52 protein-coding genes (2 of these 52 running past the window's edge) are annotated in these 56,595 nt (G+C 74.4%); 25 read left to right on the forward strand and 27 right to left on the reverse strand.

What is annotated here, in order from left to right:
* Positions 1 to 704, forward strand: partial view of a multidrug effflux MFS transporter gene (locus tag CO540_RS00515; RefSeq protein WP_099160356.1) — the 3' portion only. The gene continues 520 nt to the left of window position 1, outside the view; 704 of the gene's 1,224 nt are visible here — the last part of the coding sequence; its start codon lies beyond the left edge, outside the window; its stop codon occupies positions 702 to 704.
* A gap of 105 nt (positions 705 to 809) precedes the next feature.
* Positions 810 to 1,184 carry a cupin domain-containing protein gene (locus CO540_RS00520; protein WP_099160358.1) on the forward strand — a complete coding sequence of 125 codons (375 nt, stop codon included), beginning with the start codon at positions 810 to 812 and terminating at the stop codon, positions 1,182 to 1,184.
* Here the strand turns inward: CO540_RS00520 and CO540_RS00525 are convergent.
* From CO540_RS00525 to CO540_RS00535, 3 genes are all read right to left on the reverse strand, one after another.
* Positions 1,168 to 2,013 (reverse strand): hypothetical protein, encoded by an 846-nt coding sequence (locus CO540_RS00525; RefSeq protein WP_099160360.1) that lies wholly within the window; start codon positions 2,011 to 2,013, stop codon positions 1,168 to 1,170. The two genes, CO540_RS00520 and CO540_RS00525, sit on opposite strands and share 17 nt — an antisense overlap.
* A gap of 114 nt (positions 2,014 to 2,127) precedes the next feature.
* Positions 2,128 to 3,717, reverse strand: coding sequence for a beta-1,3-glucanase family protein (locus CO540_RS00530; RefSeq protein ID WP_099160362.1), 1,590 nt, complete (start codon positions 3,715 to 3,717; stop codon positions 2,128 to 2,130).
* Between the two features lie 108 nt (positions 3,718 to 3,825).
* Positions 3,826 to 5,040 carry a low temperature requirement protein A gene (locus CO540_RS00535; protein WP_099160364.1) on the reverse strand — a complete coding sequence of 405 codons (1,215 nt, stop codon included), beginning with the start codon at positions 5,038 to 5,040 and terminating at the stop codon, positions 3,826 to 3,828.
* Between the two features lie 145 nt (positions 5,041 to 5,185).
* Here CO540_RS00535 and CO540_RS00540 point away from each other — a divergent pair, with 145 nt between their 5' ends.
* Complete coding sequence (locus CO540_RS00540) at positions 5,186 to 6,328, forward strand: glutathione-independent formaldehyde dehydrogenase (RefSeq protein ID WP_099160366.1); 1,143 nt, start codon at positions 5,186 to 5,188, stop codon at positions 6,326 to 6,328.
* Positions 6,329 to 6,466: 138 nt separating this feature from the next.
* The gene (locus CO540_RS00545; protein WP_099160368.1) at positions 6,467 to 7,291 is read left to right on the forward strand and encodes a hypothetical protein; all 825 of its coding nucleotides are present in this window, start codon (positions 6,467 to 6,469) and stop codon (positions 7,289 to 7,291) included.
* Here CO540_RS00545 and CO540_RS00550 read toward each other — a convergent pair.
* The 5 genes from CO540_RS00550 to CO540_RS00570 all read right to left on the reverse strand — a co-directional run bounded on the left by CO540_RS00550 (position 7,288) and on the right by CO540_RS00570 (position 10,776).
* Positions 7,288 to 8,331, reverse strand: coding sequence for a polyprenyl synthetase family protein (locus tag CO540_RS00550; protein WP_099160370.1), 1,044 nt, complete (start codon positions 8,329 to 8,331; stop codon positions 7,288 to 7,290). The two genes, CO540_RS00545 and CO540_RS00550, sit on opposite strands and share 4 nt — an antisense overlap.
* 7 nt (positions 8,332 to 8,338) lie before the next feature.
* Positions 8,339 to 8,755, reverse strand: coding sequence for a hypothetical protein (locus CO540_RS00555; RefSeq protein ID WP_099160372.1), 417 nt, complete (start codon positions 8,753 to 8,755; stop codon positions 8,339 to 8,341).
* A gap of 75 nt (positions 8,756 to 8,830) precedes the next feature.
* Positions 8,831 to 9,196 (reverse strand): MmcQ/YjbR family DNA-binding protein, encoded by a 366-nt coding sequence (locus CO540_RS00560; protein WP_099160374.1) that lies wholly within the window; start codon positions 9,194 to 9,196, stop codon positions 8,831 to 8,833.
* A gap of 62 nt (positions 9,197 to 9,258) precedes the next feature.
* Positions 9,259 to 10,077 (reverse strand): alpha/beta fold hydrolase, encoded by an 819-nt coding sequence (locus tag CO540_RS00565; RefSeq protein ID WP_099160376.1) that lies wholly within the window; start codon positions 10,075 to 10,077, stop codon positions 9,259 to 9,261.
* A gap of 33 nt (positions 10,078 to 10,110) precedes the next feature.
* The gene (locus tag CO540_RS00570; RefSeq protein WP_099160378.1) at positions 10,111 to 10,776 is read right to left on the reverse strand and encodes a DUF4097 family beta strand repeat-containing protein; all 666 of its coding nucleotides are present in this window, start codon (positions 10,774 to 10,776) and stop codon (positions 10,111 to 10,113) included.
* A 232-nt stretch (positions 10,777 to 11,008) separates the two neighbouring features.
* Here CO540_RS00570 and CO540_RS00575 point away from each other — a divergent pair, with 232 nt between their 5' ends.
* Positions 11,009 to 11,746 carry a helix-turn-helix domain-containing protein gene (locus CO540_RS00575; protein WP_099160380.1) on the forward strand — a complete coding sequence of 246 codons (738 nt, stop codon included), beginning with the start codon at positions 11,009 to 11,011 and terminating at the stop codon, positions 11,744 to 11,746.
* A 48-nt stretch (positions 11,747 to 11,794) separates the two neighbouring features.
* Positions 11,795 to 12,466: a hypothetical protein gene (locus CO540_RS00580; protein ID WP_099160382.1), complete on the forward strand. Its 672-nt coding sequence runs from the start codon at positions 11,795 to 11,797 to the stop codon at positions 12,464 to 12,466.
* A 12-nt stretch (positions 12,467 to 12,478) separates the two neighbouring features.
* On the opposite strand, the gene CO540_RS00585 is transcribed toward CO540_RS00580, so the two are convergent.
* Positions 12,479 to 14,713 carry a hypothetical protein gene (locus CO540_RS00585; protein ID WP_099160384.1) on the reverse strand — a complete coding sequence of 745 codons (2,235 nt, stop codon included), beginning with the start codon at positions 14,711 to 14,713 and terminating at the stop codon, positions 12,479 to 12,481.
* 150 nt (positions 14,714 to 14,863) lie between these two features.
* Between CO540_RS00585 and CO540_RS00590 the strand changes: the two genes are divergently transcribed.
* Entirely contained in the window at positions 14,864 to 15,811 is a 948-nt protein-coding gene (locus CO540_RS00590) for an aldo/keto reductase family oxidoreductase (RefSeq protein WP_216642318.1), read from the forward strand.
* A 51-nt stretch (positions 15,812 to 15,862) separates the two neighbouring features.
* Here CO540_RS00590 and CO540_RS00595 read toward each other — a convergent pair whose 3' ends face one another.
* Complete coding sequence (locus CO540_RS00595) at positions 15,863 to 17,215, reverse strand: PHB depolymerase family esterase (protein ID WP_099160386.1); 1,353 nt, start codon at positions 17,213 to 17,215, stop codon at positions 15,863 to 15,865.
* Between the two features lie 251 nt (positions 17,216 to 17,466).
* On the opposite strand from CO540_RS00595, the gene CO540_RS00600 reads away from it, so the two are divergent.
* Positions 17,467 to 18,432 (forward strand): PaaX family transcriptional regulator C-terminal domain-containing protein, encoded by a 966-nt coding sequence (locus CO540_RS00600; RefSeq protein ID WP_099160388.1) that lies wholly within the window; start codon positions 17,467 to 17,469, stop codon positions 18,430 to 18,432.
* 29 nt (positions 18,433 to 18,461) lie between these two features.
* On the opposite strand, the gene CO540_RS00605 is transcribed toward CO540_RS00600, so the two are convergent.
* Genes CO540_RS00605 through CO540_RS00615 form a run of 3 tightly spaced genes read right to left on the reverse strand, consistent with a single transcriptional unit; the run spans position 18,462 to position 19,673 of the window.
* Positions 18,462 to 18,884, reverse strand: a complete 423-nt coding sequence (locus CO540_RS00605) for a DUF6069 family protein (protein WP_099160390.1) — start codon at positions 18,882 to 18,884, stop codon at positions 18,462 to 18,464.
* On the reverse strand, positions 18,877 to 19,332 hold the full coding sequence (locus CO540_RS00610; protein ID WP_091573826.1) for an SRPBCC domain-containing protein: 456 nt from the start codon (positions 19,330 to 19,332) through the stop codon (positions 18,877 to 18,879). Before CO540_RS00610 ends, CO540_RS00605 begins: the two co-directional genes overlap by 8 nt.
* On the reverse strand, positions 19,329 to 19,673 hold the full coding sequence (locus CO540_RS00615) for a helix-turn-helix transcriptional regulator (protein WP_099164515.1): 345 nt from the start codon (positions 19,671 to 19,673) through the stop codon (positions 19,329 to 19,331). Before CO540_RS00615 ends, CO540_RS00610 begins: the two co-directional genes overlap by 4 nt.
* 90 nt (positions 19,674 to 19,763) lie before the next feature.
* Here CO540_RS00615 and CO540_RS00620 point away from each other — a divergent pair, with 90 nt between their 5' ends.
* On the forward strand, positions 19,764 to 20,249 hold the full coding sequence (locus CO540_RS00620) for a hypothetical protein (RefSeq protein ID WP_099160392.1): 486 nt from the start codon (positions 19,764 to 19,766) through the stop codon (positions 20,247 to 20,249).
* Positions 20,250 to 20,286: 37 nt separating this feature from the next.
* A complete protein-coding gene (locus CO540_RS00625) occupies positions 20,287 to 21,078 on the forward strand; it encodes an aminoglycoside adenylyltransferase domain-containing protein (RefSeq protein ID WP_099160394.1) in 792 nt (263 codons plus the stop codon).
* A gap of 42 nt (positions 21,079 to 21,120) precedes the next feature.
* On the opposite strand, the gene CO540_RS00630 is transcribed toward CO540_RS00625, so the two are convergent.
* Positions 21,121 to 22,107: a hypothetical protein gene (locus CO540_RS00630; protein WP_099160396.1), complete on the reverse strand. Its 987-nt coding sequence runs from the start codon at positions 22,105 to 22,107 to the stop codon at positions 21,121 to 21,123.
* A gap of 145 nt (positions 22,108 to 22,252) precedes the next feature.
* Here CO540_RS00630 and CO540_RS00635 point away from each other — a divergent pair, with 145 nt between their 5' ends.
* Positions 22,253 to 22,636, forward strand: a complete 384-nt coding sequence (locus CO540_RS00635; protein ID WP_099160398.1) for a hypothetical protein — start codon at positions 22,253 to 22,255, stop codon at positions 22,634 to 22,636.
* Positions 22,558 to 25,035, forward strand: coding sequence for a CHAT domain-containing protein (locus tag CO540_RS00640; RefSeq protein WP_099160400.1), 2,478 nt, complete (start codon positions 22,558 to 22,560; stop codon positions 25,033 to 25,035). Before CO540_RS00635 ends, CO540_RS00640 begins: the two co-directional genes overlap by 79 nt.
* 5 nt (positions 25,036 to 25,040) lie before the next feature.
* Here the strand turns inward: CO540_RS00640 and CO540_RS00645 are convergent, their stop codons facing one another.
* Positions 25,041 to 25,526, reverse strand: a complete 486-nt coding sequence (locus CO540_RS00645; protein WP_091573830.1) for a hypothetical protein — start codon at positions 25,524 to 25,526, stop codon at positions 25,041 to 25,043.
* Positions 25,523 to 25,828: a hypothetical protein gene (locus CO540_RS00650; protein WP_091573831.1), complete on the reverse strand. Its 306-nt coding sequence runs from the start codon at positions 25,826 to 25,828 to the stop codon at positions 25,523 to 25,525. Before CO540_RS00650 ends, CO540_RS00645 begins: the two co-directional genes overlap by 4 nt.
* 321 nt (positions 25,829 to 26,149) lie before the next feature.
* Between CO540_RS00650 and CO540_RS00655 the strand changes: the two genes are divergently transcribed.
* From CO540_RS00655 to katG, 3 genes are all read left to right on the forward strand, one after another.
* On the forward strand, positions 26,150 to 27,151 hold the full coding sequence (locus CO540_RS00655; RefSeq protein WP_099160403.1) for a glycoside hydrolase family 11 protein: 1,002 nt from the start codon (positions 26,150 to 26,152) through the stop codon (positions 27,149 to 27,151).
* Between the two features lie 120 nt (positions 27,152 to 27,271).
* On the forward strand, positions 27,272 to 27,700 hold the full coding sequence (locus tag CO540_RS00660) for a Fur family transcriptional regulator (protein WP_091573833.1): 429 nt from the start codon (positions 27,272 to 27,274) through the stop codon (positions 27,698 to 27,700).
* A gap of 26 nt (positions 27,701 to 27,726) precedes the next feature.
* Positions 27,727 to 30,003, forward strand: coding sequence for a catalase/peroxidase HPI (gene katG, locus CO540_RS00665; protein ID WP_099160404.1), 2,277 nt, complete (start codon positions 27,727 to 27,729; stop codon positions 30,001 to 30,003).
* A gap of 85 nt (positions 30,004 to 30,088) precedes the next feature.
* Here the strand turns inward: katG and CO540_RS00670 are convergent, their stop codons facing one another.
* A complete protein-coding gene (locus CO540_RS00670; RefSeq protein ID WP_099160406.1) occupies positions 30,089 to 30,718 on the reverse strand; it encodes a TetR family transcriptional regulator in 630 nt (209 codons plus the stop codon).
* Positions 30,719 to 30,799: 81 nt separating this feature from the next.
* On the opposite strand from CO540_RS00670, the gene CO540_RS00675 reads away from it, so the two are divergent.
* A complete protein-coding gene (locus CO540_RS00675) occupies positions 30,800 to 30,985 on the forward strand; it encodes a hypothetical protein (RefSeq protein WP_098746479.1) in 186 nt (61 codons plus the stop codon).
* 47 nt (positions 30,986 to 31,032) lie between these two features.
* Positions 31,033 to 31,347, forward strand: a complete 315-nt coding sequence (locus CO540_RS00680; protein ID WP_099160408.1) for a hypothetical protein — start codon at positions 31,033 to 31,035, stop codon at positions 31,345 to 31,347.
* 3 nt (positions 31,348 to 31,350) lie between these two features.
* Here CO540_RS00680 and CO540_RS00685 read toward each other — a convergent pair whose 3' ends face one another.
* Complete coding sequence (locus tag CO540_RS00685) at positions 31,351 to 32,319, reverse strand: AraC family transcriptional regulator (RefSeq protein ID WP_099160410.1); 969 nt, start codon at positions 32,317 to 32,319, stop codon at positions 31,351 to 31,353.
* Between the two features lie 344 nt (positions 32,320 to 32,663).
* On the opposite strand from CO540_RS00685, the gene CO540_RS30650 reads away from it, so the two are divergent.
* Positions 32,664 to 33,275 carry a hypothetical protein gene (locus tag CO540_RS30650; protein WP_253866312.1) on the forward strand — a complete coding sequence of 204 codons (612 nt, stop codon included), beginning with the start codon at positions 32,664 to 32,666 and terminating at the stop codon, positions 33,273 to 33,275.
* 54 nt (positions 33,276 to 33,329) lie between these two features.
* On the opposite strand, the gene CO540_RS00695 is transcribed toward CO540_RS30650, so the two are convergent.
* Together CO540_RS00695 and CO540_RS00700 are read right to left on the reverse strand one after the other, a co-directional pair.
* Positions 33,330 to 34,040, reverse strand: coding sequence for a response regulator transcription factor (locus tag CO540_RS00695; RefSeq protein WP_172967767.1), 711 nt, complete (start codon positions 34,038 to 34,040; stop codon positions 33,330 to 33,332).
* Positions 34,019 to 35,182 carry a sensor histidine kinase gene (locus CO540_RS00700; RefSeq protein ID WP_099160411.1) on the reverse strand — a complete coding sequence of 388 codons (1,164 nt, stop codon included), beginning with the start codon at positions 35,180 to 35,182 and terminating at the stop codon, positions 34,019 to 34,021. Before CO540_RS00700 ends, CO540_RS00695 begins: the two co-directional genes overlap by 22 nt.
* A 134-nt stretch (positions 35,183 to 35,316) precedes the next feature.
* On the opposite strand from CO540_RS00700, the gene CO540_RS00705 reads away from it, so the two are divergent.
* Both CO540_RS00705 and CO540_RS00710 read left to right on the forward strand, forming a co-directional pair.
* Positions 35,317 to 36,063 (forward strand): hypothetical protein, encoded by a 747-nt coding sequence (locus CO540_RS00705; protein ID WP_099160413.1) that lies wholly within the window; start codon positions 35,317 to 35,319, stop codon positions 36,061 to 36,063.
* Positions 36,064 to 36,310: 247 nt separating this feature from the next.
* Complete coding sequence (locus CO540_RS00710) at positions 36,311 to 38,488, forward strand: carbohydrate-binding module family 20 domain-containing protein (RefSeq protein ID WP_099160415.1); 2,178 nt, start codon at positions 36,311 to 36,313, stop codon at positions 38,486 to 38,488.
* 51 nt (positions 38,489 to 38,539) lie between these two features.
* Here the strand turns inward: CO540_RS00710 and CO540_RS00715 are convergent, their stop codons facing one another.
* Positions 38,540 to 39,064: an RICIN domain-containing protein gene (locus CO540_RS00715; RefSeq protein ID WP_099160417.1), complete on the reverse strand. Its 525-nt coding sequence runs from the start codon at positions 39,062 to 39,064 to the stop codon at positions 38,540 to 38,542.
* Positions 39,065 to 39,284: 220 nt separating this feature from the next.
* Here CO540_RS00715 and CO540_RS31160 point away from each other — a divergent pair, with 220 nt between their 5' ends.
* Positions 39,285 to 42,041: an AAA family ATPase gene (locus tag CO540_RS31160; protein ID WP_099160419.1), complete on the forward strand. Its 2,757-nt coding sequence runs from the start codon at positions 39,285 to 39,287 to the stop codon at positions 42,039 to 42,041.
* Here the strand turns inward: CO540_RS31160 and CO540_RS00725 are convergent.
* The 3 genes from CO540_RS00725 to CO540_RS00735 are packed head-to-tail and all read right to left on the reverse strand — an operon-like array spanning position 41,963 to position 43,968.
* Positions 41,963 to 43,186, reverse strand: a complete 1,224-nt coding sequence (locus CO540_RS00725) for an MFS transporter (RefSeq protein ID WP_099160420.1) — start codon at positions 43,184 to 43,186, stop codon at positions 41,963 to 41,965. The two genes, CO540_RS31160 and CO540_RS00725, sit on opposite strands and share 79 nt — an antisense overlap.
* A 28-nt stretch (positions 43,187 to 43,214) precedes the next feature.
* Positions 43,215 to 43,745, reverse strand: coding sequence for a hypothetical protein (locus CO540_RS00730; protein ID WP_216642320.1), 531 nt, complete (start codon positions 43,743 to 43,745; stop codon positions 43,215 to 43,217).
* Positions 43,746 to 43,779: 34 nt separating this feature from the next.
* Complete coding sequence (locus CO540_RS00735) at positions 43,780 to 43,968, reverse strand: ribonuclease (RefSeq protein ID WP_099164517.1); 189 nt, start codon at positions 43,966 to 43,968, stop codon at positions 43,780 to 43,782.
* 178 nt (positions 43,969 to 44,146) lie between these two features.
* Between CO540_RS00735 and CO540_RS00740 the strand changes: the two genes are divergently transcribed.
* Positions 44,147 to 46,711 carry a cation-transporting P-type ATPase gene (locus CO540_RS00740; RefSeq protein WP_253866318.1) on the forward strand — a complete coding sequence of 855 codons (2,565 nt, stop codon included), beginning with the start codon at positions 44,147 to 44,149 and terminating at the stop codon, positions 46,709 to 46,711.
* A gap of 20 nt (positions 46,712 to 46,731) precedes the next feature.
* A complete protein-coding gene (locus CO540_RS00745) occupies positions 46,732 to 47,613 on the forward strand; it encodes a universal stress protein (protein WP_099160424.1) in 882 nt (293 codons plus the stop codon).
* Positions 47,614 to 47,703: 90 nt separating this feature from the next.
* On the opposite strand, the gene CO540_RS00750 is transcribed toward CO540_RS00745, so the two are convergent.
* Positions 47,704 to 48,198: an Rrf2 family transcriptional regulator gene (locus CO540_RS00750; protein WP_099160426.1), complete on the reverse strand. Its 495-nt coding sequence runs from the start codon at positions 48,196 to 48,198 to the stop codon at positions 47,704 to 47,706.
* Positions 48,199 to 48,323: 125 nt separating this feature from the next.
* On the opposite strand from CO540_RS00750, the gene CO540_RS00755 reads away from it, so the two are divergent.
* Positions 48,324 to 49,064, forward strand: coding sequence for an SDR family oxidoreductase (locus CO540_RS00755; protein ID WP_099160428.1), 741 nt, complete (start codon positions 48,324 to 48,326; stop codon positions 49,062 to 49,064).
* 94 nt (positions 49,065 to 49,158) lie between these two features.
* Here CO540_RS00755 and CO540_RS00760 read toward each other — a convergent pair whose 3' ends face one another.
* Together CO540_RS00760 and CO540_RS00765 are read right to left on the reverse strand one after the other, a co-directional pair.
* On the reverse strand, positions 49,159 to 49,458 hold the full coding sequence (locus CO540_RS00760; RefSeq protein WP_091573851.1) for an STAS domain-containing protein: 300 nt from the start codon (positions 49,456 to 49,458) through the stop codon (positions 49,159 to 49,161).
* Complete coding sequence (locus tag CO540_RS00765) at positions 49,455 to 53,606, reverse strand: SpoIIE family protein phosphatase (protein ID WP_099160430.1); 4,152 nt, start codon at positions 53,604 to 53,606, stop codon at positions 49,455 to 49,457. Before CO540_RS00765 ends, CO540_RS00760 begins: the two co-directional genes overlap by 4 nt.
* 449 nt (positions 53,607 to 54,055) lie before the next feature.
* On the opposite strand from CO540_RS00765, the gene rph reads away from it, so the two are divergent.
* Positions 54,056 to 56,595, forward strand: the 5' portion of a protein-coding gene (gene rph / locus CO540_RS00770; protein WP_099160432.1) for a rifamycin-inactivating phosphotransferase. It continues 64 nt past the right edge of the window; 2,540 of the gene's 2,604 nt are visible here — the first part of the coding sequence; its start codon is at positions 54,056 to 54,058; its stop codon lies beyond the right edge, outside the window.

Below are 56,595 nucleotides of genomic sequence, written 5' to 3' on the forward strand. Positions count from 1 at the left end.
TGCTCGTCGCGGTGGCCGCGCTCGGCCTGCCGGAGACGCTGCCACCCGCGCGCCGTCGTCGCGGCGGCGTCGTCGCCACCGTGGGCCTGTACGGCTCGTTGCTGCGCGACCGTGTCTTCGTGGGCCTGGTCCTGGTCGCCGGCCTGGCCATGGCGGCGCTGTTCGCCTACGTGGCCGGCTCGTCGTTCGTCCTGCAACAGGGGTACGGGCTCGACGAGCAGCAGTTCGGGCTGGCATTCGGGGCGGGCGCGGTGGGCCTGATCGGCGCGACCCAGTACAACGTTCGGCTGCTGCGCCGCTACCCACCGCAGCGGATCCTCGTCGCCTCGCTGGGCGTGGGGACCCTGGCAGGGCTGGCCCTGGTGGCCTTCGCGGCGACCGGCCTCGGTGGGCTGCCCGCCCTGCTGGTGTCGTTGTGGGTGGTGCTGGCGGCGGCGGGTCTGGCGATGCCGAACGCCCCGGCGTTGGCGCTGTCCCGGCACGGCGAGGCGGCCGGCACCGCCTCCGCCCTGCTCGGCGCCGTGCAGTTCGGCGTGGGTGCGGTGGCCGCGCCGCTGGTGGGCGTGCTGGGCACCGGCGCGGTGGCGATGGCCCTGGTGGTGGCCGGTGGCATGGTGGCGGCGCTGGCGGTGCTGCTGCTGGTCGTCCGACCGGCCCGGCTGGCCGACCTGGAGCCGGCGCCGGCGGTCGTGGTCGTGCACTGACGGAGCGTCCGGCGGTTCCGTCGTTCCCGTCCCGGGCCGCCCCGGGCCGCCTATCGTTCGACCAGGACGACGGTCGGCGCGGCGGGGCACGGTCGGGAGGGCACGATGGGTGGGACGGTTCGACCGGACGGCATCAGTCCGGCCGCGGTCGAGGCGGCGCCGGGACTGTGGCGCGTCGACCTGCAACGCCACGACCTGAGCGTGCCGGGGCGTGAGGTCGTGCAGACCCGGGTGGAGTTCACGCCGGACTCGCCGCCGTTCACGCACTTCCACCCCGGTGAAGAGATCATCTACGTGCTCCAGGGGTCGCTGGAGTATCGGCTCGACGGCCGGCCACCGGTGGTGTGCCACGCGGGTGACGCCCTCACCGTCGGGTACGGCGTGCACCACCAGGCCCGCAACGTCGGGCGCGGCATCGCGGTCGAGCTGGCCACCTACGTGGTGGAGAAGGGCAAGCCGCTGCTCACCAGGGTGGACTGAACCGCCGGCGGCCGCCGCGGGACGACGCCTGCCGTCGGGCGAGCATCTCGGCCGCGGCGCGCAGCTTGGCTGCCGGTTGCTCACCCGCCGGCCCGAGCACCGCCGCGAACCGGTTGCCCAGATCGAGCACCATCCGGGCGCGGTCGACGTCACCGATGGCGACCAGGCACTGGGCGTAGATGCCGTAGGTGTTGGCCATCTCCCACAGGCTGAGCGGGCGGCTCGGGTCGAGCAGGCGCTGCCGCAGCTCGCAGGCCCGCGACGCGGCGAGCGCCGCCGCCCGGGCGTCGGCCTCGGACGACCGGCCGGTCCGGGCCCGCTCCAGCAACGCGGTCGCCTGGTTGTGGTACGCCGTCCCCATCGCCTCGCGCGTGCGGGGTCCGGCGTTCGGGGGCGGGCCGGCGGTGTGCAACCCCACCTGCACCGCCCGGTCGAGCAGCTCCATCCGCAGGGTGGGCTGACCGGCGGCGTAGGCGGTCTCGGCGAGGTCCAGCACCGCCGTGATCAGCTCGGCCAGCGCCTCGTCCCGCTGCGGGCCGGTCGCGGCGCGGGCGGCGTCGTTCAGCTCCTCGAAGAGGGCGACCGCCTCGCGGCCCGGCGTCAGCCCCTCGGCCGCTCGGCCGCGCGCGGCCAGGAGCATGCCGTGTCGCCAGAGCGCCCGGGCCAGTTGCCGCCGGTCGTGCGGATCCACCCGACCGGGACCGCGTACCGCGTCCCGGTAGGCGGCGACGACGTCGGTCCACAACCGGTCCGCCTCCGGCCAGGACGCGGGCGTGGTCGAGCACTCGCGCGCCCGGTCGAAGAGTCGTTCCCGCTCGTCCGGCCCCATCCCGGAAACCGCCCTTCGCCGCCGCCGACACGTCGAACCTCATCGATCGTACGTCCCGGCGGCTCGGCGCGTCCGGCCCGAGGGGTCAGGTCCGGTAGTGCGGGCGGCCGGCGCTCACCCCCGGCGCCACTTCTGGTTGGGGGTGCCCGAGCAGTCCCACAGCTGCAGACGCGCGCCGTCGCCCGCGTTGCGGTCCTTGATGTCGACGCACTTGTTCGCCTGGGGGTTGACCAGGTCGCCGGCCGCGGTGAGGGTGAACTGCTGGGCGCCGGTGCCGTTGCAGGTGTAGAGCTGCACCGTGGCGCCGTTGGCGGTCGAGCCACCGTCGACGTCCATGCACTTGCCGTTCTGGCTGCGCAGGGCGGCGCCGCTGAACGTCCACCGCTGCGCGTTGGTGTTGTTGCAGGTCCACATCTGCAGCGGGGCGCGGTCGACGAAGTTCGAGCCGGGCACGTCGACGCACTTGTCGTTCAGGCTGCTGATGAGTGCGCTGGTCGGGGTGCCGGTCCCGCCCGCCCCGAACGGGCTGAGGATCAGTCCGGCGGAGCGGGGATCACCGTCGTGCACCAGCGACTCGAAGCCGCCGACGTCGTCGAAGGCGAACGCGTACGCCCTGCCGTCGGCCATGTTGGCGTGGATCAGGCGGGCGTACTGGTTGGTCGGGCTGGTGCGGTAGAAGGCGGCCGCGTCGGTGCTGGGCTGGGTGTCGACGGTGCCGAGGGTGCCGCGGTTGAGCGCGGCGCAGAGCGTCCGCGAGATCGGGCCGACGACCTGGTCGTTCGGCGCGGGCAGGTCGCCGTCGCAGCCCCAGACGCTGGCCGAGGAGGGCCGGCGGAACGAGGCGACCACCTGGCCGCCGCCGTTGGTGAAGGTCATGGTGGTGCCGGAGGTCCGGCCGTGGTAGCGGACGGACGGCTGGTCGGTGAAGGGCGCCACGGTCAGGGTCCTCGTGGTGTACGCGTTCCACGCGGCGGCGATGTACGAGTCGAGGTAGGTGGCGCTGAGCAGCCCGGCGCCGGCCGCCTTGCCCGGGGCCAGCACGCGCAGCACGGTGCCGTCCGAGCGGGTCTGGACGGTGTTGGCCCAGCCCGACTGCGCCCGGATCCCGTCGATGACCGCGTCGCGTCCGTTCGCCACCACGTCGCCGGTACGGCGGGTGACGCCGCCGGCGCCGGTCACGGTGACCGCGTGCGGCACGGCGAACATGTCGACCTGCGAGCTGTTCAGCCACAGGCCGGCGTCGTTGTAGGTGAACTCGCTCCAGTCGAAGAGGACGTCGCGGTTGGCGTCGCCGGCCGCCCAGGGGGCGGGTTGGACGAGCCCGTCGGGGGTGAGGAGGAACGTCAGCTTCTGCCCGAGGGCGAAGTAGACCCGACCGGAGAATCCGCGCGGGAACCGGATGGTGGTGCTGCCGCCGTTGGCGGGGCCGGGGATGGAGACGTCGGGCGCGGGCGCCGGCGGGATCTGGCCGCCGGTCCAGGGCACGAACGTGCCGGCCGAGGTGACGTACCCGAGCCGGCCGGTGGTCAGGTTGGTGCCGATGACGTAGAGGTGCACCGCGTCGGCGCGTCCGGTGGTGTTGGTGACCGTGACCGGTAGCAGGGACGGGCCGACCGCGTGCGCGGGCAGGGCGAGGGGCAGGCCACCGGCCACGCCGACGAGCAGGGCGGACGCGGCAGCGAGCAGTCTTCTTCGGAGACGCATAGGAACACCTCGGGTGGTGGCGGGGACGGGAGAGAGCGCTCTCTGAGCCTGAATTCGGAAACAACCTTTGTCAATAGGTGTGCCTCGATGTCTTGCGTTGCTCCGCCCTCAGCGGGCGGGGGTGGGGTGCTCCTCCGGGACGCGCACCGCCGCGCGCGCGTCGAGCACCGCCACGAGCAGCAGGACCAGGGCCGCGCCGATCGAGGCGGCCAGCAGGCCGGCCGCGTGACCCGGCACCGCCAGCAGGGCGAGGCAGGCCACGCCGAGGAGCCGGCGCGGGGACACGCGGTCGAACACGAGGCGTTCCAGGCGGGCCCGGCCCAGCAGGTAGATCATCGGTCCGCCGAGCACCACCGCCAGCCAGACCGGATAGGGCCGCGCGAACGGGTGGTCCAGCACCAGCCCGTAGCCGACCGCGACCACCACGATGCCGAAGATCATGACGGTGTGGGCGAAGGCCACCGAGCGGCCGAACGCGGCGCGGTCGTCGGCCGCGTCCACCGCCTCGCCGAGCAGCTCGCCGGAGCGGAAGAAGTAGATCCGCCACAGCAGCACCGTGGTCACGAACGACACGACCACCCCGCACGTGTGCGCCGCCTCCGGCGTCCCCTCGTTCGTGTAGGCGATGCCGACGGAGATCACACCCTCCCCGAGCGCGATCATCAGGAACTGCCGGTACCGGTCGCTCAGATGCGCGCCCCCGGTCTCCCAGGCCGCCGCCCGCCCGCGGCCGAGTCGGGGAAGCGGCCAACCGAGCCGGGCCGCGCCGAGGTCGATGGCGATGGCGACGGTCCAGAGCACGGTGCGAGCGGTCTCCGACACCGTGGCGCCCCACAACCAGGGGATCGCGCTCAGGCAGTACCAGGCGCCGGACCGGAAGTAGAGGCGTTGCAGCGGAAGGCCGCTCAGCAGGAGGCCGAAGCCCACGGTGCGGCCGACCTGGAGCAGGACGTACGACAGGGCGAAGGTCATGCCACGGGCGTCGAACGCGGCGGGGACGGCCGAGGCCATCATGAACAGCCCGAACGCGCTGACCACGACCGCGAGGCGGACCCCGACGAGGCGGGGTTCGAACCGGGCCGTCACGTACGACGTGATGGTCCACGCCCAGGTCAGGGGCAGGAACAACAGCAGCGTCCGAGCCGCCGCCATCCACCGGTCCGCGGGCGCCGGCGCCGACAGCCCGGGGACCGCCTGTGCCGCGAGCCGGGTCAGCGCGAACACCACGACCAGGTCGAAGAACAGTTCGGCGAACGTCGCGTGCGGGCCGCTGCCCGGGCCCCGCAACATCCCGACCCCGACCCCGGGGCGGCGTGCACCCATCACCCGATCCAACCCGACCGCCCGATCGGGTCGAGGTCGAACGCGCTATTCGGCAGCTTTTTCGCGACCCACGGTTTCCGGGGCGACACGGTGGAAAGGTGACAGGAGGACGCCCGCGAACCCACCGATCCTCCAGGAGTACGCCATGAAGGCTCTCGTGTACCGGGGCCCGCACGAGGTCGCCGTCGAGGACCGGCCCGACCCCACGGTCCAGGCCCCGACCGACGCGGTCATCCGCATCACCACCACCAACATCTGCGGCTCCGACCTGCACATGTACGAGGGACGCACCTCGGTCGAGGAGGGCAAGATCCTCGGCCACGAGAACATGGGCGTCGTCGAGGCCGTCGGCGACGCCGTCACCCGGATCCGGGTCGGCGACCGCGTCTCGGTGCCGTTCAACATCGCCTGCGGCACCTGCCGCAACTGCGTGCGCGGCTGGACCAGCTTCTGCCTGCGCACCAACCCGACCGAGGGAATGGACGGCGCCGCCTACGGCTACGCCAACATGGGCCCGTACGACGGCGGCCAGGCCGAGTACCTGCGGGTGCCGTACGCCGACGTCAACCTGCTGCACCTGCCGCCCGGCACGGAGCACGAGAACGACTTCACCATGCTGTCGGACATCTTCCCGACCGGCTGGCACGGCACCGAACTCGCCGGGCAGGCCCCCGGCGACACGGTCGCGGTCTTCGGCGCCGGCCCGGTCGGCCTGATGGCCGCGCACAGCGCGCTGATCAAGGGCGCCGACCGCGTCTTCGTGGTGGACAAGGAGCCCGACCGCCTCGCCATGGCCGAGAAGATCGGCGGCATCCCGGTCAACTTCGCCGACGGCGACCCGGTGCAGCAGATCATGGACGCCACCGACGGCGTCGGCGCCGACTGCGGCGTGGAGGCCGTCGGCTTCCAGGCCCACGACCCCTCCGGCGACGAGCACCCCGAACTGGTGCTGGACAACCTCGTCGACGTGGTCCGCTCCACCGGCGGGATCGGCGTGGTCGGCGTCTACGTCCCGCAGGACCCCGGCGCGCCCGACAAGAAGGCGCAGCAGGGGCGCATCGGCTGGCAGTACGGCACCTTCTTCAGCAAGGGCCAGCGGATGGGCACCGGGCAGTGCCCGGTGATGCGCTACAACCGGCAACTGCGCGACCTCATCATCGCCGGCCGGGCGCGACCATCGTTCCTGGTCTCCCGCGAACTGCCGCTGGCCCAGGCGCCCGAGGCGTACGGGCACTTCGACCGGCGCGACCAGGGCTGGACCAAGGTGCTGCTGCACCCCGGCGGCTGACCGCGGTCCGGGGCGCGGCGGCGACGACGCGCCCCGGACCGGCGGTAGGATCACGGCTCACCCCGCCCGAGTCCGCCACCCCCGGAGTTCCGCGTTTCCGAGCCGTCACCCACCCGCGTCACCCGGCGGGCCCGCCGGGTGCTCGCCGTCGTGGGCCTGCTCGTGGTGGCCGCCCTGCCCGCCGGCTCGTCGACGGCCGGGGCGACCGGTCCGACGACGCTGCGGATGCTCCAGATGAACCTGTGCAACAGCGGACGCGCCGGCTGCTACACCGGCCGAGCCGTGCCCGAGGCCGTCGAGGTGATCGCCGCCGAGACGCCGGACGTGGTCACCGTCAACGAGATCTGCCGGGACGACCTGCCCGTGCTGGAGCGCGCGCTCGCCGCCGTCCATCCCCGTGGGACGGTCCGGTCGGCGTTCCAGGCCGCCGGGGACCGGCCCAGCCGCTCCGTCACCCGCTGCCGCAACGGGCAGCCGTTCGGCATCGGGCTGGTCGCCCGGCTCGACACCCGCGACGCCCGCCCCGACGTCCGCGGTGGGATCCACCCGACGCAGGATCTCGCCGATCCCGAGGAGCGGGCCTGGCTCTGCCTGCGGGTCGGGGACGCGTTGCACGCCTGCACGACCCACCTGGCGAACACCAGCGGCGCGGTCGCGCTGGCCCAGTGCGCCCACCTGCTCGACTCGGTGCTGCCGGAGATCCGCCGGGGCGCCGGGTACGCGTCGGCCGTGCTCGGCGGCGACCTCAACCTGAGCCGGGGCGGCGCCCCGGACGTGCGGTCGTGCGTGCCGCCGGACCACGTGCGCGTCGACGACGGCGCCCGGCAGCAGATCGTGACCACCCGTGGCGTCACGATCTGCTGCCACCGGGCGGTGGGCATGCGGGGGACCACCGACCATCCGGCGCTGCTCGCGGTGCTGACGGTCGGTGGCACGGCGGTCGACGGGCCGGTCGCGCCCTAACGGTGGCGCTCGACCACGTAGTCCGTCAGGTCGAGCAGGAAGCGGCCGTCCTCGGTGTCGGCCGCCGCTCCCAACGCCCGCTGCCCCTCGCGCCGGGCGGCCTCCGCGAGGTCCCGGGCGCTGCGCCGCGCCGACTCCACGCAGTCGTACGCGAGCAGCCGCCCGTGCAGCCAGCGCACCTCGGACGCGGTGCGCTGCCCGCGCCGCCGGCTCAGGAAGTCGAGCGTCCGCACGCGTTCGTCGGCGGTGCACCGTCGCATGAAGTCGATGAGGATGAGCGTCCGCTTGCCCTCCCAGAGGTCGCCGGCGATCTCCTTGCCGTAGCGGGCGTAGTCGCCGACGAGGTTGAGCGCGTCGTCCTGGATCTGGAACGCCGCGCCCAGGTACCACCCGTAGCGGTCCAGCACGTCGACCGCGTTCTGCCGGCCGGTGGCGACGAGGATCCCGGCCCGGCACGGGTAGATGCACGTGTACCAGGAGGTCTTCTTCAGGCACATCCGGTAGTAGTCGTCCGCGTCCAGGTCGGACACGTTGTCGCGGATCCAGCCGATCTCGATCGCCTGCCCCTCCAGGGAGTGGCGCAGCATGAGCTCGGTCTCCTCGAACAGCCGCCAGGCGATCCCGGAACCGAGCGCCGCCCGGTTCGCGGCGAGCCGCTGCAACGCCAGCAGGTTGGTCATGTTGCCCACGTTCAGGGCCACGCCGACGCCGTACTCGGCGTGCAGGGTCGCCGCCCCGCGCCGCTGCTCGCTCTCGTCCTGGATGTCGTCGTGAATGAGGAAGGCGTTGTGGAACAGCTCCACGGTGACGGCGGCGTTGAGCCCCACCGCCTCCGCGCCGCCGAACGCCCGGCACGTGGCGAGGCAGAGCGCGGCCCGCAGCCCCTTGCCCCACCGGCGCGGATACTCCGCGACCAGGTCGTAGAGGTATCGCGGACCGCCCGACGGCAGGTCGTCGAGCAGCGCGCCGAGGGCGAGCCCGCGATAGCGCTCCAGCACCCGTTCCACGTGCCCGCCGGCCACCCCGGTGGTCGGCGCCATCGCCCGGCTACTTCTCCGACCGCGGCCGGCTGCGCGGGGCCGGCGTCGCCAGCCGGTCCGCGAGCCCGTTGGCCACGTCCGGGGCCAGCCGCGCGAGATTGAGGACGGTGTCCAGCGCGTCGTGCGCGTCCGAGGTGTAGCGGCGGACGACCTCGCCGCGCTGGTCGTCGGACATCTTCAGTTGCGCGACCACGGTGTCGATGAGTGCGTGCCCGTCGGTGCGGACCCGCGCGACGAGTTCGTCGAACGCCTCCGGGTCCACCCTGCGGTCCGCGCTCAGCTTCTCCTCGAGCCGCCGGGCGCCGGCCAGCCCCGCCGCGAGTTCCTCCTCCAGCACCGAGGCCGCGTGGGTGACGGTCTCGGAGGTCTCGCCGGCCACCTTCTCGAAACGTTCGTTGGTGCGCTCACGCTCGCCGTTGTCCATGGGCGCAGTGTTCACCCGGGTGCCGACGGCGGGCCAGAGGTGTGTCGCGATGGTGACTCAGCGTATCGACGCAGGTCAGGGTTGATCGAGCCGGGCCCGCAGGGCGGGCGGCGCCACCGACAGGTAGCCGTCCCGGACGATCTCGGCCAGCTCGGCCTCGCCGATGCCGGTGTCGAGGCGTACGCCGATCCAGCCGCGGTGCCCGACGTAGGGCGGACGGAAGAACGTGCGCGGGTCGACCGCGACCAGCTCGACGGCCGCCCCGGCCGGCGCGGCGCACCACAGGTGCGGGAACTCGTCCCGGTGGTGGCCGTCGGGCCAGACCGTGGCGAACGACGTCCGGCCGCGGACGAACCAGCTGGGGGTGCCGTGACTGAGCCGCTCCGTCACCTCGGGCAGAGCCAGGCAGGTCCGCCGGATGGTCGCCACGATGTCCGTCATCGATCCACGGTACGACGGCGCCGGGCGGCCGGGGCGCCCGCGCGCCCCGGCCGACCGTGTCGTCACCGCGCCGGCCGCTCGCGGTCGAGCGCGGTGACCTCCCGTACGGCCGCGGCGATGGCCGGCGCATCCTTGCGGAGCAACGCGCCGTGGTTGCTGGCGACCTTCGCGGCGATCCGGATCCGCGGGTTGCGCGCGGTCACCGCGTCGAGTGCGGTGCGGATGCGTTCCTGCTCGTCGCCCCGACTGCCGAGGGACGTGCCGGAGGCGACCACGTACCGGGTCGGCACGGTGACGGAGTCCAGCACCGGGCCCAGCTCGCGTTCCCGGGAGAGTCGGCCGAGTTCGATGTTGCTCTCCGCCTGTTGTGCCGCGCTCATCCGCGGGGTGAGTCCGGTCGGGCGCAGCAGCGGCGTGAACCAGCTCATCCGCTTGAACAGCGTGCGGATCCGCTGCTCCATCGCGTCGTCGAGCCAGTCGTACGGGAACGCCCCGTCGACCATCACGGCGCCGATGGCGCGGTCCGGGTTCCGGCTGACCCAGTGTGCCGCGACGACCGCGCCGTAGGACCAGCCCACCACCACCGCCCGCTTCACGCCCCGGTGCGCGAGCACGGCGTCGACGTCCCGGACGGCGGCTGCGAACGAGTAGTCAGCCGACCGTTTCGACCTGCCGCGCGCTCTCTCGTCGTAGGTGATGTGCCGCCACCCGGGCCCGAGGTCGGCCACGACGCGCCGCCAGTAGCCCTGGGTGGCGAACTGCCCGTTGAGGTAGACCACCGGGACGCCGGACCCGCCGGTGTCGGTGGCGGCCAGGGCGGTGTCGTCAACCGCCACCGTGCCGGTCCAGCGGGGAAGGGAAGGGGTGCGGGGTGCCGTCATGGTCGTCTCCTCGTCGGTTCGTTCGTCGGGCGGTCAGTTGCTGCGGGCGTTGATGTCGCCCCGGCCGGTGGTGGCGCGGATGTCGAGTTCGGTGCGACCGTCGTTGCGCAGGGCGTTGCCGATCCGGCCGTGTCCGGTGTCGGCGTCCAGGGCGGCGGAGACGCCGTCGGCGGCGCCCACGGTGATGTCGCCCGACCCGGTACGCAGCACGAGCGTGCCGCGCCGTGCCTCGGCGACGCGGATGTCGCCCCGGCCGGTGCTGACCTCGCCGGGGCCGTCCAGCCGGCCGATCTCGACGTCGCCGTCGAGTGCGTCGAGCCGCAGGCCGGCCGCCTCGTCGATCTTGATCTGCCGGTATGCGCCGGTCACGGCGATGTCGCCGAGGCGGCCGACGCCGCGGAACTCGGCGCCCGAGCAGGTGGCGTCGACCCGCGACCCGGCGGGCAGTTGGACGGTGACCTCCACGGCGCCGGTGGGGCCCAGGAGCCGGTTCGCCACCGACGAGCTGTCGATCCGCAGGATCCCGTTCGCGTAGTCGGCGGTGGTCCGTTCGGCGGCTCGCACGTCGCGGTCGTTGGCCGGGTCGGCGGCACGGATGTCGACGGTGGTGTCGGGCCGGTCGGCGGCGACGAGTTGGACCCGACCGGCGGGGACGGTCAGGACGGCGGTGATCGGGGTGGGGGTGTCGAAGGTGCGCATCGCGTTCTCCCGGTGTCACAGGTGTTTTCCGATATGAGAAACGCTACGTTGCCTTCAGTATCCGGGCAACGACTGTGTTGCGTTGAGTGTCAATACATGCAGCTCAGAGCCGATTAATCGTTGCAATAGGCTCAAACGCAATGCAACGCTCGGGCCATCAGATCGTTGCAATGGGCAGAGGTGAACGCTATCGTCGGGGCCGGACCACGCGTCAGCGCCGAGGGGGAACGCGATGCCGGGAGGCAGGCTCACGCAGCAGGACCGTCAGCAGATCGCAGCGGGGCTGGCGGACAGCCTGCCCTACGCCGAGATCGCCCGACGCCTCGACCGCCCGACGTCGACCGTCACTCGTGAGGTGATGCGCAACGGCGGTCCCACCGCCTACCGTCCGGGGTTGGCGCACCGCTCCGCCGAGCTGCGCGCCCGCCGGCGTCGACCCGCCGCCGCGCCGACGCCGCGACCGTCGGGCCGCGACGTCGAGGCCCTGGCCGAGTACGAGGAGACGCTCACCACCGTGCTGATGGCCTCCGGCCTGCCCCGGATGGCGGCGCGGGTGCTCACCTGCCTGTTCACCACCGATCCGGGCAGTCTGACCGCGTCCCGGCTCGCCCAGCGTCTCGGGGTCAGCCCGGCGTCCATCTCCAAGGCGATCGCCTTCCTGGAGAGCCAGAGCCTCGTGCGCCGGGAACGCGACGAACGCCGCCGCGACCGGTACACGGTGGACGACGAGCTGTTCTACCAGGCGACGATCGCCAGCGCCCGGGCCAACCAGCAGCTCGTCGAGATCGCCCGCCAGGGCGTCGTCGTCCTGGGGCCCGGCACCGCGGCCGCCGCCCGGCTGGAGAACATCGCCCGCTTCATGGACTTCATCAGCGAGAGCATCACCCGTGCCGCCGAGCAGGCCCGTGACATCCTGCGCACCCCGGCGCCGCCCGCCGCGCCGAACCACCACCCGTCCCCGAGGACCTGACGCCTGGGAAGCGGCGGTCTGTCGGAGGCGCGTGGAACGATCGTCGCCGTGACCGGATGGATCTACAACGAGCGCCCGGCGGGCGTGGCCTTCCTGACCGAGCGGATCGGCGAGCCCGGCCGCGGCGAGATCGAGGCCGAGATCTGGGGCCGGGTGGTCCGCGGCGAGGTCGACCCGGACGACTTCGTGGACTTCTTCGACGACGACGAGCGGCACGGCGCCACCGACGACGAGCTGCGGGCCGCCTTCGAGCGGGCGGTGACCGCGCGGCGGGAGCAGCAGCGCGGTTGGGGCGAGGTGCGCGGCAACCTGACCCGCGCCTTCGCCGAGCTGAACGGGATCGGCGTGCTGGCCCGAGAGAACTTCAGCTGCTGCGGCACCTGCGCGGCGGCCGAGATCCACGACGAGCGGGACGACTCGCGCCACTGGCGGGGCTACCTCTGGTTCCACCAGCAGGACACGGAGGCGTTGCTCGCGAGCGAGGACGGCGGGGTCTACCTCGGCTACGGCGTCTACCCGCCGGCCGACTTCGACGAGGCCGCCTACGACGCTCTCAGCGAGGCCGACCAGCGGGCCCGCTACCAGGCGGACCTGGAACGGCTCCTGGACGGGGAGGTGTTCCCGGTGCTCCACCGGCACGGCATGCGGGTGGAGTGGAACCGGCGGCGGTCCACCCGGATCCGGGTCAGCGGCGCCCGGTGGTACGCGCCGCTGACGTGACGGGTCGCGACGTCAGGTCCGGCGCAGCCGCTCCGCGAGGTCCCGGACCGCGTCGTCGAATCGGGGATCGTTCTCGCCGGGCCAGTGTCCGACGATGGGCGGCGAGACGGTGTCGGTCGTGGGCACCACGACGCCGCACGGGTCGCGCAGCCGCCGGTCCACCGCGCCGACCGGTCCGGCGACGGTCGGCGGCTCGCCATCGCGGTGCGGCGAGAAGATCCAACTGCCCACCGGGTCGGTGTCCCGCCAGAGGTTGAGCCACCGCCAGCCGACCCGGTCGCCCACCTCGCACAGCGCGGCGTCGTCGACGTAGGCGGGGAAGAGTTCGGCGTAGAGGCGGCGCAGCGGCGAGCCGTACGTCAGCAACGCCACCCGGTCGCCGACGCCGGGCGGCAGTTGGAGCACGGTCGCGGCGAGCAGCACCGAGCCGTGGCTGTGCCCGGCGAGCAGCACCCGGTCGCCGCGCGAGGTCAGGTGGCAGATGCGTCGGGTCAGCTCCGGCACGGCCCGCTCGGCGTAGCAGCGGGGCGCGAAGGGGTGCGCGATCCGGGGCCAGAACGTGCCCAGGTCCCACAGCACCCCGACGTAGCGGCGGAACTCCGCCGTCCGGTATGCGAACAGGCCGCCGAACACGAGCCCGAGCACGAGCGCCGTGATCGCGTAGCTGCCCATCTCGATGCCGAAGTTGACCAGTCCCTCCGGTATCCCGGTCCACCGTTCGAGCACGGTTCCCGGGTAGAGCCCCAGCAGGCCGAGCGTGCTGGTGGCCATGCCGAACCCGGCGAGCCCGGCGTAGACCACGGCGAGCGGCGCCAGCCGGTCGGTGAACCGGGCCCGGGCGACGACCTTGCGGACCTGGTCGAGCCGCGGCGCGGCCTCGGGCGGGGCGTCCGGGAAGTCGCGGGCGACCGCGGCGCGGGCGGCGCGGCGTCGCCCCGGCCGGGAGGCCAGCAGCACCACGACGCCGACCGTCACCGCGGCCAGCACGGCGAGGAAGAACGCGAAGAGCGCCCACTTGTACGCCAGCGGCGGACCGGTGGGTGAGTACAGCCCGGTCGACGCGCCCCGGTCGAGCAGGTCGCCGACCCGGTAGACCAGTTCGGCGGAGAACGCCACCGCCACCCCGGTGGCCACGGCGGCGAGGACCGGCGCGCCGAGCCCTCGCAGCGGCGCGTCCTCCCGGGTGCGGCCGCGCCCGCGTACCACCACCACCCAGAGCGCGGTCAACAGCAGGGTCTGCGCGAAGAACAGCCAGGACACCGTCGCGGCGTAGCCGGGCAGCGCGTCTGCCGACGACCACGGCGCCGGGTCCACGGCCACCGCGACGAGGACGACCGCGGTGAGCCCGCCGGACGTGACGCGCAGGACACGGGTGACCCGGTCGAGCCCCGGCACCCGCTCGGGCCGGTCGACCAGCGGATGGGCGCAGACCAGCCCGAAGCAGCCGACGAGCACGGCTCCGGCAGTCACCGTCAGGGCGACGGTGCCGGGGGAGGCTCCGCCGCCGGCGCGGGCGAGCAGGAGGACGAGGTCCAGGACGGCGAACGCGGCGGCGACGTGGATCGCGCGCAGCCGCTCGACCACCGGCATGGCGTCCCACTGCCCGACGTCGCTGAGCCGGTGCGTACCCGAGGGTCGGGGTACGCCCTGGAACGCCTGTCGGCTCCAGCTCGCGCCCGCGCCGAGTCGCCAGACCAGGACGACGGCGCCGGCCGGCACCAGCGCGAGCACGGCCAGCCGCACGCCGAGCGGCCGGCCGCCGAGCCAGGACAACCAGGCCCGCCCGGACAGGCAGCTCGGCATCGCCATGCACTTCCAGCCGACCTGGTCCAGCGCCACGCCGGCGACGGTGAGCACGTACAGCGCGGTCAGGGTGAGCGCCAGCACCCGGCACAGCGCCTTCGTCACCGTCGTGGCGGTCGGGCCCTGACCGTCCGGCCGCATCCAGAGCGCCACGTTGCCGAGCATGAACGGCAGCAGGAAGACCAGGGACACGGTCCGGACCGCGGTGCCCGAGGGCAGCTCGCTCCACCGGTACGCCTCCAGGAGCACCCCGCCCGGCCCGCGGGTGTCGGGGTAACCGGGCGGGGGACGGTGGAAGCCGCCGCTGCGGTCGCCGGCGACCTGGCGCGTGTTCGGCCGGTCCAGGATCCGCCGCGCGTCGGCGCCCGAGACGCCGTGCACCCGCAGCTCGACCACGCCGCCGGAGCCGGAGGGCGGGCGCGGCGGTCTCGGCGTGTCCGCCATGGCCCCTCCCAGGTCGACGCCGGCGCCGGCCGGCCGGCGTCCGGTCGTCCGCGTGGCGGGGCGCGCCTACCCGTTCCACCGGCGATCACGCCTGCCCCGCCGGTCCCGGTGCGACGTCGGCCGCCTCCGGCCCTGTGCTATCCAGGTCTCATGGCCGACATCCGCGATCACCGACTGCTCTACGGCTGCATGGGCCTGGGCGGCGACTGGAACACCGAACCGTACGGCGCGCGGGAGATCGCGGCGGCGGAGGCGGCGGTCGAGGCCGCCCTGGAGATCGGCGTCACCGCGTTCGACCATGCCGACATCTACCGCCACGGCAAGTCCGAGGCCGTCTTCGGCGAGGTGCTCGCCCGCGCGCCGGACCTGCGGGCGCGCATCCTGCTGCAGACCAAGTGCGGCATCCGGCTGGACGGCGACGCCGGGCCGGGCCGGTACGACCTGCGCGGGACGCACATCGTGCGCAGCGTCGAGGAGAGCCTGGCCCGGCTGCGCACCGACGTGATCGACGTGCTGCTGCTGCACCGCCCGGATCCGCTGGCCGACCCGGAGGACGTGGCGGCGGCGCTGACCTCCCTGCACCGGCAGGGGCTGGTGCGGCAGTTCGGCGTGTCGAACATGGCGGCGGCGCAGATCGCCCACCTCCAGGAGCCGCTGGAGGTTCCCCTCGTCGTGAACCAGTTGGAGATGAGCCTGGCCCGCCGGGACTGGGTGGAGGCGGGGGTCCTGGTGAACACGCCGGCGTCCACCGCGACCGGCTTCCCGCTGGGCACCGTCGAGTACTGCCGGGCGAACCGGATCGGTCTGCAGGCGTGGGGCCCGCTCGCCGGGGGACGCTTCACCGGCGCTCCCCGGACGCCGGGCGACCGCGCCACGGCGGACGTGGTCGCCGCGCTCGCCGAGCGGAGGGGGACCACCCCGGAGGCCGTCGTCCTGTGGTGGGTGCAGCGGCATCCGGCCGGTGTGGCGCCGGTGATCGGCACGGCGCGTCCCGACCGCATCCGGGCGTGCCGGGACGCCGTCGCGCGCGAGCCGGAGCTGACCCGCGAGGAGTGGTACGAGCTGTGGCTCGCCGCCCGGGGCGAGCCGCTGCCCTGACCGGGCCGACGCTGCGGGGACGGCGACGCGGCCGTCCCCGCAGCGTGGCGCTCAGGCGGCGGCGCAGGCCGCGCCGTTGAGGGTGAAGGCGGTCGGTCGGGCGGTGTTGCCGGTGTGCGTGGCCTGGAAGCCGATGCTGGTCGACCCGTTCGGCGGGATGACCGCGTTGTAGGCGACGTTGCGGGCGGTCACCTGGCCGGAGGTGGGGGAGTAGGTGGCGTTCCACCCCGAGGTGATGGTCTGGCCGGCGGGCAGCGTGAACGCCAGGGACCAACCGTTCACCGCGACGGTGGAGGTGTTGCGGACGGTGACGTTCGCGGTCAGCCCGGAGTTCCACGCGTTGAGCTCCACGGCCACCGTGCAGGCGCCGGCGCCCGGGGGCGTGGTCGGGGTCGGTGACGTGGTGGGGCTCGGTGACGTGGTGGGCGTCGGCGAGCCGGTCGGGCTGGGCGAGGTGGTCGGGCTCGGCGGCGTGGTCAGGCCGAAGAACTGGACGGCCGCCGCGGCCATGCCGCTAGCGGGCAGGCTGTGCCCGGCTCCCTGGATGCTGTAGGCCTCGACCTGCACGGTGCCGGTGCCGTCGGCGTACCGGCGCCGGTTCCAGTTCGCCTGCGGCGTGTCGGTGGAGGTCGGCGTCTGACCGAGCCCGAACACGTTCGTCCACTGCTCGATCGTCTCCTGGAGCAGCTGGTAGGGCACGAGCGTGTCGCTGGTGCCGTGCCACAGCTGCACCCGGGGGCGGGGGCCGGACCAGCCGGGATAGGCCTGGCGGACCGCGTCCCCCCACTGTTGCGGGGTGCGGTCCATCGCGCCACCGGTGCACCGGCTGGTCCCGGGCGGGTAGTCCGCCGCGTTGGCGAAGCAGGTGAACGGCACGCCCATGAACGCGGCCCCGGCCTTGAACACGTCGGGGTAGAGGGCCAGCATGTGGTTGGTCATCATGCCGCCGGAGGAGCTGCCGGTGGCGTAGACCCGGTCCGGGTCCGCGGCGTACTGCTGCTGAACGTGCCGGATCATCGAGATGATCGACACCGGGTCGCTGCCGCCGCCGCGGCGCTTGGCGGCATCGGACCAGGTGTCGAAGCAGTTGCCGAACCCGGCCTGCTGGGTGGCGGTGGGATAGATCACGATGAACCCGTACCGGTCGGCCAGGGTGGCGAACTCGCTGCCCGAGTAGAAGCCGGGGCCGGAGCCGCCGCAGCCGTGCATGGCCACCACGGTCGCCGGCCGGGCCGGACGGGAGTCGGGCACGTAGACGTGCATGCGCATCCGGCCGGGGTTGTCACCGAAGCTGGTCACCTCGGTCAGCGTGGCCGCGTACGCGGGTCGGACGGTGGGGACGACCAGGGCGACGGCCGCCAGGGCCGCGGCCAGGGCGAGCAGCGCGGTGTTTCTGATTCGCACGGGGACTCCTTCGCGCGCCTGTCTGAGGCGCAGGTCGGGCGGACGCCCTCGGCTCGCGGTCGGCCCGGTCGACCACGACGGCGCGTCGCCCACGACGAATGGCCTCGCTGGGCCCGGCTCCCTGTCGCGTGTCAGTTAGTGTTCCTGCCGAGCGTCGAAGTGTCAATCGACGAAGTCCGATGCGCGACGGGGGTGCGCGCCGCGGCCGTCTACAGTCGACCCACCGTCCCCGAGCCGAGCCCGGAGCGTCTGTGGCAAGCCCCTTCGACATCGAGGAGATCTACCCCGACGACGGGGAGGCCCCGCCGCGACTGCCCCGGCGGCAGGCCGGCGCGTCGCCGCAGGGGCTCGCGGTCACCCTCCTGGCGGACTACACCGTGCACAGCCGGGCGGCCCTGCCGTCCGCCGCCGTGGTCGCGCTGCTCGGCGAATCGGGCGTGACCAGCGCGGGCGCTCGGACCGCGATCAGCCGGCTCGCCCGTCGCGGCGTGCTGGAGGGCAGTCGGCGGGGGCGGACCAGCGCCTACCGGCTCAGCCCGGCCGCCGCCGCCAACCTCTGCGCGGGAGGCCGGTGGATCCTCACCGCCACCACCGCCACCCCGTGGGACGGGTGCTGGACCGTCGTCGCCTTCTCGCTGCCGCAGGACCGGGCCGCGCAGCGCCGGGCCCTGCGCGGCCAGCTCCGCTGGCTGGGCTGCGCGCCGCTGTACGACGGGCTGTGGATCTCGCCGTACGAGCTGGGTCCGGCGGCCCGCTCGCGTCTCGCTCCGCTCGCCGACGGCGCCGTGACCGTGTTCCGGGGCCGGCAGGCCGCCTCGGACCTGCTCGGCCAGCGGGCGCCCATCGAGGCCTGGGACCTCGCCGCGATCCGCCGGCAGTACGAGACGTTCCTGCGCCGGTGGACCCCGCTGGCGGGCCGATCGGCGTCGCCGGGTGGCGCGGAGGCGGTGCGGGCGCGCACCGAGGTGATGGACACGTTCCGGCGCTTTCCCACGCTCGACCCGCGGCTGCCGCTGGAACTCCTGCCGGCGGACTGGCCCCGGCAGGCCGCGCGGGAGTTGTTCACGGCGGTCTACGACGGGTTGGCCGGACCGGCCGAGCGGCACGTCCGGGACGTCGTGGCGCGGTTCACCGACGACGTCCCGGACGGCATCCGGGCACACACCACCACGGAGCTGCTCGCCGGCACGGACGGGGTCGCCTGCGCCGCCGAGTGAGGCGGCGGGCGGCCCCGGGGGCCGGTCGCTCAGGTCGCGAGCCGGTCCGCGACGACCCGGGTGCGCCGGCCGAGGGCGGCGACCGCGACGACGACGATCGGGACGAGGGTCAGGTGGCACAGCGCCAGCGTCGTCTTGCTGGTGGCGTCCAGGTCCGTGGGCAGGGTCATCAGGATGATCGTCAGGACGGCGAGCGCCGGGCCGACGACCGACGCGGCCCGGACGACCCAGCCGGCGCGCGGCGCCAGCAGGGCCACGGCGGTGAGCCCGACCAGCAGGGGCAGTGCGCTGAAGGCCGCCACGGTCACCGCGTCGACCTCGGCCGGTCCGCCGGCGGCGGTGAACCGGAACGTGCCGCCGGCCGCCCGGCCCACGGCGTACACGACGAGGTTGACGACCACCGCGCCCACGACGGCGAGCGCGACGATGGCGGCGCGGGACAGGTCAGCCATGCGACCGCTCGCGGATCAGGTACGCCTCGATCCGGTCGAACGCCCCGGGCATGACCTCGCCGACGAAGAAGTCACGCAGCTCGGGCGTCGGGAAGCCGCTCTGCACGACGGTCATCAGCGTGCCGCCGTCGTGCTCCTCGAAGGTGACCTCGATGCGGGTGGTCATGGTGGTGCCGTCGGGGCTGCTGCCGGTGGACTCGGTGACCAGCCGGTGCGGCCGGTCGATCTCCAGGAACGTCTGCGTCTCCCGGAACAGCATCTCGGGGGAGGGGCCCCACACGGCCGTCTGCCGCCCGCCGACCCGCAGGTCCACCTCGATCTCGACCACGCCGGGCTCCTCGTCGAGGATGCTGAACCAGATCTTCTGCTTCTCGGCGTCGGTGTAGGCGTCGAAGGCGTCCTCCGGGGTGCCGGGAAGCTGCCGGGTCATTCGCATGTCGAGCGTCATCGGTCACGTTCCTTCGGGCCGTTGTGGAGAGTGAGATAGGCGTCCAGGCCGTCCAGGCGGCGCGCCCAGAGCCGTTGGTAGAAGCTGATCCAGGCCATCGCGTCGTCCAGCGGGGCGTCGCCGAGCCGGCACTGTCGCGACCGGCCGACCTTCTCGGTGACCACGAGGCCGGCGTTCTCCAGCGCCTGGACGTGTTTCTTCATGCCGGTGAGGCTCATCCCGGTCGGCGCGGTGAGCTCGCTGATGGTGGCCGGGCCGGCGCCGAGCCGGATCAGGATGTCGCGTCGGGTGGGGTCGGCCAGGCTGGCGAACACCCGATTCAGGACTTCTTGCTGAACCATGTGGTTCACCGTATAACACTGAACTTACTGGTTCAACGATTTGGCCGACCCGCCGCGGTGCGGGTGCGCTGCCGTGCCAGAATCCGGGCCGTGTCCTATCACCCCGCCCAGCCGTACCCGCCGATGCCCGGCGCCGTCACGCCGCTGATCGCCTACCCGCACCCGATCACGCCGCCGCCCGGCTGCGCGGTGCTCGTCGTCACGGTCAACCGGGGCCCCTACCTGGTGCCCGCGCCGGCTACCAGCCGCTTCAAGGTCGACGGTCGGGTGGTCGCCATCCCGGGGGAGGGGACCTGGCACGTCGCGGTCCCGGCCGGGCCGCGCGACGTCCGGTACACCGACTTCATGGGCATCCCGGTCATCACCACCTCGCTGGTCGCCCAGCCCGGGGCCGCGCACCACCTGTCGTTCCGCTTCGGCGGCTGGCGCAACCGCGTCCACGACGGGTACGGCACCGACGTGACCCGCTTCGGCATGTGGTCGAACTACAGCATCCTGCTCGTCGTCCTGGCCGTCGGCGGGCTGCTCTGCTGCGGGCTGTTCGGCTTGACCGCCGCTTTCTCCGCCTCGCCCTGACCGGTTGCCAGGCCGTCTGCGTACCGGAAGGAATCCGATGCCGTCTCCCGAAGCCGTCCTGTCCGACCTCCGCGCCGCGTGGGGCGCGGGTCTCGGCGACCACCTGCTGGGGCTCTGTCTGCACGGCTCGCTGGTGGCCGGCGACTTCGCCCCGGACCGCAGCGACCTGGACCTGCTCGCCGTGCTCGACCACGACCCGGACGAGCACCTGCTCGCCGTGCTCGCCGGGCTGCACCGCGGCCTCGACCGGCGGCACCCGGGTTGGGCCGGGCGGATCGAGGTCGAGTACGTGTCCCGCGACGCCGTCCACGACGCGGCGCGCGGGCGGGTCGACCGCGACCACCTCATCGCCCGGGTCAGCCCCGGCGAACTGCTGCACCTGTTGCCCGCCACCACCCACCGGATCGTCACCTGGGCCGCCGTCCACGACCACGGCCGCAGCCTGCTCGGGCCGCCGGCAGCCGAGCTGCTGCCCGCCGTCGACCCGGACCGCGTCCGGGCGGCCCTGCTGGACCACGTCCGGGACTGGCCGGACTGGGTGACCGGGATGACGACCCCCGGCGCCCAGTCCTACGCCGTGCTCACCCTCTGCCGGGCGTTCCAGCGGCTGCGGCACGGTCGGCAGTTGTCCAAGCGGCGGGCCGCCGAGCGGAGCGTCGTCGACCTGCCCCGGTGGGCGGACCTCATCACCTGGGCGCACGACTGGTGGTACGACCACGGCCCGGACACGGATCCGGGCCGGGCCGACGAGGTCGTCGCGTTCGTGGGCGAGGTCAGCGGCGCCGTCCTCGACGCGGAGACCGGCGCCCCGCACCGCACCGGAGGCTGAACAGAAGCGGACAACCCCCTGGCACGGTCCGCGTCCCTCCTGCTACGCATTGTGGACCGATCCCCGGGAGGTCCGATGTGGCAGCGGTTCCGGTCCGATCCGGTACGCCGGCTCCGCGAGCGCCTGGACCGCTTCGGCGCCGGCCACGATCCGCGTCACCTCCTCGACGCCGGCGCCGCCCGGGACGCCGAGGCGGTGGTCGACCTGGTCAGCGCCACCGAACCGACCGCGCCGCTGCCGGAACGGACCGCCGAGGCGCTGTTCCTGCTCGCCTGCCTGCACTGGTACCGCTACCAGGTGCTGCCGGCCGGTCGGGACGCCGACGACCTCGCCCAGGCCGTGACGCTGACCCGGCTGCTGCTGCACGCCGCCCCGGACCGGGTGCCGCCGTCGCTGCTCGCCCTCTACCGCGCGCACGCCCCCGTCGCCGACCCGGCCCGGGTGCCCCGCAGCCGGGCCCCGGAGACCGGTCGCGCGACGTCGACCGACGCGCCGGCCGCGCTCGCCATGCAGGCGGTGCTGCTGATGGGCGACGCGGAACGCACCGGGCGGTACGCGGCCGCCGACCGGGCCGAGGCGCTGCTGCGGCAGGCGATCGACGCCACCCCGCCCGGCCCCGAGCGGGCGACCTACCTGTCCATGCTCGGTCGCGTGCACCGGGACCAGTTCCGGCACCTGGGCCGGTCGCGTGCCCTCCCGGCCGCGATCGACGCGCACCGGGAGAGCCTGGAGTCCACCCGGGCCGATGACGCGCAGCGCCCCACCCGCCTGTTCAACCTGGGCAACGTGTTGTCCGACCGGTTCGAGGTCGACGGCGATCCGGCCACGCTGGACGAGTCGAGGGGCCTGCTGCGCGAGGCGGCGGCGTCGGCGACCGACCCGACGGTCCGCGCCCTCGCCTCGGCCGTCCTGGGCCAGGTGCTCCGGCACCGGTGGCGGATCCACGGCCGCCCGGCCGACCTGGACGAGGCCGTCGACGCCTTCGGCCGCGGCCGGCCGACCGGTGACCCCCGCCTCGCCGCGCTGCACGGCATCGTCCTGTCCGAACGCTTCCTGCGCGACGGCTCCCCGGCCGACCGGGACGCCGGCATCGACGCGCTCCGGGCGGCCGTGGGCGCCGACACCCCCTCTCGACGCGGAACTGGCCGGACCCACGTGGGGCGGCCTCGCCGCGTTGCTGGAGGACCGCTACCGCGCCGACGAGCGCGCCCCGGCCGCCGGCGCCGACCTCGACGCGGCCCTCGCGGCCTACCGCGCGGCGGCCGGGGCCACCGGGGACGACGCGCTGCGCCACCAGGTCGGCATTCTGCTCACCCACCGCTACGAGCGCGGCGGCGACGCCGGGGACCTGGCCGAGGCGGTGCGGCTGCTGCGCGCCGGGGTGGCCGCCGCCGACGACCCGGTCGTGCGCGGGCGTCGCCTGGCCGACCTCGGGTACGCCCTGGCCCGGGGCCGTCCCGAGCACGGCGCCGTCGACGCGTGGCGGGCCGCCTGCGACGCGCTGAGCGAGGCCGTCGCGCTGCTGCCCCCGGTGACCCGGCCCGCCACCGGTCGCTGAACAACCTCGGGAACTCCCTGCGCGAGCGGGCCGACCAGGGTGACGACCCGGACCTGCTGGAGCCGGCCGCGGAGGCGCTGCGCGCCGCGGTGGCGGAGACGGATCCCCGGACGCCGGCCGACTACCTGTCGAACCTGGGCCTGGTGCTCCAGGCCCGGTTCGCCGTCACCCAGGATCTCGCCACGCTCGCCGAGGCGGTCGCCGTGCTCGCCGACGCCGTCGAGGCGGCCCCGCCCGGCCACCCCGCCCGGGCGGCGGCGCTGACGAACTACGGCGCGGCGCTCAACCGCCGCGCCGAACTCGCCGTCGACGGCACCGGTCCCGCCGCGGCCGGGGCCGCCCGGCGCGACACCGACGCCGCCGTCGCCGCGCTGCGCGAGGCGGTCGCCCTCGCCGACCCGACCGACCCCCAGGGGTACGCCCAGAGCGGCGGCAGCCTCGCGACCGCCCTGTTCCTGCGGCACCGGACGACCGGGGACACCGCCGCCCTGGACGAGACGATCGACCTGCTGGACGGGCTGACCCGGGCCGGCCCGCTGCGCCCGGCCGACCGGCACCGGGCGCTGACCAACCTCGGCAACGCGCTGCTGGTGCGCCACCGCGCCACCGCCACCGCCGACGACGCCGAGGCGATGCTGGCCGCGTACCGGGGCGCGGTCGACGTGCTGCCGCCGGAGCACCCGGACCGGACCATGTGCCTGAGCAACCTGGCCACCGCGCTGGAGGCGACCACCGCGCCCGGCGCCGTGCCGGACGCGCGGGCCCGGGCGGCGCTGCGGGAGGCCGCGTCGGTGCCGGCCGCGCCGTCGTCGCTGCGCGCGGTCGCCGCCCACCGCGCGGCGCGCCTGGCCGACCTGGCCGACGACCTGCCGGCGGCCCTCGACGGCTACGCCGCCGCGATCGAGCTGCTCGACCTGGTCGCCTGGCACGGCATGGACCCCGACGACCAGGCCCGGCTGCTCGCCCGCTTCCGGGGGCTGGCCACCGACGCCGCGGCGGTCGCCGTCGCGCTCGGCGATCCGCGCCGCGCGGTGGAGGTGCTCGAGTACGGGCGCGGCGTCCTGCTGACCCGGGCACACGACGCGACCGCCGACCTCACCGCCTTGCGGGCCGGCGCACCCGACCTCGCCGCCGCGTTCACCGCCGTACAGACCGAACTGGACGGCTTCCGCCCGGCCGGGGCCGACACTACCCCGCGCCCGGCCGGCGGGCCGCCCCCGGAGCGCCGCCACGCGCTGGCCGAACGCCGACGGCGGCTACTGGCCGAGATCCGCGCCCTGCCGGGGCTCGACCGCTTCCTGCGCCCGCCGGAGTTCGCCGACCTGGCCGCCGGCTGCGGACCGGTGGCGCTGGTCAACGTGGGGGAGCGCCGCAGCGACGCGCTGGTCGTCGCCGCCGGTGACGTCACCGTCGTGCCGCTGCCCGAGGTGACCCCGGCCGAGGTGGCGGCCCGCACCGCCCAGTTCGTCGTGGCGGTGGCGGTGCTCACCGGGCAGGCGCCGCCGGTGACGGAGCCGGCGGCGAGCCGCCGCGTGGTGGCCGCCCGCGCCACGGTGGGTCGCACGCTGGACTGGCTCTGGCGGGCGGTGGCCGCGCCGGTCCTCGACGTCGCCGCGCCGCCCGGGGAGCCGGGGGAGTGGCAGCGGTTCTGGTGGTGCCCGACGGGCCTGCTGACGCTGCTGCCGCTGCACGCCGCCGCGCCGCTCGACGGCGGGCCCGGCGTCCTGGACCGAGTGGTCCCCTCCTACACCGCGTCCCTGCGCGCGCTCGACCGCGCCCGGCGGGCCGTGCCGGACGTGCCGACGCCGGTCGACCGGGCGCTGGTGGTCAGCCTGCCGCACACACCGGGCCTGCCCGACCTGCCCGGCGCCGCACACGAGGCGCGGATCGTCCGGGGTCACCTGCCCTACGGCGGCACGCTCAGCGGCGCGAGCGCCACTGCGGACGCGGTCGTCGCGGCGTTGCCCGGGCAGCCGTTGGTGCACCTGTCCTGCCACGGCCGGCAGGACCTGGGCGACCCGCTGGCCGGTCACCTCGCGCTCAGCGGTGGGCCGCTCCGGGTGCGTGACCTGTGGCGTCCGTCGGGCGGGGCCGCCGCGCTGGCCGTGCTGTCGGCCTGCGAGACGGCGCAGGGCGGGGCGGCCCTGCCCGACGAGGTGCTGACCCTCGGCACCGCGTTCCAGCTCGCCGGGTTCCGGCAGGTGGTCGGCGCGCTCTGGTCCATCTCGGACCCGGTGACCGTCCAGCTCTGCGCCGACCTCTACGACGCGCTGGCCGTGCCCGGCGGGGTCGACCCGGACCGGGCGGCGGTCGCGTTGCACCACGCCGTTCGCGGGCTGCGCGCCGCGCTGCCCGGCCGGGCCGAGCTGTGGGCCGCGTACGCGCACCTGGGCCCGTGACCGGCTCAGCGGGTGGTGACGGCGGCCGGGGCGGGACGGGCCGGGGCGTACCAGGTCACGCCGACCGCGGCGACCAGCAGGCCGGCGCAGACCAGCACCAGCACCACGCCGGCGCGCAGCGCGCGGGCGGCGGCCACCGCCTCCTGGTGGTCGGCCAGCGGTGACGGCGCGAGCGCGGACACCGGCGTGACGGTGAGCCGGCCGTGCGCGGCGCGCAGCAGCGCGAGGGCGCCGACCGCGCCGACGACGACGGCGCCGAGCAGCAGCAGCCCGACCGCCGCCGCCCAGCCCGGCCGCAGCGTGGTGACGTCGGTGCGGCCCCGGACGAGACCGAAGCCGAGCAGCGCGACCAGCAGCCCGCCGAGGCCGTTGCGCCAGGCCAGCGCCGCCCCGCGTACCCGGTCCAGCTCGCCGCGCAGCAGGCCGGACAGCTGTTGGGCGCGGCGCAGGTCGGTCGCGGTCGGCGGCGGGCCGGGGCGTAGCCGGATCACGCCTCGTCCTCCAGCACCAGCGTCCAGTAGGCGCCGCAGCCCACCATCGCGGCGGGCCGCTGCGGATGCTCGGCGGCGCACTCGCACAGCACCGTCCGGTAGCCGGGGTCCGGCCCGACCGTCGCGGGTTCCCGCCGGTACAGCTCGTCGACCAGCGCGCTGGTGGTCGCGTGGCCGCAGCGGGGACACGGGCCGTGGAGCAGCACCGCCGGGCCGTGCGGACGCGCGGTGAACGTGCCCGCCGCCCGCTGCGCGTACCCGGGGTCGGTGACCTCGACGTAGGGCAGCAGCTCGTCCGGCATCCCGACCTCCAACCGTCTGGCCTCGGACCGCTCACGGTACCGGGCGCGCGCATCCCGGTCCGACACCGGAACGGGGTCGAAAGTTTCGGTTCCCGATGGGTGGCCGGCCCCGGTCGGCGACCGCGCTGCCGGGGCGGGATCCCTCATGGACGCCGGTTCGTGTTTCCAGAACGTTTCCGGAAGTCGTTGACACGACGAACGGACGACTTCAATACTGGCGCCATCGACGCACCTCTATAGCCGTCGATGTCCGCCCACACCGCGCGGTCCGTGTCATCCCGCTGGCCTTCGTGCCAGCCGTCCCAGGGAGGAAACACGCCCATGAACGACGCCCCCGTCCGCTCGGGCAGCCGCCGACGCGGACGCCTCAGGACAGTCCTCGGCGGGGCCTGCGCCGTGGCGCTGGTCGCCGCCGGCGCGGCCGCGGTCCTGTCCGGCCCGGCCTACGCCGACCAGACAGTGACCTCGAACTCGACCGGCACGCACAACGGCTACTTCTATTCCTTCTGGAAGGACAGTGGCAACGTCTCCATGACCATGGGCAACGGCGGTCAGTACAGCACCCAGTGGAGCGGCATCAACAACTTCGTCGCCGGCAAGGGCTGGAACCCGGGGGCCCGTCGCACGGTCACCTACTCCGGCAGCTTCAACCCCTCCGGCAACGCCTACCTGACGCTCTACGGGTGGACCCGCAACCCGCTGGTCGAGTACTACATCGTCGACAGCTGGGGCAGCTGGCGGCCCCCGGGCAGCGGCTACATGGGTTCGGTCTCCACCGACGGCGGCACGTACGACATCTACCGGACCCAGCGGGTCAACGCGCCCTCCATCGAGGGCACGCGCACGTTCTACCAGTACTGGAGCGTCCGGCAGTCGAAGCGGGTCGGCGGCACGATCACCGCGGGCAACCACTTCGACGCCTGGTCCCGCTACGGCATGAACCTGGGCAGCCACGACTACCAGATCATGGCCACGGAGGGCTACCAGAGCAGCGGCAACTCCAACATCACCGTGGGCGGCTCCGGCGGGTCCAACCCGACCACCCCGCCGCCGAACGGCGGCGGGTGCACGGTCAGCGTCAGCCGGGCCGAGGAGTGGGGCGACCGGTTCAACGTGACCTTCTCGGTCAGCGGGTCCAGCAACTGGGTGGTCAGCATCCAGACCCAGGGCGGCCAGAGCCTGCAGAACAGCTGGAACGCCTCGGTGAGCGGCACCAGTGGCACGCTCACCGCCCGTCCCAACGGCAACGGCAACTCCTTCGGCATCACGCTCTACAAGAACGGCAACAGCAACACGCCGACGGCGAGCTGCTCGGCCGGCTGAGCCGGTCCCCAGGGGTGGGGGCGCCGCGGTCACGCGGCGCCCCCACCGTTCGTGTGTGCCGGCGGACACACCCGGGCAAAAACTTGATTCATTCCAAAAGACTGGACTAGTGTTCGTCGGGTGACGGCCGACTTCGAGACCCAGCTCCGAGCGGTCTCGTTGCGCGTGACCCGCCCCCGGCTGGCGGTGCTCGCCGCGCTGCGGGACCACCCGCACGTCGACACCGACACCGTGATCGCGCTGGTCCGGGCGGACCAGCCCACGGTCTCCCACCAGGCGGTCTACGACGTGCTGCGGGCGCTCACCGACGCCGGCCTGGTGCGCCGCATCCAGCCGGCCGGCGCCACCGCCCGCTACGAGATGCGGGTGGGGGACAACCACCACCACGTCGTGTGCCGCTCGTGCGGCGCGATCGCCGACGTCGACTGCGCCGTCGGCGACGCCCCCTGTCTCACCGCCTCGGACGACCACGGCTTCGTGGTCGACGAGGCGGAGGTCGTCTACTGGGGCACCTGCCCCGGGTGCGCGACCGCCCGTACCGCCCAGTGATCCGCCAGTTGTTCGGAAGGAAGCAGATGAGCGACACCCAGGACAACGCGCCCGTCAGCGCTCAGGGCGTGGACGCCAAGGAGGCGGCCGGCTGCCCGGTCGCGCACGACTCCGTGACCGCGCACGGCAGCGAGAGCGAGAACCCCGCGATCGACTCGCCGACCCCGAAGACCGGCGGTCGTCCGCGCACCAACCGGGACTGGTGGCCCAACCAGCTCGACCTGTCGGTGCTGCACGCCCACTCCGACAAGGGCAACCCGCTGGGTGCGGACTTCAGCTACGCCAAGGAGTTCGCCAAGCTCGACGTCGAGGCGCTCAAGCGCGACATCACCCAGGTGCTGACCACCTCGCAGGACTGGTGGCCGGCCGACTTCGGGCACTACGGCGGCCTGATGATCCGGATGAGCTGGCACGCGGCGGGCACCTACCGCATCGAGGACGGTCGCGGTGGCGCCGGTGACGGCGGGCAGCGCTTCGCCCCGCTCAACAGCTGGCCGGACAACGCCAACCTGGACAAGGCCCGCCGGCTGCTCTGGCCGGTCAAGCAGAAGTACGGCCAGAAGATCTCCTGGGCCGACCTGCTGGTGCTCGCCGGCAACGTGGCCCTGGAGTCGATGGGCTTCAAGACCTTCGGGTTCGGCTTCGGCCGGGAGGACGTCTGGGAGCCCGAGGAGATCTTCTGGGGCCCGGAGGACACCTGGCTCGGCGACGAGCGCTACGCCTCCGAGAAGGAGATGGCGGCCGGTGTCGGCGCGACCGAGATGGGCCTGATCTACGTCAACCCGGAGGGTCCGCGCGGCAACGCCGACCCGCTGGCGGCGGCGCACTTCATCCGGGAGACCTTCCGCCGGATGGCGATGAACGACGAGGAGACCGTCGCGCTGATCGCCGGCGGCCACACGTTCGGCAAGACCCACGGCGCGGGCGTCGCCGACGACCACGTGGGTCCGGAGCCCGAGGGCGCGCCGCTGGAGGCGCAGGGCCTGGGCTGGCTGAGCACCCACGGCAGCGGCAAGGGCGGCGACACGATCACCAGCGGTCTCGAGGTGACGTGGACCGACCGGCCAACGCAGTGGAGCAACCGCTTCTTCGAGATCCTCTTCGGCTACGAGTGGGAGCTGACCACCAGCCCGGGCGGGGCGAAGCAGTGGGTCGCCAAGGACGCCGAGGCGATCATCCCGGACGCCCACGACCCGTCGAAGAAGCACAGGCCGACGATGCTCACGACCGACCTGTCGCTGCGTGTCGACCCGGCGTACGAGAAGATCTCGCGGCGCTTCCTGGAGAACCCGGACGAGTTCGCGCTGGCCTTCGCCAAGGCCTGGTACAAGCTGTTGCACCGCGACATGGGCCCGGTCAGCCGCTTCCTCGGGCCGTGGGTCCCGGAGGCCCAGCTCTGGCAGGACCCGGTGCCGGCCGCCGAGGACCAGCTGGTGGGTGACGCCGACGTCGCCGCGCTCAAGGCGAAGGTGCTCGACTCCGGACTCACCACCGCCCAGCTGGTCTCCACCGCCTGGGCGTCGGCCGCGAGCTACCGCTCCACCGACAAGCGCGGTGGCGCCAACGGCGCCCGGATCCGGCTGGAGCCGCAGCGCAACTGGGAGGTCAACCAGCCGGAGCAGCTCGCCTCGGTGCTGGCGACCCTGGAGGGCGTCCAGCGGGAGTTCAACGCCGCCGGCGGCGCCCAGATCTCGCTCGCCGACCTGATCGTGCTCGCCGGCTCGGCCGCGGTCGAAAAGGCGGCGCGGGACGCCGGCGTCGAGGTGACCGTGCCGTTCCGGCCGGGCCGCACCGACGCCACCCAGGAGCAGACCGACGTCGAGTCGTTCCGGGTCATGGAGCCGCGCGCCGACGGGTTCCGCAACTACCTGCGGCCGGGGGAGAAGACCCAGCCGGAGGTGCTGCTCGTCGACCGTGCCTACATGCTCGACCTGACCGCGCCGGAGATGACCGTCCTCGTCGGCGGTCTGCGGGCGCTCGGGAACAACGTCGGCGGCACGTCGCACGGCGTGCTCACCGACCGGCCGGGCGTGCTCACCAACGACTTCTTCGCCAACCTGCTCTCGCCGGGCACCCGGTGGAAGGCGTCGGAGTCCGACGAGCACGTGTACGAGATCCGGGACCTGGCCACCGACCAGGTGAAGTGGACCGCCACCGCGGTCGACCTCGTCTTCGGATCCAACTCCCAGCTGCGCGCCCTCGCCGAGGTCTACGCCAGCGAGGACGCGCGGGAGAAGTTCGTGACCGACTTCGTCGCCGCCTGGACCAAGGTCATGGAGCTGGACCGCTTCGACCTGGCCTGATCCGCAGTCAGTCCGGCGAGCCCCGGTCGATCCGTCCCCGGATCGACCGGGGCTCGCCCGTGCCCGGGGTCGTGGTCGGGCGCGGTCAGCCGCGCCAGTGTTCGCACCCGGCCACGACGAGGCGGAGTTGCCGGGTCGCGCGGTCGCGCAGGTCCGCCATGGCCCGCGGGTCGTCCACCACGTCGAGCAGGGCGGCGGCGGTCTGCCACATGTGGTCGACGAAGAGCGTGGTGGCCATCCGGACGTCCTCGGCCGGCCAGTCGCGCAGGTAGGCGGCGGCGTCCAGGTCGCCGGAGACGAGGTCGGCGGCGAGTTCGTCGGCGCCGCGCCGAAGCTGCTCCTCGATGGCGCGGCGCACCACGGCGACGCCGCCGTACCGCTCCCGGGCGATGAACCGGTGCCGCTCCGGGTGGCGCCGGACCTCCTCGAACAGGACGGCCATCGACTGCTCGATCAGCTCATCGCTGCCGGTCAGTCCGATGCGGACCATCCGCTCGGCGTCGCGCGTGCCGCCCAGGGACTGCTCCACCAGGGCGACCCCGAGCTGCCCGATGTCGGCGAAGTGGCGGTAGAACGCGGCCGGCACGATGCCCGCCGCCCGGGTCACCTCGCGCAGGCTGAGGCTGCTCAGGCCCTGGTCGGCGAGGAGGTGCACGGCGGCGTCCAGGAGCGCCTGCCGGGTGAGTTCCTTGCGCGCGGATCGGCTATGGGACACGTCACTCAGTAAACACCTGTGCACCGACGTTTTCGTTCCCCTAGCCTGGGCACCGAGTGAACAAGTGTTCACCAATCCGATGTGGAGGTCGATCCGATGCTCGCCCTGATGGCCGCGCTCTGGCTGGCCGCCCTGACGCTCGGCACCGCCGCCTTCTCCGACCGGCCGCTGCTCTGCCTGGTCGCGGCCGCGCTGGTGGCGGGCGGTGTCGGGGTCCTGACCCGCGGCAGCGGCCTGCTGGCCCGCCGCCGCGCCCGCGAGGGCTGATCGGGCCGCACCGGGCGAACCCCGCTCCTCCGCGAAGGGAGACACCCATGTCCGTCGCCAGCCGGGAACGGCCGATCCACACCGCGCCCCGCCGCTCCGCCGGGAACACGCCGCGTCTCGACGGCCGTGCCTCGGCCGCCCTCATGCTGGGCGGCGCCGGCCTGTTCGTGTTCAACGTGCTCTTCGGCCCGATCGCCATCGTGCTGGGCCTGCGGGCGGCGCGGAATCCCGCCGGCGGACGCTTCGGCCGGATCGGTGGGCGCCTCGGCGTCACCCTGGGCGTGCTCGACCTGCTGGTCTGGATCGTCCTGCTGCTCGTCCGGCTCGGTGGTGACGGGCTGAGCTGGCAGTTCGGGGGCTGACCCTCAGCTGTGCAGCGTCCGGCTCGGCGGGATGCCGAAGACGGACCGGTAGTGGGCGGTGAACCGGCTGTGGCTGAGGAAGCCCCACCGGGTGGCGATCCGATTCACCGTGTCGTGCTGCGGGTCGCCGAGCCGCAGGTCATGATGGGCACGTTCCAGCCGGATCTGCCGCAGGTGGGCCATCGGGGTGCTGTCCAGGTGCCGCCGGAAGGCCAGTTGCAGCGATCGGACGGACACCGCCGCGGCCGCCGCCACGTCGGCGGGACCGATGTCCCGGTGGGCGTGTTCCTCCATGAAGGAGATCGCGCGGCGCAGGACCGGCGCGACGGCGTCGCGCCGGTCCGGGCCGGTCGGCTCGGTCAGCGCGGTGTTGGGAAAGACGGCGAGGGCGGCGGCGGCGAGGGTCCGTGCCGCCGCCCCGAGGACCAGCGGCTGGCGACTGGCCTCGGGATTGCTCAACACCGCGAGACGAACGTAGTGGGCGGTGGCCCGCCAGTGGTCGGCGAGGACGGCCGAGCCCGGCTCCAGCCCGGTGAACCGGACCGGCGACGGCCGCCGTCCCGGGGCGGGGGACGCGATCTGGTCGAACAGTTGCCGGTCGAGCTGGCACAGCACCACCTCGCCGGGCTGCCACCGGACCCGGTACGGGCGACCGGGCCGGGCGTTCAGGAACACGTCACCGGGCCGGTAACGGCTCTCCTCCCCGTCGCAGCTACGGGTGACCGTGCTCGTCGTGCTCTCGCAGACGACCAGGGACTCGATCTCCGCGACCTCCACCCGGAGGTCGGTGGACTGCACGACCCGGTCGACGCGGATCGGCCCGGCGTGCAGCCGGCGGTGGCTCAGCCGGTAGCGGCGCTCGTCGCTGTCGATGCGCATGCCCCGGGTGCCGTACGCCTCGGTGAGATAGCGGTGGATGTGCTCCGGGTCCCGGCTGTCGAAGTGGTGGCTGACGGTCGATTCGAGCCTCACAGCGTCCCCTTGGCGAACTCGATGCCGTAAGTGGGAGTCCTTCACCCGCGATGGAGGGAATGCGGGATTGCGACCGAACTGCGCCGCCGCCGAATGTCCTTTGTGAGTCCTGGATGGTACTGCGCTTCGCGTTCTCCCGATGCCATTTCCCCAACGGGAATTGCGCCTAACGCAGATCCCATTGATAGGACTTTCGTTCAGCGACCAGGTGTCGTCACGTCCTTTCGCTGTCGGACGTAGTCCCGGCCCGCGTGATCGGGAAGGGTCGGTGCCTGGGGCGTACCGGGTGCGGTCGACAGGGGGCGCGGGTGGACGGGTCCGAGGCACGAAGAGTGGCGTGGGTGGTGGCCGCGGAGTCAATGCGGCGTCTCGACGGCGCCGCCGGCGGTGGCGGTCGGTTCGACGGCCACGAGACGGCCCTCGGGGTGGCGCTGCGGGAGACGCTGCACGAGGCCCTGCGCGGGACTGCCGCCGCGGACGGCCGACCGCTGGCCGAACTGTGCCGGCGACTGGGGTGGACACCGGAGGAGTTCGACGCGCTCGGGCACCACCTGCTGACCGCGGTGCTCGCGCAGCGGCTGGGACCGGACGTGCTGGTCCGTGTCGGCGCGATGCTCACCCGGGCCCGTCCCCGGCTGTCGCACACCCCTCCCGCCGGTCCGCACACGCCGCACCGGGAACCGCGCAGTCGCAACGACGCGTCCCGCCGCTATGTGGTCGCCGCGCCGCCCGCGCACCTGCCGCTGCCGCCGGACTGGCGGTGCACCGGGTGCGCGGCGGAGTGGCCCTGTCCGACCAAGCAGAGCCAGTTGCTGGTCGAGTTCGGCGGGACCACCGCGGGTCTGGCCGTCTACCTCGGCACGTGTCTGGTCGCCGCCGCCGAGGACCTGCCCACCATGCCGGTCGCCGAGGCCCGGGCGCGCTTCCTGGGCTGGCTGCCCCGGAGCCGCTACTGACCACCGGCCGCCGTGGTTGCCCGGCGACCGTCGACCCGTGCGGCCGGACGACGCTCAGAGCAGCTCGGCGTCGTGCACGAGCAGGGCGATCTGCACCCGGTTGTTCAGGCCCAGCTTGGCCAGCAGCCGCGACACGTGCCCCTTCACCGTCGGCACGCCCATGCCCAGCCCGGCGGCGATCTCGGCGTTCGACCCGCCCTGACCGACGAGCACCGCCACGTCCCGTTCCCGGTCGGTGAGGGCGGCCAGCCGCTCCCGCGCGCGTGCCCGGCGGGTTCCCGCGACCGGGTCCGCGACGTGGTCGATCAGCCGACGGACGACCGCGGGCGACAGGATCGCCGCACCCGCGGCGACGGTACGGACGGCGGCGAGGATCTCCCGCGGCGGGGTGTCCTTGAGCAGGAAGCCGCACGCGCCGCCGCGGAGCGCGTCGAGCACGTACTCGTCGGCGTTGAACGTGGTCAGCACGATGATCTCCGGTGCGCCCGGCCGGGAGCGGATCCGGCGGGTGGCGACCAGCCCGTCGACGCGGGGCATCCGGACGTCCATGAGGATCACGTCCGGCCAGTGCGCGTGGACCATCGACACGGCCTGCGCGCCATCGGCCGCTTCCGCGACCACCTCGATGTCGGGCGACCCGCCGACCAGGATGCGCAACCCGGCCCGGACCAGCGGGTCGTCGTCGACCACGGCCAGCCGGATCGGCCGCCGGCCGCGATCCGGCCCGGCGGCGGGCGGTCCCTTCACGTCGGCCACGGCAGCCACGCCTCCAGCCGGTACTGCCCGCCCTCCGCGCCGTGGCTCACCCGCCCGCCGGCCAGCGCCACCCGCTCGCCGATGCCGACCAGTCCCATCCCACCCGGCCGGCCGGCGCGTCCGCCCGTCGGCGACGACGGATTGACCACCACGACGCGCAGTCCGTCGCCCGGTCGGCCGGCCAGCCGGACCGCCGCGCTGGCGTCGCTGCCGTGCCGGCGGGCGTTGGTCAGCGCCTCCTGCGTGATCCGGTAGACCGTCCGTCCCAGCGCCGTCGGCGGCTCGTCACCCGTCACCTCGTCGGCGTAGTCGACCCGCATCCCCGCCGCGCGGGCGCCGGCCACCAGGTCCGGCACGTCGGCGAAGCCGGGCTGCGGCGGCTCCGGCCGGTCCGCGACGCCGACCACGGCCCGCAGTTCCTCGAGGGCCTCGTGGGCGCTGGACCGGATCGCGCCGGCCGCGATCGCGATCTCCTCGGGCCGGGCGTCGGTGCGTACCTCCAGCGCGCCCGCGTGCAGGCTGATCAACGACATCCGGTGCGCCAGCACGTCGTGCATCTCCCGGGCGATCCGGGCCCGTTCGGTCAGCCGCGCCTGGTCGACGCGCAGGTGCTGCTCGGCCTGCAACCGCGCGGCGTGCGCGCGCAGCGACTCGGTCAGCCGCCGGTAGGCCTGCACGAACTGGCCCCAGCCGATCGCCGCGACGCCGGTCACCGCGCGCATCACCACGTCCACCCAGACCGGGTACGGCGGGTCGTGCTGGAGCAGGAAGTAGACCACACCGGTGCCGACGTGCGCCGCGCCCAGGGTGAACAGCAGCCGGGCCCGGTGGCGGACCGCCGCGGTGAACAGCGCGACCAGGATCGGCCCGGTCGCGGTCACCGAGATCGCGCCGAACGGCAGCAGCGCGAGCAGCACGGGCACCGGCCGGCGTCGCCGGAGCAGCAGCGGGACGGCGCAGAGCACGCCGATCAGCACGTCGACCGGCCACGGGATCGCCGCGCCGGGCGCGGTCGCGTCACCGATCCGCAGCATGGTCAGGCCGTAACCCAGCGCCACGGTGACCGCCACGGTGTCGGCGAGGCGGTGCCGCGCGGTCACCCGGTCGCCGGTCGGGTCCGGCACGAGCAGGGCGAACAGCGCGGCGGCCATGCCGGCAGCCTAGGCGGTACGGGTGGCGACGCCAGCTACCAAAGTAGGGGTGCGGGTCGGTCCTCCGGCTCGTGCCCGGGCACCCGTGCGACGGCGATCCTCGGTCGGGTCGACCGGACGAGGGGGAGGCCCACGTGGACCTGCACGAGACGACCACCGGTGCGCTGCGGCGTGCAGCCGGCAGCCGGGGACGCCGGCTCCTTCTGCTGGTGACGGTCGGAACCGGGATCCTCGCCACCGCCGCGCTTCTGGCCGGGCTCCCGCCCGCCGAGCGCACCGCCGCGACGTTCGCCGAGACGGTGCACGCGTTCGTCTCCGTCCCGCTGCCGTTCGTCGGTGTCCTGCTCGCCCACGACCTCCGCCGGGCGCCCGGCGCCCCGGTGCTGCCCACGCTCGCCGCGGCGACGCTGATCGCGGTGGCCGCGGGGCTGGCCGGCGACGCGCTCTTCGTCGCCGCACTGGCCACGTCCGGGTCCACCGCGTCCGACCCGTGGGCGCACGTCGGCGGGCTCGCCGTGGCGGGCGTGCTGGTGCAGGTGCTCGCGCAGCTCGTCGGCACCGGGCTGGGACTGCTGATCGCCCGGCCGGGGTGGGCCTGCCCGGCCACGATCGTGCTGCCGCTCGGGGCGTACGCGTTGCTCACGCCGCTGGGCACGGCCCGCGACCGGCTCACGCCGTACGGGGCTCTGCAGGGGCTGCTCGGCGCGGCGCCGGGTGGCCCGCGATGGGCGTGGTGGGTGACCGCGGCGCTGCTGTGGGGCGTGTCCCTCAACGCGGTCGGCGCCGTCGCCCTGCGACGTCGCGCCACCCGGGCTGGGGGACCGCAACGGATGCGGGCAATCGGATCGACCGCTGACCCTGGAAGTTCTTGCTCGACCTGACCGGTCTTCCCAGGAAGAGTGTCCGGTCGTCCCGCGCCGTGGGAGCGCTGCCCGCGTCGTCGGCGTCCGTCGAGAAGGGATCTCCGCTGGTCGAGGGGGATGTTGCGGCATAGGTGTTGCCAGCCGGTTTCGAAAACTTTGCCGCAAGGTATTGCAAAGACTTTCATGGATCCCGCATGGTGTTCGCTACCCGGACGGCCGTCCACCTCCGCGCACCCCCGTCGAGCACGGAAGAGGTCCCCCTGCCATGGAATCCGCCAGGCCACACCCCCGTGGCCGTGCCGGCCGCCTGATGCTCGCCGCCGCGCTGGTCGCGGCCGGCGGCTCGGCGGTCGTCACGGCTGCCACCACCGCCGCCCCCGCCCGCGCCGCCACCGTCCTCAACGACAGTGAGGTGACCGCCAACCTCTGGGAATGGAACTGGGCCTCGGTCTCCGCCGCCTGCACCGACCACCTCGGCCCCGCCGGTTACGGCGCGGTCCAGGTGGCGCCGCCGCAGGAGTCGGTCAGCCTGCCGAGCAGCCCCGACGGCGTGCACCCCTGGTTCGAGGTCTACCAGCCGGTGTCGTACAGGTTGGACAGCCGGTTCGGCAACCGACAGCAGTTCGCCGCCATGGTCAGCGCCTGCCACGCCGCCGGCGTGCGGGTCTACGTCGACGCCGTGGTCAACCACATGGCCGGCACCAACAACCCGGCCGGCACGCGCGGGTACGCCGGGACCGAGTTCTCCGGCTACAGCTACCCGGCCGTGCCCTACGGCAGCGGCGACTTCCACCGCCCCGGGGACAACTGCCCGACCGGCGGGGGCATCAGCGACTGGAACAACGAGGCCCAGGTGACCAGCTGCGAGCTGCTGTCCCTGTCCGACCTCTACACCGAGAAGGAAGCGGTCCGGAACACGATCGCCGGCTACCTGAACGACCTGATCGGGCTCGGCGTCGACGGCTTCCGGGTCGACGCGGTCAAACACGTCCGCAAGGATGACTTCGCCGCGATCCTCGGCAAGCTGAACAACACCGTCGCCGAGGGCAGACGCCCGTACGTGGCCCAGGAGATCTTCGACGGCGCCAGCAACCCGGCCCTGCAGGCCCGGGCGTTCACCGGCAACGGCGACGTGCTGGACTTCGCGTACGCCAAGGGCATCCGCTCGGCCTTCCAGGGCTCCATCGCCGCGCTGGCCAACGTGGCCAACTGGAACCTCGACGCGCCGAGCGCCAACGTCTTCGCCATGGTCACCAACCACGACCTGGAGCGCGACGGGGTGGTGCTGTCCTACAAGAACGGCACCGACTACGTGCTCGCCACCTACTTCGGGCTGGCCCACCCGCACGGCAGGCCCTCGGTCTACGACAGCTTCACCTGGACCGACCGCAACCAGTCACCGCCGCACGACGGCACCGGCCGGGTCACCGACACGGTCTGCGGCGCCGCCTGGACCTGCCTGAGCCGCACCACCGGCATCAAGGGCATGGTCGGCTGGGCGAACGCCGCCCGCCCGGTGAAGACCGTCTCCGACTTCACCACGGTGACCAGCAACGTGATCGGCTTCCACCGGGGTGACCGGGCCTGGATCGGCATCAACGACTCCGGTTCCGCCACCACCGCCACCTTCACCACCGGCCTGGCCGACGGCCGGTACTGCGACGTCATCTCGGGCGTCGCCACCGCCACCGGCTGCACCGGAGGCACGGTGACCGTCTCCGGCGGCCGGGCCACCGTGACCGTCCCGGCCAACGACGCCGTCGCGATCCACGTGGGGGCCCGGCCGGGCACGAACCCGTCGCCGACCGCGTCCCCGACCGCCTCGCCGACCGGCAACCCCACCGACCGGGTCGCCACCACGTTCACGGTCGCCGCGACCCCGGCGGCCGGCCAGGACGTGTACGTCGTGGGCAACGTCCCCGAGCTGGGCTCGTGGTCGCCGGCGAACGCCGTGAAGCTGGCCGCGCAGGGCGGCGGCAGCTACCGCGCCAGCGTCGACCTGCCCCGGTCGGCCACCGTGGAGTACAAGTTCGTCAAGGTGACCACCGGTGGGGCGGTCACCTGGGAGTCCGGCTCCAACCGGACCCTCACCACCCCGGCCGCCGGCACCTACGCGGTGACCGAGACGTTCCGGGGTGACACCGTCACCTCGACGGTGGCCGCCACGTTCGCCGTCACCGCCACCACCGCGTACGGCCAGAACGTCTTCGTCGTCGGCAACGTCCCGGCGCTGGGCGGGTGGAACCCGGCCGCGGCGGTCCCGCTCTCCCCGGCCGCCTACCCGGTGTGGCGGGCGACGGTCGAGCTGCCGCCGAACACGGCGGTCGAGTACAAGTACGTGAAGCGGAACCCGGACGGTTCGGTGACCTGGGAGTCCGGCGCGAACCGGACCTTCACCACACCGGGCGGCGGCACGCGCACCGCCACCGACACCTGGCGCTGAGCGCCGACGGCGGCCCGTCCCCGACTCCCGGGGACGGGCCGCGTCCGGCGGTCACGCCGGCACGAACGACCAGACCTGGGCCGGGTTGCCGAACCCGGTGCAGTGGTAGATCTGGACGGTCGCGCCGTCGGCGGAGGAGCCGCCGCGCACGTCCAGGCACCGGCCGCCGATCTGCGACCTGACCTGGTGCACCCCGCTGAACGAGTTCGGGTTGACCGTCCACTTCATGCTGGTCGTCCCGGTGCAGGCCCACTGCTGCAACGGCGTGCCGTCGGCGTTCACGCCGTTGCGGACGTCGAGGCACATGCCGCTGGACTGGTTGACGAACGTGTAGGTGCTCTGACCCACCGGGGACCAGCGCTGCACGGCCTGCCCGTCGCAGGTCCGCTGCACGACGAGCCCGCCCAGCGACGACGGGGCGCCGTACCGGTCCACCTCCAGGCACTTCCCGCTGCCGTAGTTGACGATCTGGTAGTGGCCGCCCGCCGCCTGCGCCGGCTGCCCGAGCGCCGCGGCGCCCAGCCCGGCGGCCAGCAGGCTCGCCGCCACCGCCCCGCCGACTCTGTTTCTGATCATCGTTGCGTCTCCCATCGGATCGGACCTCGCCTTCCCTCGCCGGGACCGGCGCACCCCGGGACGGTCCCCGTCGGTGCTCGTCCCCGGCTGGTGCAGACGCTAGGGAGCGCGGGACGCGCCCGGATCCGGGAACCTCCTAGTCGACGCGGGTCCCGGCACGGGGATGTCGGGTTCGCGTCGGCCCCGCCGGTCCGGAACGGATCAGCGTTAGCGTGCCTCCATGGGTGGTGCGACGGTTCCGACCCTCGCCGACGGCACGGCCCGGGACGGGCGGGAGGGCCTTCTCGGGCGGACCGACGAGTGCCGCCGCCTGGCCGCGTTGCTGGCCGACGCGAGCGACGGTCGTGGGGGAGCGCTGGTCGTCCGGGGCGCGGCGGGCGTCGGCAAGACGGCCCTGCTGGACCACTGCGCCGAGCGGGCCGACGGGATGCGGGTGCTGCGCGCCACCGGGGTGCCGTTCGAGGCCGACCTGCCGTTCTCCGCGCTGCACGAACTCGCCCGCCCGCTGCTCGACCGGCTGGACGGCCTGCCGGCCCAGCAGGCCGACGCGCTGCGTACCGTGTTCGCCGTCGACGGCGGGTCCCGCGCGGTCAACCGGCTGGCCGCGTACGTGGCGACGCTGACCCTGCTCACCGCGGCCGCCGAGGCGACGCCCGTGCTCTGCCTGGTCGACGACGCGCACTGGATCGACCCGGCCTCGGCCGAGGCGCTGCTGTTCACCGCGCGGCGGCTGCTCGCGGACCGCGTCGCGATCGTCTTCGCCACCCGCGACGTGCCCGGGTTCGACGGGCGCGGCGTGCCGGAGCTGCCGCTGACCGGCCTGGCGCCGGAGGCCGCCGTGCGGCTCGCCATGCGCGCGGGGCTGGACCGGCGGGTCGCCACCGAACTCGCGGTCGCCACCGCCGGCAACCCGCTCGCCCTGGTCGAGCTGCCGGTGACGCTGGCCGAGGAACGCCGGCACGGCTGGCTGCCGCTGGAGCAACCGCTGGTGCTGGCCGACCGGATCCGGACGAGCGTCCTGGCGCACGCCCGCGACCTGCCCGAGGCGACGTGGCGGGCCCTGGTCGTCTGCGCCGTGGCCGAGACCCCCGGGCTGGCGCTGCTGGACCAGGTGCTGACGGTGGACGGGCTGGGCCTGGACGCGCTCGACCGCGCCGTGGACGCCGGTCTGATCCGGGTCACGACCCGGGAGGTGACGTTCCGCCACCCCCTGATGCGGGCGGCGGTGCACTCGGCGGCCGGACCCGGGCGACGCCGGTCGGCGCACCTGGCGATCGCCTCGGTGCTGACCGGCCCGGAGACGGCCGACCGCCGGGCCTGGCACCTCGCCGCCGCGACGACCGGCCCGGACGAGCGGGTCGCCGCGCTGCTGGCCGGGTCGGCCGAGCGGGCACAGCGTCGCGGTGGTGTGGTGGCCGAGGCGCGGGCGTACGAGCGCTCGGCCCGCCTCACCCCGGACCCGGACGTCCGGGCGGGGCGCCTGATCGGGGCCGCCCGGGCCTGGACGAACGCGGGCGCGAGCCGGCACGCCGTGGCGCTCGGGGAGGAGGCGCTCGGACTCACCCGGCGGGTCGACCTGCGGTGCCGGATGACGCCGTTGCTCGCCCATCTCGCCCAGCAGCACGGCGACCTGACCGTGGTGGACGACGCGTACCTGGCCGAGGCGGAGGAGTGCGCGCGCACCGACCCGCTCGGCGCGGCCAAGATGATGAGCGCCGGGGTCAACCAGTTCTGGGCGCGACTCGACGTCACCGGCATGCTGCCGTTCTGCGAGCGCATCGTGGAACTGGCCGGAACCGCGCCGGGCACGCCCTGGCCGAAGGGGGCGATCCGGCTGGCCGCCGCGCAGGTGCTGGCCGGCCGGCCGGAGGGGGCCGGGTCGGCCCGCGACTGCGTCGCGGCCTGCGCGGGCCACGCCGACTGCTCGGCCGCGGAACTCGCGCAGGTGTTCTGCTGGCTCGGTGACCTGGACGCCGCGCGGGCGCTGCTGGAGCCGGAGATCGACCGGGCGCGCGCGGCCGACGACGTGTTCCTGCTGGCCTACGCCCTGCCGCGGCTCGCCGAACTCCGCTGGCGCGCCGGCGCGTTGCACGACGCGTACCGGGCCGCGACCGAGGCGGTCGGCATCGCCGAGCAGGTGGCCCTGCCGCTGCTGCGGGCGGAGGCGCTGGCCACCCTCGCCCTGGTGGAGGCGCTGCTCGGGGACGAGTCGGAGGCGCGGACGCACATCGACGACGCGCGGCGGTTGCTGCCGGCGGAGTTCGGGGAGGTCGAGGCCCGGCTCCGGTACGCCGCCGCGATGATGTCGGTCGTCGCGGCGCGGTGGGAGGAGGCCGTGACCGACCTGGAGTGGATCCGGTCCGCCCAGGCGCGGGGCGGGATCACCGCGCCGGGCTGGCTGCCGGTCGCCGGCGAGCTGGCCGAGGCGTACGCCTGGTTGTCCCGCCCGGAACGGCTTCGGGACCTGCCGGACGGCGGCCCGGCCGCCACGGCCCGGGTCGCCGGCCTGCTCGCCGCCGAGCCGGACCTGGACGTCGTCTTCCCGGCGGTGCTGGCGCGGTGCGACCCGACGGTCGTCCCGCTGGAGCGGGCCCGCACGCTGCTCTGCTACGGCCAGCGGCTGCGCCGGGCGAAGCGGCGACGGGACGCCCGGGTCCAGCTGCACGCCGCGCTGCGGCTGTTCGAGGCGGCCGGCGCGCAGGGGTGGGCCCGGCGGTGCCGCGTGGAGATCGACGCGACCGGCCGGGGCGCGCCGGCCCGCGACGACCGGACCGTCGACCGGTTGACCAGCCAGGAGCGGCAGATCGCCCTGCACGTCGCGGAGGGGCTGACCAACCGGGAGATCGCGACCCGGATCTTCCTGTCTCCCAAGACCGTCGAGTACCACCTCGGCAACGTCTACCGGAAGCTGCGGCTGCGCTCGCGTCCGGAGCTGATCCGCCACCTGTCCCGCCGGTCGACGTCCGAACCGGACTGACGACGGACCGTCGCCACCAGCGCGGCGGTCAGGCAGGCCGCCGCGGCGGCGAGCAGCGGGGGACGACCGCCGACGTGGACGGCCGCCGAGCCGAGCGGGATGGCCAGCGTGATCGGTCCGAACATCGCCGTGTTCGCGGTGCCGGACACCCGCCCGAGCACCGCCGCCGGAGTGTGCGTCTGCACGGCGGTGACGGCGGCGACCAGCGTCCAGGGCAGACCCACGCCGATCGCCACCGAGGCGGCGACCGTGGCCGGCCACCAGGGCAGGCACCGACCCAGGCAGCCGGCGGCGAAGAGGGCGGTGCCGGCGATCCCCACCCCGACCTCGCCCCAACGGCAGACGAGCCGGCCGACGGCCAGCCCGGCGAGCACGGAACCGGCGCCCTGGGCGCCGGCCAGCACGCCGAGGAACGTCGACGGCAGGGCCAGCTCGGTCACGACCACGGCGTAGAGCGGCGCGGTGGTGAAGCCGGACATCGCGATCGACACCGCGGCGAGCGCGACCGGTACGCGTACCGCCCGCCGCCGGAGAAGAACGGCGAGCCCGGCCCGCAGGCCGGGCCGGGGCTCGCCCGTCCGTGCGGGCGCCGGCGTCCGGCGCAACCGCAGGGCCGCGTAGAGCGCGGCGACGAGCACCGGCGTCGCGGCGCTGAACACGGCGACCGGGTGCCCGCCCCGCCAGGCGTACAGCCCGGCCCCCAGCAGCGGCGCGATCAGCTTCGTGCCCTCCTGGGCGCTGGAGCGCCAGCCGTTGACGTCGGCCAGGCGCGCGGGGTCCAGCGCCGCCGGCAGCAGCGCGGTCTCACCGGCGTCGATCAGCACGTACCCGACGCCGTACGCGAGCGAGACGACGAAGATCAGCCAGGCCTGGTCCGGGCTTCGGACGGTGAGCAGGCTGAGCAGGACGGCGGCCAGCGCGAGGTTCACCCCGATGACCAGCGGTCGCCGGGGCGCCCGGTCGAGCAGCCCGCCGAGCCACGGCCCGGCCAGCACCGGGGCGTAGACGCAGAGCCCGGCGAGCGCGGCCAGGCCGGTGGAGCCGGTCAGGTCGAGGATCCAGATGCCGGCGACCAGGGCCATGGCGCTGCTGCCGAGGCCGGACAGCAGGGAGATGGCCACGAACAGGACGGCGTTGCGACGCACGAGCCCTCCAGGGTTGAGCGGAGAAGGCTCATATCGTCCGGCGTTGAGTCATCCACTGGCAATGCTGTGGAGCAACGTCAACGATGCGTTGACAGCGCCGCCGCGAGGCGGCGGGTCGCCTCACGGGCGGGGCCGGCAGTCGCGGCCCGACGTCGGTCAGGTCGCCGACGAGGTACGCGGCGAGCGCGTACAGCGAACCCGGGGCGGCGGCGTCGAGGGCCGTGACGGTGGTGCGCCGGACCAGCGGCGCTCGGCGGAAACGGCCGTCCCACCCCCGGTCCGCCTCGATCCACCGGTGCAGGTCGGACACGGCGGCCCGCACCGCCGCGACGTCGGGGGCGCAGGCCCGGTCCCGCCGCGCCTGCCGCGACCGGCGCGCCGCCACGAGACGCTGCCGGCGCTGCTCGGCGGCCTGCCGGCTGCTCAGGCCCAACGCGCCGGCGATCTCGGCCCAGGTGGCCCCGTCGTGCCGGGCCCGGTCGATCAACTCCAGCTCCCGCTCGTCGAGCCGGGCCCGGGCCGCGGCGACCTCGGACAGGCGGGTCAGCTCCGGAGTCACCTGTCAACAGTACATTGACAGGTGACCGCCGCCGCTACTCCTCCGGTACGCCCGGGCCGACCTCGCCGTGGGCCAGGTGTGCGGCGTTGCGGTCGGCGTCGTGGGTGGCGTTCGCCTCCCCCTCGGCCGGGTCGGTGGTGCGCCGTCCCTCGGCGTCCTGGAACACCCGCCCGGTCTCCAGCGGGTCCTCCTGCTGCCGTCCGAACTGCTCGGGTTCCGTCATGACCGCCCAGTGCCCCCGGTGCGCCGGCACAAACCGGCCCGGGCCGGCCGGGGTTCATCGCTCGGGGGCCATTGGTCCCGGGTCCCGGGGCGCTCGGCCCCTGACGGTCCGACGCCGCGAGGGCCAGGCTGGGAGGGCGCCGACGCGCGGGGCACGGAACGACGTGAGGGTGATGCGGGTGAGCAACGGCGGGCCGGGCACAGTGACGACCACCGCGACCTCCCCGATCCCGCCGCCGGCGGCCGGGCTCACCTCCACCCGGGCCGCGGCCCGGCTGCGCGCCGAGGGGCCGAACACGGTCGCCCCGCCGCGCCGTCGTGGACCGGCCGGCCGCGTGTTGCGCCAACTCACCGACCCGCTGGTGGCGCTCCTGCTGGCCGCCGCCGTGGTGACCACCCTGCTTCGCGACTACCCCGACACCGCGGTGATCGTGCTGGTCGTCCTGATCAACACCGCGATCGGCGTGGTTCAGGAGATCCGCGCCGACCGGGCGGTGGCGGCCCTGGACCGGCTCGCCGCGCCGACCGCGCGGGTGGTCCGCGACGGCCGTGACCTCGTGCTGCCCGCCGCGGCGCTGGTCCGCGACGATCTCGTCCGGCTGGAGGCCGGTGACGTCGTGCCCGCCGACCTGCGCCTCACCGACGCGGCCCGGCTCAGCCTGGACGAGTCGGCGCTGACCGGCGAGTCGGTGCCGGTCGGGCGGTCGGCCGGCGAGGAGGCGAGCGCGGGCACCGTGGTGACCACCGGCCGGGCCACCGGCACCGTGCTGCGGACGGGCGCGTCCAGCGCGCTGGGCCGGATCAGCGCACTGGTCGCCGCCACCCGGCCGGCGCCCACCCCGCTGCAACGCCGGCTGGCCTCGCTCGGACGGGTCCTCGGCCTGACCGCGGTGGTCCTCTCCGCGTTGGTCTTCGCCCTCGGCGTGCTCGACGGGCGGCCGGTCGCGCAGATGGCGGTCACCGCGGTGAGTCTCGTGGTGGCGGCCGTCCCGGAGTCGCTGCCCGCCGTGGTCACGCTCGCGCTCGCCCTGGGCGCCCGCCGGATGGCCGGCAGCCGGGCCATCCCGCGACGCCTGCACGCGGTGGAGACGCTCGGCTCGGTCACCGTGATCGCCTCGGACAAGACCGGCACGCTCACCGAGGGCCGGATGGCGGTGCAGCAGGCGGTCACCGCCGGTCGTGCCCGGTACGCCGTCACCGGCACCGGCTACGCCCCCCACGGCGAGGTGCGCCACCGGGACGAGCCGGTGGACGCGCCGGACGAGCTGCGCCGGCTGGCCCGCGCGGGGCTGCTCTGCAACGACGCCACGCTGACGCCACCGACCGACGACCGGCCGGAGTGGTCCGCGATCGGCGACCCGCTGGAGGCGGCGCTGGTCGCGTTCGCGGCCCGGTGCGGGGTCGACCCGGAGACCACCCGCGACGCGTGGCCCCGGGTGGCGGAGCACCCCTTCGACCAGGAGCTGCGCCGGATGACCACGGTGCACCGCCGCGGCGACGGGCGGTACCTGGTGGTGTGCAAGGGTGCGCCCGAGAACGTGCTGACCACGCCGTTGACCGACGCCGACGCCGAGGAGCTGGCCGAGCTGACGGAGTCCGCGCGCCGGCTCGCCGCCGAGGGGCTGCGGGTGCTGGCGGTGGCCTCCGCCGTGGTCGACACCCCTCCCGACCCGGCCCGCCCGACCGGCCTGCGACCGCTGGGCCTGGTCGGGGTGGGTGACCCACTGCGTGTCCAGGCGCCGGGCATCGCCGCGGGCTTCGAGGAGGCCGGGATCCGGCTGGTGCTGATCACCGGAGACCACCCGGCGACCGCCGCGGCGATCGGCGGCCGGCTCGGGCTCTGGACCGACGGCGACCCGCTGGCCAACGGCGACGACGGCGACCCGGGCCGGGCCCATCCCGACACCCGGGTGTACGCGCGGACCCAGCCGGAGCAGAAGCTCGACATCATCGCCGGTCTGCAGTCGCGCGGACACGTCGTGGCGATGACCGGTGACGGCGTCAACGACGCCCCGGCGCTGCGGCGCGCGGACATCGGCGTGGCGATGGGGGGCGGCACCGAGGTGGCCCGACAGGCCGCCGACCTGGTGCTGGTCGACGACGACCTGACCACGGTGGCGACGGCGATCGGCGAGGGCCGCCGGATCTACGACAACATCCGTCGGTTCCTGCGCTACGCCCTCGCCGGCGGAGTGGCCGAGATCGCGGTGATGCTTCTCGGCCCGCTTCTGGGACTGCCCGTGCCGTTGCTGCCGGCGCAGATTCTCTGGATCAACCTGCTCACCCACGGTGTGCCCGGGGTGGCGCTGGGTGCCGAGCCGGCGGAGCCGGGCACGTTGCGACGCCACCCGCGCTCGCCCCAGGAGTCGGTGCTCGGCGGCGGGCTGGGCCGTGACGTGCTCGTCACCGGCGCGCTGATCGCCGCGGCGGCGCTCGGCGCCGGGGTGGCGGCCGCGTACGCGGACCGGCCGTGGCAGTCGGTGGTCTTCGTGGTGCTCGGCCTGTCCCAGCTCGGCGTGGCGCTGGCCGTCCGCGCGACCCGCTCGCCGGGTTCGTCGGACCGCAACCGCGCGCTGCCGCTCGCGGTCGCCGTCTCCGCCGCGCTCCAGGTGGCCGGCGTGCTGCTGCCGCCGCTGCGCGATCTGCTCGGCACCGCGCCGCTGGCCCTCCCCGACCTGCTCGGCTGCGCCGCGGTGGGTGTCCTGCCCGGGCTGCTGCTGCGGCTGACCCGCCGGTCCGGTTGACGATCGTGAAGGAGGTTGTCATGACGATCCATTCCGCGGACCCCGTCGTGGTCGGGGTGGACGGCTCCGCCACCGCCCTGGACGCGGTGCGGGTGGCCGCCCGCGAGGCGGCCTTCCGGCACCGGCCGCTGCGGGTGGTGCACGCGTTCATCTGGCCGCTGACCCGGGCGCCGCTCACCCCGGCGCCCGGTGCGCCCGCCGGAGCCGGGCTGCGCAACCAGGCCGAGCGGTGCGTCGCCGAGGCGGTCGCCGAGGCCGGCAAGGTCGCGCCGGACGTGCCGGTCACCGGCGTGGTGGTCGACGGCGCGCCGGCGGCGGTGCTGGTGGCGGAGTCACGGCGCGCGACGCTGATGGTGCTCGGCCATCGTGGCCTGGGCGGTTTCGCCGGCCTGCTGATCGGGTCGGTCACCCTCCAGGTGTCCGCCCGCGCCCACTGTCCGGTGCTGGTGACGCGCGGCGAGGCGCGGGCGGACGGCCCGGTCGTGGTGGGCGTGGACGGTTCGGCGCACTCCGGCGTCGCGGTGGGGTTCGCGTACGAGGAGGCCGCCCGCCGGGGCGCGCCGCTGGTCGTGGTGCACGCCTGGCTGTACCCGACCCCGATCGGGCCGGGCGACATCGTGCCCCTGGTCTACGACCCCGAGGCGCTGGCCGAGGAGTCGCGGCGGATCCTCGCCGAGGCCGTCGCCGGCTGGTCGGAGCGTTACCCGGACGTCGAGGTGCGGCAGCGGTCGGTGCGCGGCGCCCCGGCGCGGGTGCTGGTGGAGCAGTCGGCCTCGGCGCAGCTGGTGGTGGTCGGCGCGCACGGTCGGGGCGCGTTGGCCGGGCTGCTGCTCGGTTCGGTCAGCCACGCGGTGCTGCACCACGCGCACGCCCCGTTGGTGATCGCGCGGCACGCCGGGTAGCCGCCTCGACGGGGGATCTCAGCGCCGCATCGCCACGGGAAGCTGCGCCTGCTCGCGGTGGTCGCCGGCCAGGCGATCCGAGGTACGCGGTCAGCCCCGGCCGGCGTCGTCCGGCCCGCCCAGCCAGGCGCGTACGCCGGCGAGCGTGGCCGGCCCGTAGTCCTCGTCCACGCTGCGGGCCAGGTCGGCCACGGACACCGCGCGCAGCGCGTCGCGCCAGGCGGCGTCGGCGTCGGCCATGGCCCGGGCGATGGCGCACGGCCGGGTGCAGGCCTCGGGTGGGCTCGCCAGCGGCCCGCGCTGGCGGATCTCGGTGCAGACGAACGCGGGCTGGGCGCCGTCGACGGCGGTCACCACGTCGAGCACGGTGATCTGCTCCGCCGCCCGGGTGAGCACGTATCCGCCGGCCTTGCCCTGCACGGAGGTCACCAGGCCGGCGCGGGAGAGCGCCTGCAACTGCTTGGCCAGGTAGCTGCCGGAGACGTCGTGCAGCTCCGCCAGCCGCGCGGCCGGCACCGGCTGCGCGGCCGTGGTCAGCACCACGCAGCAGTGCAGGGCCCACTCGACCCCACCGGACAGCTTCACCCGCCCACCCCCTTGACTCGGACAAACTCTATCCGACTAATATCCCGGATATAACGTGTCCGAGTTTGAGGCCTCCTCGAACGGGAATCCGTCGTGCTTGAGCCACGTCGGGAAAGGCGGGAACCATGAAGATCGTCGTCATCGGTGGCACCGGTCTGATCGGGTCGCAGGTGGTCCGCGAACTGTCCGAGGCCGGGCACGACGCCGTGCCCGCGGCGCTCTCGACCGGCGTCGACCTGATCAGCGGCAAGGGGCTGGACGAGGTGCTGTCCGGGGCGGAGGTCGTGGTCAACGTGGCGAACTCGCCGACCTTCGACGAGGCGTCGCTGGAGTTCTTCCGCACCTCGATGGGCAACCTGCTCGCCGCCGGGCAGCGCGCCGGCGTCGGTCACCAGGTGGTGCTGTCGATCGTCGGCGTCGACCAGGTGCCGCAGCTGGACTACTACCGGGCGAAGACGCTGCAGGAGGAACTGCTCCGGGACAGCGGAACCCCCTGGTCGGTCGTGCGCGCCACCCAGTTCTTCGAGTTCGTCGACGCGATCCTGTCCTGGACCTCCGACGACAGCACGGTGCGGCTGCCGGCCACCCCGGTGCAGCCGATGGCCGCCGCCGACGTGGTCGCCGCGGTCGTCGACGTCGCCACCGGCGCGCCGCTCAACGCCATCCGCAACGTCGGCGGCCCGGACGCCTTCACCCTCGACGAGCTGGGCCGGGTCACCCTGGCCGCGCGGCACGACGACCGGAACGTGGTGGTCGACGACTCGGCCGGCATGTTCGCCGCCGTCGACGGCGACGTCCTCGTCCCGGGCCCGGACGCCCGACTCGCGCCCACCCACTACGCGGACTGGCTGCGCTCGTCCCGCTGACCGCCGAGCCGGGCACGGGGCCGCTCCACCTCGCCGGGACGGCGGCGCCGGACGCGCCGGTACGCCGCCCGCCCGGCCCAGGTGGGCGGCTCGGTCAGCCGCTCTTGACGGTGGTGAGGTCGGCCAGCCCGGAGATGGTCAGGAGGGGCTCCAGCAGCGGGCCGGCGATCAGCGCGATCCGCTCCGCGTGGGGGAACAGCGCGGCCAGCCCCGCGCTGTCGAGATACTCCACGCCGGTGAGGTCCACGACGAGGGGATCCCCGTCGGGCCGAACCGCGTCGCCGAGCGCGTCGGCGAACGAGGCCGCGTTGCTCATGTCGATCTCGCCCACGGCGGTCAGCACGCGGGTGCCGTCGGGCCGGCTGCCGGTGGTGAGGGTGAGGGCCGTGCTCATCGGATGATCCTTGCCTGCATGTGGACGGTGGTGCCGCCGGCTCCGGGGGTGACCGTGATGGTGTCCATCAACGCGCGCATGAGCACGAGACCCCGCCCACGGTGCGGGTCGGCCGGCCGGTTCTGGTCGCGCCAGTGGCCGCTGTCGGTGACGCTCAGGCGCAGGGCGTCCGCGGTGGCGGCGGCGCGCAACCGGATCCGGCCGCCGGGGCTGTCCCGGTGGCCGTGTTCGATGGCGTTGGCGCATGCCTCGCCGGCGGCCACCAGCACGTTGTAGGCGCTGGCGGGGGCCAGCCCGCACCGGTCCAGCCACCCGCGCAACGCGGTGCGCACCTCGGCCAGCCGGGACGACTCGGCCGGGAAGTCCAGCTCCAGTGGGCCGGGGTGACGGTAGAGCAGCAGAGCCACGTCGTCGGCGTACCCGCCTTCCGGGGTGAGCTGGTCCATCACCTCGGTGGCGAGGTCCTCGACCGGGGTGCCGCGGCCCTGCTGGATCGCGGCGGTGGCATGGGCGATGCCGACGGTCAGCGGCTGGCGCCGGCGCTCCACCAGGCCGTCGGTGTAGAGCATGAGGGTGGCCCGGGCCGGCACGGTGGCCTCGGCCTCGGGGCGTTCGAGTCCCGGGCGGACGGCCAGCGGCCGGGACCGGCCCTGGTCGAGCAGTTGTGAGGTGCCGTCGGGGCGCACCACGATGGCCGGCGGGTGCCCCGCGCTGGAGTAGCGCAACCGCCCGGTGGCCGGGTCGAGCACGCCGCAGAAGACCGTGGCGCAGGACGCCCCGGGCAGCAGCGCGGCGAACCGGTCCAGGGCCGCCAGCGCCTGGGCGGGGCTGGCGTCCTGCAGCAGCAGGGCCCGGCAGGCGCTGCGCAACTGCCCCATCACCGTGGCGGCCCGCAGGCCGTGGCCGACGCAGTCGCCGACCACGATCGCGATCCGGCCGTCCGGCAGTTCGACGGTGTCGTACCAGTCGCCGCCGACCTTGAGCGGGAGCGTGGCGGGGGAGTAGCGCACGGCGAAGCCGGCCGGCAGTTGCGCCGGGCCGAGGATCGCCCGCTGCAGGGCCAGTGCGGTCTCACGCTGCTGGTCGATCTGGTGCACCCGGTGCAGGCCCTGACCGATGTGGCCGGCGAGTAGCGCCAGCAGCGTCTGGTCCTGTTCGGTGAAGGGCCGCTTCTCGCCCAGGTCGATCCAGATCGCCATGGTGCCGTCCGGGTGCTCGACCGCGATGCCGGCGCCGTGCGTCCGTGTCGCCACCGGGGTCAGCAGCGGTGTGTCCCGCAGCGCGACCAGAGCCTGTCGACGCGCGTCCGGCAGCGAGTCCCAGCGCAGCGCCGCGTCGGTGGCGGTGACGACCGGGGTCGGGGCCTCGCCGAACACGGCCGTGACCACGCCGGTGGCGCGCCACAGTCGGCGCAGCTCGTCCAGGACGCTGTGCAGGGCGTCGGGCAGGTCCTCCGCCTGGGACAGCCGCATGCCCAGCCCGGCGAGGGCGGTCTCCCGCTGCACCGCGTAGTGCTCGGCGGTGACGTCGCGGAACGTGCCCACGATCATCCGCCGGCCGGTGTCGGGGTCGTCGACCTGGTTGAACGAGGCGGCGATCCAGAGCCGGTGCCCGTTACGGTGGGTCACCGGCACGGTGTAGGTGCCCTGGTTCTGGCCGATCAGCACCGAGAACGCCGCCGCCACCTGGCGGTGCGCCTCCGGCTCGGCCTCCGGGTCCGGCCACCACGGCTGCACCGGGGGGTAGGGGAGTCCCTCGGGTCCATAGCCGAGGATGTCGGTGAACGCGGCGTTGATCTCCACCACCGCGCCGTCCTCGTCGCAGACGAAGAACGCCTCCTGCAACGAGTCGACCAGGGCGGTGCGCCAGCGCGCGTGGTGGTTGCGCAGCCGGGCCAGCTCCACGTTGGCCCGGACCCGGGCCAGCAGCTCGGCCGCCGGGAAGGGCTTGACCAGGTAGTCGTCGGCGCCGGCCTCCAGCCCCTCGATGGAGGCCTCCTGCCCGGCGCGGGCGGAGAGCAGCAGCACCGGAGTGCCGGCGGTGCGCGGATCGGTACGCAGCGCGGCGACCAGTTGCAGACCGTCGAGGCGGGGCATCATGACGTCGCTGACCACCAGGTCCGGCGTCCGGGTACGCGCGGCCTCCAGCGCCGCCTGACCGTCGGCGACGGCCTCCACCCGGTGCCCGGCGGAGCGCAGCAGGCGGGTCAGGTACTCACGCATGTCGGCGTTGTCGTCGGCGACCAGGATCCGGGCCGGCGCGCCGCCGGGCAGCGGCGTGACCGGCCCGTCGACCGGGGCCGCGTCGCCCGGGGTCATGTCGGAGAGGTCACCGGGCAGCCAGCGCAACGCCTCCTGCACGAACGGCTCGGCCGACGCCGCGACCCGGCCGGTGCCCGCGGGCGCGAGCGCGTCGGCGGGCAGGTGGGTGACCCCGAACGGCAGTCGGACCGTGAAGCAGGTGCCCTGCCGCACGGTGCTGCTGGCGGTGATGGTGCCACCGTGCAGCCCGACCAGCTCCTTGACCAGGGCCAACCCGATTCCACTGCCCTCGTCGGAGCGGGAGCGGGCGTTCTCGATCCGGTGGAAGCGCTCGAACAGGCGCGGAAGCTCGTCCTCCGCGACGCCGATGCCGGTGTCGGACACGCGCAGGACGGCCTGCCCGTCCTCCGCCCGCAGCTCCACCCGCACGCTGCCGTCGAAGGTGAACTTCAGGGCGTTGCTGAGCAGGTTGAGCACGACCTTCTCCCACATGCCCGGGTCGATGTGCACCGGGCCGGGCAGGGGCGGGCAGTCGACCTCGAAGGTCAGGCCGGCACGTTCGATCGCCGAGCGGAAGACGCTGGCCAGGTCGGCGGTGACCGCGGCCAGGTCCACCGGTTCGTAGCGGGCCTGCATCCGGCCGGCCTCGATCCGGGAGAAGTCGAGCAGGCTGTTGACCAGCCGGCCCAGGCGCAGCCCGTTGCGGCGGACGACCTCCAGCTCCTCGCGGATCCGCGGGTCGGCGTCCTGCATGAGGCCGCGCAGCTCGTCCACCGGCCCCATGATCAGGGTCAGCGGGGTGCGGAACTCGTGGCTGATGTTGGAGAAGAAGGCGGTCTTGGCCCGGTCCAGCTCGGCCAGCTCCTCGGCCCGACGCTGCTGCGCCTGGTAGCTGCGGGCGCTGGCGATGCCGGTCGCCACGTGGCCGGCGGCCAGCTCCACGAACCCGCGGTAGCCGTCGTCCAGGGCCCGGTAGCGGTTCAGCCCGGCCACGAGGAACCCGTAGGGCGCCGCGCCCTGCTGCCGCAGCGGCACCAGCAGCGCCTCGGTCGGCGGATCGGGCCACGCGCCCGCGGGCAGGTCGGCGAAGGCGGGGCCGTCGAGCGGTACCCGTACCGCCTCACCCTCGGTCAGGGCCCGCACCGGCCAGACCGACGCCGGGTCGGCCGGCGACAGCGCCGCCGGCGCCGCCGGGTGGCCCGCGGCCAGGCCGGTCGCCTCCACCAGCCGCGCGTCACCGTCGGCACCGAACAGGTACGTCAGCGCGAACGGCAGGTCCTGCCGGTTGCGCCCCAACTGGCGGTTGGCGAAGGCCAGCGTCTCCTGCTCGGTGCGGACCACGCTCGGGTCGGAGCCGAGGTCGCGCAGCGTGGCCATCCGGCGTTCGCCGATCACCCGCTCGGTGTCCTCGCTGACCACGCAGAGCATGCCGACCAGGGTGCCGTCGTCGTTGCGCAGGGGGCTGTAGGAGAACGTGTGGTAGGTCTCCTCGCGGTAGCCGGCGCGCTCCAGGAACAGCAGGAGCCCCTCGTCCCAGGTCGCCGCGCCGGTGCGCAGCACGGTGTCGATGCGGGGGCCGATGTCGTCCCAGATCTCCGCCCACACCTCGTCGGCCGGTCGGCCCAACGCCCACGGGTACTTGCGGCCCAGCGTGTCCCGGCGGTAGGCGGCGTTGCAGAAGAAGGTCAGCTCGGGGCCCCAGGCCATCCACATCGGGAAGCGGGAGGACAGCAGGATCCGCACCGCGGTGCGCAGGCTCTGCGGCCACTCCTCCGGCGGCCCGAGCGGGTGCGCCGACCAGTCGACCCGGGCCAGGTCGGGACCGATCTCGCCGTCGACGGCGAACACGTCGGCACGCGTACGCGGGTCGGTGTCAGCGCCGGTCATCGCCCGAGTCTCCCTCACTACGCGTGATCCTGCTCGTCCGGGTCGCCTCGCCGCGGCCCCCGTGATCCGCTCTTGCCCCGGCACGGTCCCCGCCATTCCGCCCACGCGGAAACGAGAGCGAGTTCACGCACCATCGCTTTACCGACAAATAGGGGATATCGGGACGGTTCGAGCCGACGGAGTCGGCGGGGACGTGTCGGCCGCGGCCGAGAGCAGGGTCGGGGCGCGCGTGCGGCTCCCGACCGGCAGCCGAGCCGCGTGTGGCACCTGACCGGCCGGGCGCGTCCCGAGCCGGACACGACCGGAGGCAGCCGGACATGGCAAAGGCAGGGAGACAACTCCCTGCCACTTCTAACGTATATCGCACCCGGGGGCTTGCCGCAAGACCCCGGTCATGCCGCAGAATCGTCGGCCGGACGCGGCTGAGCTGGGAAAACGGGGGAGCGGCGATGACCGGACAGTTTGTGGTGGGCCTCGACGCGGTCGACGGGACGCAGGTCGCCGTCGTCGGCGGAAAGGGCGCGCACCTGGGCGCCTTGTCGCGCGTCGACGGCGTGCGGGTGCCCGCCGGTTTCTGCGTGACGACGGACGCCTTCCGGCGGGTGACGGCCGAGACGCCGTCCCTCACCGACCGGCTCGACCGGCTCACCCGGCTGCGGCCGGAGGACCGGGAGGCGATCCGGTCGCTCAGCGCGGAGATCCGTCGCGCGATCGAGGACGTCGCCGTGCCCGGGGACGTCGCCGCGGAGATCACCCGGGCGCTGGCCGGCCTCGGCTCCGACGCCGCCTACGCCGTACGTTCCAGCGCCACGGCGGAGGACCGGGCGACGGCCTCGTTCGCGGGCCAGCAGGACACCTACCTGAACGTGCGGGGTCCGGCCGACATCCTCCGGCACGTCAGCCGGTGCTGGGCCTCGCTGTTCAGCGAGCGGGCGGTGACCTACCGCCGGCGCAACGGCGTCGACGACCGGAGCGTGCGGATGGCCGTGGTCGTGCAGCGGATGGTGTTCCCCGACGCCGCCGGCATCATGTTCACGGCCGACCCGGTCACCGGCAACCGCCGGGTCGCCACCGTGGACGCCGGGTTCGGCCTCGGCGAGGCGCTGGTCTCGGGGCTGGTGGACCCGGACGTGTTCACCGTCCGCGACGACCAGATCGTGGCCCGCAGGATCGCCGCCAAGCGGCGCGCCGTCCACGCCCTGCCCGGCGGCGGGACCCGGGAGGAGGAGGTCGACCCGGCGCGGCAGGAGCAGCCCGCGCTCACCGACGAGCAGGTCGTCCGGCTCGTGCGGCTGGGCCGGCGGATCGAGGCCGGCTTCGGGCGTCCTCAGGACATCGAGTGGGGGCTGGTCGACGACGACTTCCACATCCTCCAGAGCCGACCGATCACGACGCTGTTCCCGCTACCGGCCGTCGACGACGGCGAGAGCCACGTCTACCTGTCGGTCGGCCATCAGCAGATGATGACCGACGCGATGAAGCCGCTGGGCCTGTCGATGTGGCGGCGCACCGCCATGGCACCGATGCACGAGGCCGGCGGTCGGCTGTTCGTCGACGCCACCCGGCACCTGGCCACGCCGGCGGGCCGGGCCGCCTTCCTCGGCCTGATGAGCCGGTCCGACCCGCTGACCCGGGACGCGCTGGAGACGGTCCTGGAGCGCGGGGACATCGGGTCGACGTCGCCGGAGGACAGCCCCGCCGGGCCGCCGTTCGGCGGTCCGCCGGCGGCGGTGGAGACCGACCCGGCCGTCGTCACCGCGCTCGTCGAGCGCAGCCGCGCCAGCATCGCCGCGCTGCGCCGCGACATCCGCGCCCGGTCCGGGCCGGAGCTGTTCGACTTCCTGGAGGAGGAGGCGTTCGTCGAGCACAAGCGGGTCCTCGCCGATCCGGTGAACGTGCAGGCGATCATGGCGGGCATGGAGGCCACCTGGTGGCTCAACGACAAGCTGGGGGAGTGGCTGGGCGAGACGAACGCGGCCGACACGCTGACCCTCTCCGCGCCCGGGAACGTCACCTCGGAGATGGGGCTGGCGCTGCTCGACGTCGCCGACGTGATCCGCCCGCATCCCGAGGTGGTGGCGTTCCTGCGGGGAGTCGACGGTGACGACGACTTCCTGGACGAACTGCCGGGACTGCCGGGCGGCACGGAGGCGCGCGAGGCGATCGGGGCGTACCTCGACCGGTACGGCATGCGGTGCGTCGGCGAGATCGACATCACCCGGCCACGGTGGAGCGAGCGTCCGGCCACCCTCGTGCCGCTGATCCTCGACCACGTGCGGAACTTCGCCCCGGGTGAGGCCGCGCGGCGCTTCGAGCAGGGGCGGCAGGCGGCGGATCGCAAGGCCCGGGAGGTGCTGACCCGGCTGCGGGCCCGGCCGGACGGGGAGGCCAGGGCCGACGAGACCCGCCGCATGATCGACCGGGTCCGGACCTTCATCGGTTACCGGGAGTACCCGAAGTACGACATCGTCAGCCGCTACTTCCTCTACAAGCAGGCGTTGACGGCGGAGGCCGACCGGCTCGTCCGGGACGGGGTGCTCACCGACCCGGAGGACGTCTTCTTCCTCACGCTCGCGGAGTTCCGCGACGTGGTGCGCACGCACCGGATCGACGGGCGACTCGTCCGCGAGCGCCGGGACGCCTACCGGTGGCACCGGACCCTGACGCCGCCCCGGGTGCTCACCTCCGACGGCGAGGCGCTCACCGGGGCGTACCGGCGCGACGACGTGCCCGCCGGAGCGCTGGTCGGGCTGCCGGTCTCGCACGGGACCGTCGAGGGGCGGGCCCGGGTCGTCCTGGACCTGGCCCGCGCCGAGCTCGAACCGGGCGACATCCTGGTCACCACGCACACGGATCCCAGCTGGACACCCCTGTTCGTCGCCGTCGCCGGCCTGGTGACGGAGGTCGGCGGCCAGATGACCCACGGTGCGGTGATCGCCCGCGAGTACGGCCTGCCGGCCGTGGTGAACGTGCCGGACGCCACCCGCCT

Source organism: Micromonospora sp. WMMA2032 (assembly GCF_002688545.1).
GTDB lineage: Bacteria > Actinomycetota > Actinomycetes > Mycobacteriales > Micromonosporaceae > Micromonospora > Micromonospora sediminicola.

Bases quoted from the DNA above. Each gene is read 5' to 3' on its own strand.
- CO540_RS00520 (WP_099160358.1), top strand. From the start codon at position 810: ATGGGTGGGACGGTTCGACCGGACGGCATCAGTCCGGCCGCGGTCGAG.
- CO540_RS00525 (WP_099160360.1), bottom strand. From the start codon at position 2,013: ATGGGGCCGGACGAGCGGGAACGACTCTTCGACCGGGCGCGCGAGTGC.
- CO540_RS00530 (WP_099160362.1), bottom strand. From the start codon at position 3,717: ATGCGTCTCCGAAGAAGACTGCTCGCTGCCGCGTCCGCCCTGCTCGTC.
- CO540_RS00535 (WP_099160364.1), bottom strand. From the start codon at position 5,040: ATGGGTGCACGCCGCCCCGGGGTCGGGGTCGGGATGTTGCGGGGCCCG.
- CO540_RS00540 (WP_099160366.1), top strand. From the start codon at position 5,186: ATGAAGGCTCTCGTGTACCGGGGCCCGCACGAGGTCGCCGTCGAGGAC.
- CO540_RS00550 (WP_099160370.1), bottom strand. From the start codon at position 8,331: ATGGCGCCGACCACCGGGGTGGCCGGCGGGCACGTGGAACGGGTGCTG.
- CO540_RS00555 (WP_099160372.1), bottom strand. From the start codon at position 8,755: ATGGACAACGGCGAGCGTGAGCGCACCAACGAACGTTTCGAGAAGGTG.
- CO540_RS00560 (WP_099160374.1), bottom strand. From the start codon at position 9,196: ATGACGGACATCGTGGCGACCATCCGGCGGACCTGCCTGGCTCTGCCC.
- CO540_RS00565 (WP_099160376.1), bottom strand. From the start codon at position 10,077: ATGACGGCACCCCGCACCCCTTCCCTTCCCCGCTGGACCGGCACGGTG.
- CO540_RS00570 (WP_099160378.1), bottom strand. From the start codon at position 10,776: ATGCGCACCTTCGACACCCCCACCCCGATCACCGCCGTCCTGACCGTC.
- CO540_RS00575 (WP_099160380.1), top strand. From the start codon at position 11,009: ATGCCGGGAGGCAGGCTCACGCAGCAGGACCGTCAGCAGATCGCAGCG.
- CO540_RS00585 (WP_099160384.1), bottom strand. From the start codon at position 14,713: ATGGCGGACACGCCGAGACCGCCGCGCCCGCCCTCCGGCTCCGGCGGC.
- CO540_RS00590 (WP_216642318.1), top strand. From the start codon at position 14,864: ATGGCCGACATCCGCGATCACCGACTGCTCTACGGCTGCATGGGCCTG.
- CO540_RS00605 (WP_099160390.1), bottom strand. From the start codon at position 18,884: ATGGCTGACCTGTCCCGCGCCGCCATCGTCGCGCTCGCCGTCGTGGGC.
- CO540_RS00610 (WP_091573826.1), bottom strand. From the start codon at position 19,332: ATGACGCTCGACATGCGAATGACCCGGCAGCTTCCCGGCACCCCGGAG.
- CO540_RS00615 (WP_099164515.1), bottom strand. From the start codon at position 19,673: ATGGTTCAGCAAGAAGTCCTGAATCGGGTGTTCGCCAGCCTGGCCGAC.
- CO540_RS00625 (WP_099160394.1), top strand. From the start codon at position 20,287: ATGCCGTCTCCCGAAGCCGTCCTGTCCGACCTCCGCGCCGCGTGGGGC.
- CO540_RS00650 (WP_091573831.1), bottom strand. From the start codon at position 25,828: ATGCCGGACGAGCTGCTGCCCTACGTCGAGGTCACCGACCCCGGGTAC.
- CO540_RS00655 (WP_099160403.1), top strand. From the start codon at position 26,150: ATGAACGACGCCCCCGTCCGCTCGGGCAGCCGCCGACGCGGACGCCTC.
- katG (WP_099160404.1), top strand. From the start codon at position 27,727: ATGAGCGACACCCAGGACAACGCGCCCGTCAGCGCTCAGGGCGTGGAC.
- CO540_RS00680 (WP_099160408.1), top strand. From the start codon at position 31,033: ATGTCCGTCGCCAGCCGGGAACGGCCGATCCACACCGCGCCCCGCCGC.
- CO540_RS00700 (WP_099160411.1), bottom strand. From the start codon at position 35,182: ATGGCCGCCGCGCTGTTCGCCCTGCTCGTGCCGGACCCGACCGGCGAC.
- CO540_RS00710 (WP_099160415.1), top strand. From the start codon at position 36,311: ATGGAATCCGCCAGGCCACACCCCCGTGGCCGTGCCGGCCGCCTGATG.
- CO540_RS00715 (WP_099160417.1), bottom strand. From the start codon at position 39,064: ATGATCAGAAACAGAGTCGGCGGGGCGGTGGCGGCGAGCCTGCTGGCC.
- CO540_RS31160 (WP_099160419.1), top strand. From the start codon at position 39,285: ATGGGTGGTGCGACGGTTCCGACCCTCGCCGACGGCACGGCCCGGGAC.
- CO540_RS00735 (WP_099164517.1), bottom strand. From the start codon at position 43,968: ATGACGGAACCCGAGCAGTTCGGACGGCAGCAGGAGGACCCGCTGGAG.
- CO540_RS00745 (WP_099160424.1), top strand. From the start codon at position 46,732: ATGACGATCCATTCCGCGGACCCCGTCGTGGTCGGGGTGGACGGCTCC.
- CO540_RS00755 (WP_099160428.1), top strand. From the start codon at position 48,324: ATGAAGATCGTCGTCATCGGTGGCACCGGTCTGATCGGGTCGCAGGTG.
- CO540_RS00760 (WP_091573851.1), bottom strand. From the start codon at position 49,458: ATGAGCACGGCCCTCACCCTCACCACCGGCAGCCGGCCCGACGGCACC.
- CO540_RS00765 (WP_099160430.1), bottom strand. From the start codon at position 53,606: ATGACCGGCGCTGACACCGACCCGCGTACGCGTGCCGACGTGTTCGCC.